38 protein-coding genes are annotated in these 41,461 nt (G+C 41.8%); 23 read left to right on the top strand and 15 right to left on the bottom strand.

All coding sequences use genetic code 11. The annotated features are described in order from the left end of the window. The 4 genes from V7K15_RS12075 to V7K15_RS12090 all read right to left on the bottom strand — a co-directional run. Positions 1-1,696, bottom strand: a 1,696-nt coding sequence (locus V7K15_RS12075; RefSeq protein WP_334905740.1) for an AAA-like domain-containing protein, incomplete at its 3' end; no start/stop codon positions are given. Continuing rightward, the gene (locus tag V7K15_RS12080; RefSeq protein WP_334905741.1) at positions 1,689-3,224 is read right to left on the bottom strand and encodes an AAA-like domain-containing protein; all 1,536 of its coding nucleotides are present in this window, start codon (positions 3,222-3,224) and stop codon (positions 1,689-1,691) included. The genes V7K15_RS12080 and V7K15_RS12075, both read right to left, overlap by 8 nt. Positions 3,225-4,106: 882 nt before the next feature. After that, positions 4,107-4,706 carry a hypothetical protein gene (locus V7K15_RS12085; RefSeq protein WP_334905742.1) on the bottom strand — a complete coding sequence of 200 codons (600 nt, stop codon included), beginning with the start codon at positions 4,704-4,706 and terminating at the stop codon, positions 4,107-4,109. A gap of 98 nt (positions 4,707-4,804) precedes the next feature. Continuing rightward, positions 4,805-5,371 carry a DUF6658 family protein gene (locus V7K15_RS12090; RefSeq protein ID WP_334905743.1) on the bottom strand — a complete coding sequence of 189 codons (567 nt, stop codon included), beginning with the start codon at positions 5,369-5,371 and terminating at the stop codon, positions 4,805-4,807. 434 nt (positions 5,372-5,805) lie between these two features. Here V7K15_RS12090 and V7K15_RS12095 point away from each other — a divergent pair, with 434 nt between their 5' ends. After that, on the top strand, positions 5,806-6,726 hold the full coding sequence (locus V7K15_RS12095; RefSeq protein WP_334905744.1) for a lysylphosphatidylglycerol synthase domain-containing protein: 921 nt from the start codon (positions 5,806-5,808) through the stop codon (positions 6,724-6,726). A gap of 12 nt (positions 6,727-6,738) precedes the next feature. Here the strand turns inward: V7K15_RS12095 and V7K15_RS12100 are convergent, their stop codons facing one another. Further along, positions 6,739-8,058 (bottom strand): hypothetical protein, encoded by a 1,320-nt coding sequence (locus V7K15_RS12100; RefSeq protein ID WP_334905745.1) that lies wholly within the window; start codon positions 8,056-8,058, stop codon positions 6,739-6,741. A gap of 1,093 nt (positions 8,059-9,151) precedes the next feature. On the opposite strand from V7K15_RS12100, the gene ndhL reads away from it, so the two are divergent. From ndhL to V7K15_RS12120, 4 genes are all read left to right on the top strand, one after another. After that, on the top strand, positions 9,152-9,364 hold the full coding sequence (gene ndhL, locus V7K15_RS12105) for an NAD(P)H-quinone oxidoreductase subunit L (protein WP_334905746.1): 213 nt from the start codon (positions 9,152-9,154) through the stop codon (positions 9,362-9,364). Positions 9,365-9,388: 24 nt separating this feature from the next. Next, complete coding sequence (locus V7K15_RS12110) at positions 9,389-9,700, top strand: DUF3007 family protein (RefSeq protein WP_292800972.1); 312 nt, start codon at positions 9,389-9,391, stop codon at positions 9,698-9,700. 82 nt (positions 9,701-9,782) lie between these two features. Further along, a complete protein-coding gene (trpA, locus tag V7K15_RS12115) occupies positions 9,783-10,610 on the top strand; it encodes a tryptophan synthase subunit alpha (protein WP_334905747.1) in 828 nt (275 codons plus the stop codon). Between the two features lie 231 nt (positions 10,611-10,841). Beyond that, a complete protein-coding gene (locus tag V7K15_RS12120) occupies positions 10,842-11,516 on the top strand; it encodes a heterocyst differentiation related protein (protein WP_334905748.1) in 675 nt (224 codons plus the stop codon). 625 nt (positions 11,517-12,141) lie between these two features. Here the strand turns inward: V7K15_RS12120 and V7K15_RS12125 are convergent. After that, on the bottom strand, positions 12,142-14,016 hold the full coding sequence (locus V7K15_RS12125; RefSeq protein WP_334905749.1) for a serine/threonine protein kinase: 1,875 nt from the start codon (positions 14,014-14,016) through the stop codon (positions 12,142-12,144). A gap of 163 nt (positions 14,017-14,179) precedes the next feature. On the opposite strand from V7K15_RS12125, the gene V7K15_RS12130 reads away from it, so the two are divergent. The 4 genes from V7K15_RS12130 to V7K15_RS12145 all read left to right on the top strand — a co-directional run bounded on the left by V7K15_RS12130 (position 14,180) and on the right by V7K15_RS12145 (position 15,739). Further along, positions 14,180-14,686, top strand: coding sequence for a hypothetical protein (locus tag V7K15_RS12130; protein ID WP_334905750.1), 507 nt, complete (start codon positions 14,180-14,182; stop codon positions 14,684-14,686). A 232-nt stretch (positions 14,687-14,918) separates the two neighbouring features. Continuing rightward, the gene (locus tag V7K15_RS12135; protein ID WP_334905751.1) at positions 14,919-15,137 is read left to right on the top strand and encodes a hypothetical protein; all 219 of its coding nucleotides are present in this window, start codon (positions 14,919-14,921) and stop codon (positions 15,135-15,137) included. A gap of 42 nt (positions 15,138-15,179) precedes the next feature. Then, positions 15,180-15,476, top strand: coding sequence for a DUF433 domain-containing protein (locus tag V7K15_RS12140; protein WP_334905752.1), 297 nt, complete (start codon positions 15,180-15,182; stop codon positions 15,474-15,476). After that, on the top strand, positions 15,473-15,739 hold the full coding sequence (locus V7K15_RS12145) for a DUF5615 family PIN-like protein (RefSeq protein ID WP_334905753.1): 267 nt from the start codon (positions 15,473-15,475) through the stop codon (positions 15,737-15,739). The genes V7K15_RS12140 and V7K15_RS12145 overlap by 4 nt, the downstream gene beginning before the upstream one ends. A 730-nt stretch (positions 15,740-16,469) precedes the next feature. Here V7K15_RS12145 and dnaA read toward each other — a convergent pair. Together dnaA and V7K15_RS12155 are read right to left on the bottom strand one after the other, a co-directional pair. Next, a complete protein-coding gene (dnaA, locus tag V7K15_RS12150) occupies positions 16,470-17,852 on the bottom strand; it encodes a chromosomal replication initiator protein DnaA (RefSeq protein WP_334905754.1) in 1,383 nt (460 codons plus the stop codon). A 138-nt stretch (positions 17,853-17,990) separates the two neighbouring features. Next, a complete protein-coding gene (locus tag V7K15_RS12155) occupies positions 17,991-19,277 on the bottom strand; it encodes an RNA-guided endonuclease InsQ/TnpB family protein (RefSeq protein ID WP_334905755.1) in 1,287 nt (428 codons plus the stop codon). A gap of 164 nt (positions 19,278-19,441) precedes the next feature. Here V7K15_RS12155 and V7K15_RS12160 point away from each other — a divergent pair, with 164 nt between their 5' ends. Together V7K15_RS12160 and def are read left to right on the top strand one after the other, a co-directional pair. After that, a complete protein-coding gene (locus V7K15_RS12160) occupies positions 19,442-20,695 on the top strand; it encodes an HhoA/HhoB/HtrA family serine endopeptidase (protein WP_334905756.1) in 1,254 nt (417 codons plus the stop codon). A gap of 144 nt (positions 20,696-20,839) precedes the next feature. Next, entirely contained in the window at positions 20,840-21,370 is a 531-nt protein-coding gene (gene def, locus V7K15_RS12165; protein WP_334905757.1) for a peptide deformylase, read from the top strand. Between the two features lie 206 nt (positions 21,371-21,576). Here the strand turns inward: def and V7K15_RS12170 are convergent, their stop codons facing one another. Further along, complete coding sequence (locus V7K15_RS12170) at positions 21,577-23,268, bottom strand: NAD-binding protein (protein ID WP_334905758.1); 1,692 nt, start codon at positions 23,266-23,268, stop codon at positions 21,577-21,579. 405 nt (positions 23,269-23,673) lie between these two features. Here V7K15_RS12170 and V7K15_RS12175 point away from each other — a divergent pair, with 405 nt between their 5' ends. The 6 genes from V7K15_RS12175 to V7K15_RS12200 all read left to right on the top strand — a co-directional run bounded on the left by V7K15_RS12175 (position 23,674) and on the right by V7K15_RS12200 (position 29,102). Further along, a complete protein-coding gene (locus V7K15_RS12175; protein WP_334905759.1) occupies positions 23,674-24,774 on the top strand; it encodes a D-alanine--D-alanine ligase family protein in 1,101 nt (366 codons plus the stop codon). A gap of 202 nt (positions 24,775-24,976) precedes the next feature. Then, entirely contained in the window at positions 24,977-25,627 is a 651-nt protein-coding gene (locus V7K15_RS12180) for a hypothetical protein (RefSeq protein ID WP_334905760.1), read from the top strand. 116 nt (positions 25,628-25,743) lie between these two features. Then, the gene (locus V7K15_RS12185) at positions 25,744-26,151 is read left to right on the top strand and encodes a hypothetical protein (protein ID WP_334905775.1); all 408 of its coding nucleotides are present in this window, start codon (positions 25,744-25,746) and stop codon (positions 26,149-26,151) included. Between the two features lie 499 nt (positions 26,152-26,650). Beyond that, positions 26,651-27,511: an alpha/beta fold hydrolase gene (locus V7K15_RS12190; protein WP_334905761.1), complete on the top strand. Its 861-nt coding sequence runs from the start codon at positions 26,651-26,653 to the stop codon at positions 27,509-27,511. A 41-nt stretch (positions 27,512-27,552) separates the two neighbouring features. Beyond that, positions 27,553-28,326, top strand: coding sequence for a hypothetical protein (locus V7K15_RS12195; RefSeq protein ID WP_334905762.1), 774 nt, complete (start codon positions 27,553-27,555; stop codon positions 28,324-28,326). 488 nt (positions 28,327-28,814) lie between these two features. Next, positions 28,815-29,102, top strand: coding sequence for a hypothetical protein (locus tag V7K15_RS12200; RefSeq protein ID WP_334905763.1), 288 nt, complete (start codon positions 28,815-28,817; stop codon positions 29,100-29,102). A gap of 589 nt (positions 29,103-29,691) precedes the next feature. On the opposite strand, the gene V7K15_RS12205 is transcribed toward V7K15_RS12200, so the two are convergent. Continuing rightward, positions 29,692-30,468: an ABC transporter permease gene (locus V7K15_RS12205; RefSeq protein ID WP_334905764.1), complete on the bottom strand. Its 777-nt coding sequence runs from the start codon at positions 30,466-30,468 to the stop codon at positions 29,692-29,694. Positions 30,469-30,777: 309 nt separating this feature from the next. On the opposite strand from V7K15_RS12205, the gene V7K15_RS12210 reads away from it, so the two are divergent. After that, positions 30,778-31,926, top strand: coding sequence for a DegT/DnrJ/EryC1/StrS family aminotransferase (locus tag V7K15_RS12210; RefSeq protein WP_334905765.1), 1,149 nt, complete (start codon positions 30,778-30,780; stop codon positions 31,924-31,926). 60 nt (positions 31,927-31,986) lie between these two features. Here the strand turns inward: V7K15_RS12210 and V7K15_RS12215 are convergent, their stop codons facing one another. The 3 genes from V7K15_RS12215 to V7K15_RS12225 form a co-directional block, all read right to left on the bottom strand. Then, the gene (locus V7K15_RS12215) at positions 31,987-32,733 is read right to left on the bottom strand and encodes a DUF561 domain-containing protein (RefSeq protein ID WP_334905766.1); all 747 of its coding nucleotides are present in this window, start codon (positions 32,731-32,733) and stop codon (positions 31,987-31,989) included. Between the two features lie 303 nt (positions 32,734-33,036). Further along, positions 33,037-33,291, bottom strand: coding sequence for a Uma2 family endonuclease (locus tag V7K15_RS12220; RefSeq protein WP_334905767.1), 255 nt, complete (start codon positions 33,289-33,291; stop codon positions 33,037-33,039). A gap of 132 nt (positions 33,292-33,423) precedes the next feature. Next, positions 33,424-35,805 (bottom strand): tetratricopeptide repeat protein, encoded by a 2,382-nt coding sequence (locus V7K15_RS12225; protein ID WP_334905768.1) that lies wholly within the window; start codon positions 35,803-35,805, stop codon positions 33,424-33,426. Positions 35,806-36,181: 376 nt separating this feature from the next. Between V7K15_RS12225 and V7K15_RS12230 the strand changes: the two genes are divergently transcribed. Both V7K15_RS12230 and V7K15_RS12235 read left to right on the top strand, forming a co-directional pair. Continuing rightward, positions 36,182-36,454 carry a hypothetical protein gene (locus V7K15_RS12230; protein ID WP_334905769.1) on the top strand — a complete coding sequence of 91 codons (273 nt, stop codon included), beginning with the start codon at positions 36,182-36,184 and terminating at the stop codon, positions 36,452-36,454. Positions 36,455-36,570: 116 nt separating this feature from the next. Continuing rightward, positions 36,571-36,798 (top strand): hypothetical protein, encoded by a 228-nt coding sequence (locus V7K15_RS12235; protein WP_334905770.1) that lies wholly within the window; start codon positions 36,571-36,573, stop codon positions 36,796-36,798. Between the two features lie 101 nt (positions 36,799-36,899). Here V7K15_RS12235 and V7K15_RS12240 read toward each other — a convergent pair whose 3' ends face one another. After that, entirely contained in the window at positions 36,900-37,814 is a 915-nt protein-coding gene (locus V7K15_RS12240; RefSeq protein ID WP_334905771.1) for a hypothetical protein, read from the bottom strand. Between the two features lie 449 nt (positions 37,815-38,263). On the opposite strand from V7K15_RS12240, the gene mnmA reads away from it, so the two are divergent. The 3 genes from mnmA (at position 38,264) to V7K15_RS12255 (ending at position 40,141) form a co-directional block, all read left to right on the top strand. Beyond that, the gene (gene mnmA, locus V7K15_RS12245; protein ID WP_334905776.1) at positions 38,264-39,319 is read left to right on the top strand and encodes a tRNA 2-thiouridine(34) synthase MnmA; all 1,056 of its coding nucleotides are present in this window, start codon (positions 38,264-38,266) and stop codon (positions 39,317-39,319) included. Positions 39,320-39,435: 116 nt separating this feature from the next. Further along, positions 39,436-39,705: a hypothetical protein gene (locus V7K15_RS12250; protein WP_334905772.1), complete on the top strand. Its 270-nt coding sequence runs from the start codon at positions 39,436-39,438 to the stop codon at positions 39,703-39,705. Between the two features lie 34 nt (positions 39,706-39,739). After that, positions 39,740-40,141 carry a hypothetical protein gene (locus tag V7K15_RS12255; protein ID WP_334905773.1) on the top strand — a complete coding sequence of 134 codons (402 nt, stop codon included), beginning with the start codon at positions 39,740-39,742 and terminating at the stop codon, positions 40,139-40,141. Positions 40,142-40,640: 499 nt separating this feature from the next. Here the strand turns inward: V7K15_RS12255 and V7K15_RS12260 are convergent. Beyond that, the coding region (locus tag V7K15_RS12260) for a tetratricopeptide repeat protein (RefSeq protein ID WP_334905774.1) at positions 40,641-41,461 on the bottom strand (821 nt) is incomplete at its 5' end.

Genomic DNA, 41,461 nt, shown 5'->3' on the forward strand with positions numbered 1-41,461 from the left:
TTTGTAAGAGTTGCCCGTTGCGATTCCACAGCTTCACCGTCTTGTCACCACTGGCAGAGGCAATGGTTTGACCGTCGGGGCTAAATGCCACACTAGAAACCGAACTGCTATGACCTTGGAGAGTTTGTAAGAGTTGCCCGTTGCGATTCCACAGCTTCACCGTGTTGTCATCACTGGCAGAGGCAATGGTTTGACCGTCGGGGCTAAATGCCACACTAGAAACCAAACTGCTATGACCTTCTAGGCGGTTACGTTCCTTGATTCCATAAACTATTTGCTCAAGAGAAGCTACTGCTAAGACGCGGGTATCTGGTTCTACATTCTTATCTGGTCTTTTGAGTCGTTTTCCTAAATTCAAGCCTGCTACTAAAGCCTCAACCTGTAAATTTGATGCCAGCAGATTTTGTGATTTGAGACTTTCGATAAGGATTTCTGAATTTACTTGCCGTTTTTCTACCTCTTTGAGAGCATTTTGGGCAATCTTACGTTGGCCATTCACATACACAGCCACTCCCGTCATTAAAACCGAAAATACTACCAGTACCGCCACATAAGGGAGTGCAGGTTTTAAACGCTCCCACCTATCCCGCAAGTTAAACGGCAAATGTTTATTAATCCACTTATCATCAAAGACTTGCCGATAGATTTGATTTCGCACCCGCAAAACATTATTCTCCCGCCGCACCACCCCCGATAGCTTCAAGTGAGATTTAGCTAAAGACTGCTCCTCATCCACAACCGCCCGCTTACCCCAGCGAATCTCGCGGTAAATAGTCAAAACCTGTGGGTCTGGTGAGCGTTTAGTCAGCATATCGCGGACAAATTGCAGGTTATTGTCTTGCTCGCTCATCGTGCCGAAAAATGTGCTGTTAACTATTTTGTCTATATTCTTAATTTCCAAAGACGCGATGAATCGCGTCTCTACAAGTTCTCGACTTTCGGCTAATAATGCACCACAAAGACGCTGGGTTAAATATGGGTGTCCGCTTGTCCACTTCAACACCTGGCGTAATATCTGGTTGGCTTCATTGCTGGATAATCCCAATCCTTCAGCTAAGGGTAAAGCTTCCTCAACGGTAAAATCAGTTAAATCTACACGCTGTCCAATATTAAACGGTGTGCGCTTGGCATCGCGGATTAAATCGCCCGGAGTCGCTACCCCCATTAAGACAAAAGAAAGCCGCCCAAACTCAGGATTAGTCGCACGGGCAACATAGAGATAACGAATCGCTATAAAAAAATCATCGGTAAAATCCAGGCTGAGGGTAGAGTCAATTTCATCCACAAAAATCACAACTTGCCCTTCAACCTCAGCCAGCAAAACCCGCTCAAAAAACTGTGTCAGCCGTTGCGATACTCCTAAATGCTCGTGTTCTTGCCACCAACTAACCACATCTGTATTAAACATCAGTTGGTCTTCGAGTTTGACCAAAAAGCCAAAATACCACTGTTCGGCTGTGACATTTGCCCCCAATTCTTGAAGGTCAACAATTACCGAGCAAATTCCCTCGTCTCTTAATGTTTCTGCTGTGCGTACCATCAGGCTAGATTTACCCATTTGGCGCGGTGTGAGGACATAAGCGAAAGTTGCCGACCGACACAGACTGAGCAATTCTTCATCAGCTTGACGAGGAATATAAATACCACCGCCAGCCTGTACAGTTCCGCCTACGGTGTAAATAGTTGGATTAACCACGCAGATGCTCCCGGAAATAATCGCTGTAAAGTTGACAACGGGGAAACACTACACGCCCTTCCCGGCGCACTAAACCTGCACCCCGCAAGCGGAAAAAGATGCGCTCATCTACACAGGTGTTCTGGTGAATTACTTGGAACATACCCTGAACTAACTCCTGTTTATTATGCAACCGAAAAAGGTGGTTACGTAGATGATTGCCAAAGGGACCATTATCTGCGATCGCATTGGCAAATAGTTCGGTAGGATCGAGGCGAGCGATCGCAACTGAGTAGAGTGCAAGGCGTACTAAATAAGGATGTCCAGCCAGCAACGCCATTAATTGCTTTTCTTCACTGGCGTTAAGGGGTGAACCATGACGGCGGTTAAGGTCAGCAACCTGTACTGCTGTAAAGTCCTCTAAATCAATTACTAGCCCAACATTAAAGGGAGATTGGTTGAGATTATCAATTAGTTGGTAGGGTTCAGTGGAAGTAACTAGCGCTAAATCCAGTTGCTTCCAGATGGGAGTAGTGGCGCGGCTATTGTGCCAGCTTCGCAGCATTCCAAAGAAATCAGAGCGAAAATCAGTATCAAATACCCTTTCAACTTCATCCATCGCTAAGACAATGGGGTTGCCAAACTCTTTGAGCAAATAGCGGCCGACATAGCGAGTGCAACGCTGATTATTGCCCAAAGGCATATTCCAATACTCATCAACTTTGTCAGTCATTTCCAGTTCATCAGTTAACCAACTACAGAACTGGCGAAAGAAAAGATCAGCATTAGTGAGGGCGGCTTTATCAAACAATTGGAAATCCAGCAAAGCAACCCGCTTCCCTCCATTCACAGCAGTATGAATTGTGCGGATTAACAGCGAACTTTTGCCCATTTGCCGAGGGCCTTTAATTGTAATTGTCACACCCTGCCGCTCAATAGTCTGCAAAGCAAGTGGATCAGATGAGCGTTCCACGTAAAAAGCAGATTGCGATTCCATTGTCCCTTCCGGCATTTCCAGCGACACAGGCTGTGCTGAAGGAAAAGGACGCGGTAGGAGTGACGGCTGACTCATATCGAGTAAATCTGCTTTCGATTTTTCTGCACTGATAGCCAATGCACCACCAGAGACAGCTTGCAACAACTCTGCAATCAGGCGCTGCGTATCATTCTCATCTTTCCAGAACGCCCAGTTAATCCCATTTAAGTAAGCACTCAAGGGATACAGGAATGGTTCTTGATAGGCCAGACGCACTGGGAGAATTATCGGTCGTCCTGACTGTGATTTTGCCAAGTGGTGTGCTGTCTCTATTTCTGCTACCACCATCTCGCTGCTGGTTGACAAGGCTGAAAGGAAAGTAATTATAAAATCAGCTTGGCGGATTTCTGCTTCAATACATTCAGCCCAGCGTGTGCCAACGGACATGGTTTGGTCGATAAATACTTTGTGCTGCGGCGATAGTGCTTGGAAGACTTGTAGCGCCACCGGTTCATCGGGGCTAACATTACGCTTATAGCTGATGAAGATGCGTTTAGCCTGTGAGTTTAACATTACTATTAACCTTGTTTTCCTTCAGCTTTTTGAGTGGAAAAGCTTGTCTAATTGCGAGTCAATCTTGTACAGAAGTTAGGTAATTCTGTGCTTCGTCATCTAAGGGCAGCTTTTCCCTATTTTGAGGATTAGCTGAATAAATCAGGATTTTATTCACAGCGCTATCAATTAAATACACTCTACTACAGCGCAGTTGCAGGCAATTACTAGCACCACAAAAAAATTGCTTACGGAGTTCAAACACTCGTTCACGGAGTTCAAACACTCATTAACGGAGTTCAAACACTCATTAACGGAGTTCAAACACTCATTAACGGAGTTCAAACACTCATTAACGGAGTTCAAAGGCTCATTAGACACCTGACAATTTAAAAGCCCACGAAAGACCTAACCCCCTTCCCGACACGGGAAGGGAGAAAATTCAAAGTCTCTCTCTTTGTAGGCTACGGTGTACACACAAATCTGAAGTAATTTACGAATCTGGTTTTACCCCACCCTAACCCTCCCCGATGGATTGGGGAGGGAACTAGATTTCCGGCTTCCCCCCTTTACAAGGGGGGATTGAGGGGGGTAATTTGACTTGTGTGTACACCGTAGCTTTGTAGGAGAGAGATTTAGAGAGAGGTTTTCCAGATACCATGAAAAATGAATGTAGAGACGTAGCAATGCTACGTCTCTACAAGAGTTCTGGATAATGTATATTTAATTTCTGGAGATATCTATCTATATAATAAAGTTCAAAGACTCATTAATGGAGTTCAAGGGAATTAAACCCCACCTAAAACCCAAAAAAAAGCCTGTCATGCAGGCTTTCTTTCGGTAGCCCCAGACTAAAGGTCTGTGGGCGCTTTCATATTTTTGCAGGAGATTGGATAATTAATCTCAATCAACGTCTTTGATTGTCCTCTTCACTGCCTTGCCTGCATCCTCAGCTGTGCGCTGAACATTTTTACCAGCATCATCAGCCCCACGCTGAACATTTTTTGTCACGTCTTCGGCAGCATTCTGGGTATTACCCTTGAGATTTTCAATTCCTCGCTGAGTCCCCTTAACAACACCTTTGCGAACTTCTTCAGCTGAACTGCCGATATCTTCACCCAGGTTCTTCACTCTTTCACCAAAGGGTGTACCTTTTTGGTAATTTTCGCCATATTGGTCTTGACTGTCAATTCCCTTCTGCTCAATATTTTTTTGAGAATTTTTCGCTAGCGCATCACCTGTGTTATTCGCTGCCTTTTCATCTTGCGCTCTGGGATCTACATCACTAAAGTTATTTATCCCACCAGCCGGAGCAGAGAGAGGAGTATTTTTTGTGGAATCTACGCGTTTGGAATAAGGTGATTGAGCCTCAGGTTTTGGTGGCGGTGTTGCTATTCCTGGATCACCACAAGCTTGTGTCAGAAATAAGAACATTCCTGCTAAAAAAACAGTTAAAACTTTCAAGGGACGAATGTTTTTCAGCCAAGTACCTATTTTTTTCATACTTCTACTCCTTGCATTTTTGTGACTAAGTTAAACTTCAACCAAGATGGCATTTAGAATCTATTTAAAATCTCAAGCATTGAGACAAAATAATTCTTCTATCTGCCTACTGCTGGATTTTTTTGTAATTCCGGTCTGGCACCCGCTTCATCTGCCTTATTTTTCAAAAAGCCGGAAGCTTCTTCAACAGCCTCTTTTACAGTCTCAAGACGCTCTTGAACCCGAGTTCCTAAATTTGGTTCATTCTGAATCAAACCACCTGCTTCAGGTTCTTGAAAGTCCTTGTCTGTGATGATTGGCAGTTCTGCTTCTTTTTGAGCTCGACCTGCTGGTGTCTCGCCACCAGGATAAAGTATTTCCGATTCTCCCTTTGTAGCAATCAATAATTGCGAATTTGGTTGTAAGCTAGCTTGGTCGCGCCCCTGATTGGCCTTTGGGTTTGCTATTTTCGGATCGGTGGACATTCTGTAGTTGGTATACTTGTCTCCACCGTTCTTATAAGGATTGTTTGCTCCGCCAGCTTGTACAGCAGGATTTTGGGGATTTGCACCTTGAGCATTTGCCCCACTACAAGCAGTGCTAACTATCAACACTAGTCCAGCGAAAAAGATAGTTAATATCTGGCGTAATCTAATTTTTTTCAAGAATACTCTTACAGCCTTCACGTAGTCCTCCTGACCAAAATATTCATAAGCTAATAGTTTGCTGAATCGTTGGATTGGTCAGCAAATCATTGTGCTTGTTTTGCTTGCCGAATCTTTGATAACCTCTATCAAGGATATGAATAATAAAATTAACTTTACCTCTAGCGCAGGCCACATTTTAATTATGATTGATAGAATATTTATATCTAACTCTAGGAAGATATAAAATAAAATCATATCCTTTTGTGAAAAAGAACTACATAGACCTGTTTAATAAATTCCCTGCGTTTAAGTAAGCAGCAACTTTTGTGGCTCTTGTCTTTATTCTCGTTACAAAACTTAATTACGAATTACGAATTATTTTAATACTTCAAAAGCTTTGGATAGCTAGCTGATGTACTGTAATACTTGAGGTATTCAGCCCTTGTTGCTCTCACCGTTAAATCACTAAATTGATGAAGCAATTTTTACGCTGGATAATTTTGGGCGGAACGCTGTTTTTTTTAGCTAGAGCTTTGAAGGATAATTGGATTGAGGTAACTGCTATCCGCATTCATGGGGTAGGATGGGCAATTATAGCGATCGCAACAGGCATCACTTTACTAGCACATACTTGGGCTGGCTGGATCTGGACTTGGATTTTACAAGAGTTAAATCAACCTGTATCGTCTACCCAATTTATCCAAGTTTACCTAAAAACGAACATTGCTAAGTATTTACCAGGTAATATCTGGCATCACTACGGGCGAATTGTCGCCGCTAAAAATGCCAATGTTTCTGCTGGTGCAGCCACCTTAAGCGTTTTGTTGGAACCTTTACTCATGCTAGCGGCTGCTTTAATCATTATTGTCCTATGCACTAGCCAGTTTGCGGCAGCTAATACTACCGTTGTTATACAAATATTACAATTGCTGAGTTTAGCTGTAGTCCTTTGTGCGATTCATCCTTGGTTTTTAAACCCAGTTATTCGCTTTTTGTATAGATTCAAAGCAAAAAAGTCTGCTGTCACCAGTGAGTCAACTGTTCCCTTCACTCTTAAAAGCTATCCCCTACGACCTTTATTAGGAGAATTGGGCTTTATGGGACTACGCGCCACTGGGTTTATATTAACTATGTTCGCCCTGGGTTCCTTGAATGTGAATCAAATTCCTTTATTGTTAGGGGCTTTTAGTTGCGCTTGGTTATTAGGGTTTGTCATTCCGGGTGCGCCCGGTGGGTTAGGTGTGTTTGAAGCGACTGCGTATGAACTTTTACGACACCACTTTCCATCTGCTCTAGTATTTAGTGCGATCGCTCTATATCGCCTCATTAGTATTCTAGCTGAAACTGCGGGTGCTGCCTTCGCTTGGTTAGACGAACACCTCGCTAAATGGTGAATCAGGCGACACTCATTTTTGTCTATCTACCTTCATCTGTGAAAACACACGATAACCATCTAGATTTAACTGCAAATTATTGCTTTGCTCTTCTTCCATCTTAATTAAGTTATATTCTACGTTTTCTGCATAGATTGCAAACGTGATATTAAAGACTTCCATAAAATTGATTACCCACTTACACTCATCTTCAGGATATTTTTCGTAATAACGAATCAGATGAGCAATCCTAATTTCTAAATGCCTGCGGGAATTTCGAGAAATCAAAATAGTCTTTAGCAGTATAATCACTAATGTTAGAGAGTGACCTTGGGTAAGCAATAATATAAATAATGACGAAGGTTCCTGACCATTTTCTGTTGTCAAAGAATCAATCACTCGATTACAAGTTCTTAAGAACAATTCTTTCGTAATAATTTCTTGACTATAATCTTTCTTCCATAGGGATAAATTCTCTGCGAACTTCCGCCGCAAAGTCTCGACTACTTCTTGATTATCTACAGAAAAAAATAGATATTTTTCTATACTTATTTTAAATTCTTCAAGAGTTTGCTTTTGAGTTTGCGTGATAAATATATTGGCAATATTTTCATGGCTAAATACGCCCCTTTTTAAAACAATTGTTTTTATTAAACGCAGAACGTTATCTCCCAAAACACTGGGATTTTTGTAGCGTGTTGTACTTGAGACGGCAGATTGAGAACGAGCAATATACATTGCCAGTTCAAACTTAAATTTGTCTTTTATCTGTCTCGAAAGCTTTCTAGCAGCCTCTTGTTGCTCTCTGGGATTATTCTCATTAACAGATTGATCAATTAATAAATAGGAAGTGTAGCGATTAGCCCAATGACCTTTAGATGATTCATCATGCTTACCAGCAAATAATTTTAGTTCTTGGTAGTCTTTGCTATTTATGAAATTGTCCAGCCAGCGTTTACAGATATTTATATCTGGGAAATTCTTGGTCTTAACTTTCAGGCTTTCATTCGCAAATAAATTAACTAGTTCTTGGATATATTTGTCTTTTCTGTTAGTTGTCCAATTGTTAATTATTATATAGGTACACCGCTTAAGTGTATTACAGAACTCCTGTTCGTTATCTTTTAAAAAAATGCTGTATATCCCAGGTATAGAATGGGCATACTGTGAATCAAGACCGTCTATAAATAAACCTTTGAATTCCCGTAAAACATCATCTGGCGACAATTCTTTGACAATTCCCACGAAGAAGCTATAAACCTCTTCTTGTGCCATTTGCACATTTAGCTGTCTAGATTTAGATGTCACAAAATGCGGATATTGCTGACTAATTGAGAAACTATTAGCGGTCATTCCAGTTCTCAGTACAAAAAGGCTTCCTGTTCATATTATTACCAGCTTACCTTGGTGAACAGTAGCATCAATCTATTCTTGAAAGATTCAGTAATCTTTTTACACAAATTTGATAAACTCGGACTATAAATAAAGTATTAAACATAAATTGTTTAATACTTCATGAAATACTTCAGTAAAATTATTTACTTTTAAGGGTTTGTTTGTAAAATAAATTATAAATAGTCTCTAAGTATCAGAACCAGTAAACAAATGTATGGGCGAGTTCATCTATGATTAGATACAACCCGCCCATATTTTCTATAGGAGTCTTTTGGCATTTTAAATTTTTAATGGGGGTGGAGGGACTTGAACCCACACGACCTTTTAGGGTCAACGGATTTTCATTCTTCCGCAGTTTTCACTGCTACCTAATAGCAATAGCCAGCTCAGGTTTTAAGAATTGGACTCTCCCTTTACCCTCGACTTAACGTTAGGGTAGCTCCCGTCGGGTCTCTGCACCTTCCGAATAGTTAGGAGTTAGGAGTTAGGAGTTAGGAGTTTTAATTTACTCACTACTCAGTACTCATTACTCACGACTTTTTTCGGCTTGGCTCAGGATTGCCATGTCTGTTGTCAGATTTAGGTTTCCCTGAGTTTGAGAGCTTCCACTTGAGGGATTTCTCCTCCAAGGCTCAGTTATCTAAGTCCGTAGCGTCTACCATTCCGCCACACCCCCGTTGGTGTTTAGCAACTAGTGTAACTAGTTATTTTTTCGAGGCAGTAAATACCTCCTCATCTATTCCACCATCAATTGTGTCTTTTGTCCAACTAGATTGAAAATATTTTTTCCAGATTGTACAATTGTTTTCCAGAGTTGGAAGTCTTCCTTGTTTTCTGATAATCAATCTGGATGAGTTTTCGATCTTGTCTGACTAGAGCATTTGTTTGCCAGTGGATTCTTGATTATAGCATAAATTATATCTTTTCTCAGTCAATCTGGACATAAATGACGAATTCTGGCACAGTTGTGTTGAAAGCATTAATCACTATACTTTCCTGAGTCTAGCTCTTCAGCCTATGATGGAAAACAGATGCTTAAGACTTGAAAGTTATGATTGTCGCCCTGCTGTATCTGATTTTGGCTGGAGCTTACCTTTTGGTAATCCCGATCGCTATTTTGCTGTACCTGAAGCAGCGTTGGTTTGTAGCTACATCCATTGAGCGTGTCTTTATGTACTTTTTGGTGTTTTTCTTCTTTCCGGGTTTGTTGGTTCTATCGCCGTTTGTAAATTTTCGACCCCAACGGCGACAACTTGAAGTTTAACGAAATTGGTAGGTCATAATTCTCATGCGACGGATTGACGCTATTGGAATTGGCTTGGGTGTTTTTATTGCTGGCGGCTTGGCCTATCTAGGATTGCAGCTAGTCGGTTTGGATAATCAGAAAGCTGGTATATGGAGCCAAGTCTTACTATTCAGTGGGTTAGTTGGCTGGTTAGCTACCTATTTTTTCCGGGCGATGGGACAAAAAATGACCTACCACCAACAGCGCGAACAGTATGAGCAAGACTTTCTGCAAAAGCGGCTAGAAGAGCTTACTCCCGAAGAACTAGCAAGAATTCAAGCTGAAATAGAACAAGAAGAGCAATCTCAGGTGTAAAGTTATCATTGATGAGTCAAGAGTCTAAAGTCTAGAATTTGGACTCTTGACTCTTGACATTTGACTATTGATACTTGATTAAATGACTGCGATTTCTGATTGCTTTGAAACTCTTGGGCGCAATCGTGAGTGCGCTCTGATTCCGTTTATTACTGCTGGTGATCCAGATTTAGAAACAACAGCAAAAGCTTTGGAGATTCTAGATCGTAGTGGAGCCGACATAATTGAACTAGGTATACCCTACTCCGATCCTCTGGCAGATGGGCCAGTGATTCAAGCTGCTGCTACCCGCGCCCTGCAAAGGGGAACGAAATTGGAGCAGGTGCTAGAAATGTTACAAGGGATTACTCCCAAATTGCGATCGCCCATTGTCTTATTTACCTACTACAACCCAATTCTGCACCGGGGGATTGAAAAATTTCTCTCTGCAATTGCGGCGGCTGGGGTAGCAGGATTGGTAGTCCCAGATTTGCCTTTGGAAGAAGCCGCCGGGTTGCTCCAACCAGCTAGTGAGATGGGAATTGACCTAATCTTGTTGGTTGCTCCCACCAGTTCTGCTGAACGGATAAAAATGATCGCTCGTTCTTCCCAAGGATTTATTTATTTAGTTAGTGTCACAGGGGTTACAGGAATGCGATCGCAACTGGAAAACCGCGTATCCGATTTACTCAAAGAAATTCGTAGTGTTACTGATAAACCCATCGGTGTCGGCTTTGGGATCTCCGAAGCTGCACAAGCACGTCAGGCAAGGGAATGGGGCGCAGATGCCGTGATCGTAGGTAGCGCTTTTGTGAAACGGTTAGCCCAAGATACCCCAGAGCAAGGACTAAATGCGATCGCCGAATTTTGCCAAAGTCTCAAAGCAGCCATCATGACTACCAACACCAGCATAAATACTCCTCTTGATTAGAGAGGGAAAGTAAAAAAGTATAACAATCTAGTTTTTCTATCCTTGCTTAGTAGACAATTTGACCATTATGGTCTTGAATATTAACATCAGATGTGATGATCTAAAAAAACTAGTTGATATAGTTGCTTATAGTTTGAGTATTATGTGAAATCAAGTAGGCATAAATTATGAGTGTGAGAGTGAGTCAGCCACAAATGATTATAGTTACGTTGCGATCGAGGAGCAAAGGCGATGAGTGAGAGTATGGCATTTATCGGCGGGGTTGCCGTAGCTGGGCTGGCGGCTCTCGTATTGCTCAAAGGAACAAATACCCCCCTACAACCTAACTTTGCTGTTGCGTCCCAAATCCCAGGAACTGTAGTAGCGCCGGGAATGCAGCCACAAATGTATCCTTACAGCCCCTATGGGCAACCAGTGTATCCCGGTCAGGTTCAGCCACCGACTGCTGCCAGTTCTGACCAGCGTCTGGAGATGGAGAAGTTGAACACGCAGATGCAGCTAGAGCGTTTAAAAAATGACAATGAACAGCTCAAGGAACAGCTAAAGCAGCAAAATCAACAAATCCAAGGACAAGTCCAAAATTTTAATACTCAGCAGCAGTGGCAATTAGCCCAGCAGAATAACCAACAAAAAGCAGCAGCATTCCAGCCGCAAAATCCTTGGTGGTCTTCACCCATGCTTTGGGCTGTGGGAGGCGCAACTCTCACTATTGGTGGTGGTGTTGTCGTTGCTGGGGTATTAGCTTTATTTTCACCCCGGCAGCGTCCAGCCCGTACTGTACAAGTGATTCATCCCTATCAAGGAAATACGCCGTCCTTGGTTCCAATCCGTCGCGCTGAGTTTCTGCCTGCTTCTCGGATGGAAGCAAGACGAGTTGAAACCCCAGAATACGACGAAATGCACTAAAAGGGAAAATAAAATCATAGATGGATACAGATGCACACAGATGAATTATCTGTGTGCATCTGTAGTTTAAAATCATCAACAATGCGTAGACAAATCACCATTGCTGACTCAATATTGTCTATCACAAGTATTATTGCCTTTCCTTCAACTTACCGCAGTCTGCGATCGCCCTTCGGCAACTGTAAACTGCGGTAAAATGTATAGTTAGGAAGGAATTGCAGATGTATCATGATGTTGTACTCTTTGCAAGCTTTCACGAGTAAAGGATTCTGGCGGTAAAACTGGTATTTGTTCCGCTCTTTGAGCTAATAATTCCATGTCCGCTTTCCATTGTTGTGAGTCAAAAGTAGGCTTTGTACCAAACTCTGCAAATGTATGTTTATCTCCGTGTGATGTGCCAAAGATATCCCTTTCCAATCAAATCACGGATATACACTGCTCTGTCGCCTCCAAAGTGCCTCACTCGCTCATCAATCAGCCTTAGTAGAGGTTTGCTTATTCCAGTAACCTCAATTTTGTTATTGCCCATGTTGTTTCTCATTTCCATAGTTATACAACTTACGCATTGACAAATGAGGTAAAAAATGCATTAAGAAAATTAGTAACCCGTAAACACTTGTAACTGTTAAAAGCCGCCTTTTGGAGTTTCTGTAGGATTAGGACTCTCTGTAGTGGCAGGTTGCTTAGTATCGGGAAGTTTCTGTTGGGTACTCTTCTGACTACCTTGATTTTCTAGTTTAGATAGTGCCTGTTTTGCCAGATTTTCGGCTGCTTGTTTAAATAATGGTTCGATTCTATTTCGCCAATATTGAGTATTAGGCAACTTTTCTGGATGGTTTTTGTAATCTAAAACTTTATCCCATTTTCCATCATCTAGCGCTTTGTTGATCTCATTAGATATCGCCTCTGCCTTAGCCCAATCTTGCTGCCACTGGGCAATTACTTTACCTGTCTGTTGGATACCAGAAACAGCATTTGCCGGAACCGATTTTAAAAGTGCGATCGCTCCAATTATATCTCCTGATTCATACTTCTGTCTTGCTTGTTCTATAATATTGGCACTGTGATCCCTAGGCTGCGATCGCTCTAGTTTCCCCCCATCGACAGTTGACCTCTCCGGCTTTTCTGGTAATGGAATTGATACATTCCTCAATTTTGGTTGTGGCTTGGGAATTGGTCGAGTTGCAATCAGGGTATCATCATCTACTGTCTTAGTTGCAATGCCTTTTTCGCGCAGGCAAGAACCCCATTCTTGATTATTGGCTATCACATCCGAGTATGCCCAAGCCAAACGACCAGATTTAAGTTTAACTTCTATCCAACCTCGTTTTGTTCGCTTGCCAGTTACCTCGAAACTGGTGTTATCAGTAACAGTTTGCAAAACATTATCAGAATTTATCGAACTAGGTTCAGAACGGATATTAGAATTTCCGACGACAACAGCCGAGCATTTGTTTACTAAGGCGGTATCCTTACCTGTAAGATTAGCAGCTAAATTTTTCACATTGGGAGCTACATTTGCTACCAATGCAGCCCCACCACCTGCCAATAATATGGCAATTAATATTGGCCATGGGTCGGATTTGCTAGAGTCTTTATGGGTAGGTTTGAGAGGATTCGCTGGTGCAACTGCAACCGTTTGTAGTCGAGATACTTGAGGTGTGGAAAGTGCAGGGACAGGATTAATCGTGTCTTTACATGCTTGCAGTGCTTCCGTGGCGTTTTGGTAGCGGTCTTTGAAGTGATAATGCACCATCTTGGACAACACTGCCGCCAGTCGATAGTTCACGGTTACTGATTGCTGCCAAATGATTTCGCCCGTTTCCGGGTCTTCTTGCAATTCTGTTGCCGATAATCCTGTTAATGCTTGAATGGCGATAATGCCGAGGGAATAGATATCACTGTTAGGACGGGGTTTACCTTGCCCTTGTTCTGTGGGCATATAGCCAGGAGTGCCAATAACTACTGTAGCGGAAGGTTGTCCCCCCACTGTTACCAGCTGTGTACGTAGTTGCTTCACTGCACCAAAGTCTACTAAAACTAACTTATGATCACAGACGCGACGGATGATATTATCCGGTTTGATGTCGCGGTGAATCACGCCTTGGCGGTGGACAAATTCGAGAATTTCCAGAACTTCTTGCAATAGTTGAATTACTCGGCTTTCACTCCAGCGCTTACCAGGTATAAGTTCTTCAGCTAGAGTATGTCCTTCAATATATTCTTGTACTAAATAAAATTCTTGGTTCTCGTCAAAGTATGCTAGCAGCCTGGGTATTTGGTCATGGTTGCCTAGTTTTTCTAAGGTTTCAGCTTCGCTGTTGAATAGGCGTTTAGCAGTATCAAAAACTCTGGGGTCAGTTCCGGGTTTGAGGTGCTTGACAACGCAGATGGGATTGCCTGGCCGCCTAGTATCTTGGGCAATGTAGGTTTGACCAAATCCTCCCATAGCGAGGACTCGAATTACTTGGTAACGATGGTCTAGTAGCTTGCCGATCATATTCCCTCCCCAGAGTTATTACCTAATTTTCCAGCTAGTAATAAATATCTCCAAATTTTCTTCAATGAAATCCGCTATCTTGAGAAAAGATTTAGATTAAAAACGCAGCTTTTTAATAAACGTAGACTGTTTATTTTTCTTTTAGTGTCCCTGTTTACTACCAATGCCACCGAAAATAACAAATCCAGTTGCATGGCAGCAGGCTGAAATCCTCATGCAACCTGCTTTCATTCGCGTTATCGACAATATCCGCAAGCTGCTTGATGAATCTTCCTGGACGGGAACTTACCACGATGTCCTGATTTGGCCGGCTAGCACCACTGATGAAATTAAAGTATTGGTGACTGAACTGTTGCAAACGATGGAAACTGCAACGCCGGAAGAAGCAGATGAAATCAGAGAGACTCTTACTCGTCTGCCTGTGCCCCATCCAGGATATCATCTGCGTTTGGAGCGTCAACAGCAACAAGCGAGTATCGATTTGTGGGAACTGTGTTATCAAGTGTGTTTTCTGGAATACACCCCACAGGAGGAAGCTGCTGATATTGATACTAGTTTAATTGATGAACTGGGTGAAGTTGATTGGTTGCATTTAGATGCTAAGACAAAGGAGTTAGTTGAGCAAGCGTTTGCTAAATTGCCAGAGGGTCAGCATAGTCACGACCTTTGAAGATGAAGGAGGCAATGTCAGTATCAATAAGCAGAAGAGCCAAGCCAGTGCGTTGGGGAGGCAGCGCGGGAACAGGGGGTTTCCCCCATGAGTGACTGCCGTCGGCTCCGCCGACTTGAAGCACCTGGCGCGCGAATTCCAGTTGCCCGGTGCAATAAGCAAACATACTATAATTTATGAAAAGTGTAATTTATATTACTTCTAAAGACCTAAAATTGCAGAGGTATCACTGGTGTCGCTCAAGGTATTCTGTTCCTACTCTCATAACGACGAACCCCTAAAGAATGAACTAGCTAAATACCTGACTATGTTGGAACGGCAAGGTGTAATTTCAACTTGGTGCGATCGCAGTTGGTTAATAGAAAGTGCGTTAGCGTTCGCGCAGCGTTCCGTAGGAAAGCTCACCGTTGGCGTAGCCTCTCGTAGAGAAGGTATCGTCACAATCTCCTAAATGAGACTAAAATAGATAGTAAAATAACAGTTATTATCAACTATGTCAACTACTATTATTGATATTGGCACTCTCATTACCCGCCACCCTGGAATTCATGGGGGCTGTCCGATTATTGCTGGAACTGATGTCACAGTGCGACGAATTGCCATCTGGTATAAGCAAGGTTTGAGAGCAGAAGAGATTGCTGCACGAATTGGGCATTTAAGCATTGCACAAGTTTATGCGGCATTAACTTACTATCATATAAATCGAGAAGAAATTGATAATGATATTGCTGAAGAACAAGCAGAAGCTGACCGGATAGAATCATTACATAGAGCAAGCAGACAGTCGTGAGTCGAATTCGTTTGTATATGGATGAGGATTCTGGTGATACTGCATTGGTGTTAGCTCTGAAAAATCGGGATGTAGATGTCATCACGACTCTAAGTGTTAACAGATTGAGCTTTCCTGATGAAGAACAATTAATCTGGGCAAGGTCGCAAGGTCGCGTTTTGTATAGTTCTAACATTCGAGATTTTTATAGTTTACACACAGCTTTCTTGACTCAAGAACAACCTCACTCAGGAATGATTTTAGTACAGCAGCAACTTTACTAAATCGGAGAACTGATGCGTGGTATTTTGAGATTAGTTGCAGCTAAGTCAGCAGAGTCAATGGAAAACCAAGTAGAGTTTCTTAGGACTTGGATAGGGGAATAAACGTAATATCATAGCCAATTACTCACAATCTCTGCATACTTTGAATAGTCAGCGCGATGTCTACGACGAGCTACGCCTACGCACTTTCAATTTTGCTAACTTACCCTTAATACCCATTGAACCCCACCCCACCAAAGCTGCGCTTATCCTCTTTTCTATGGTGTACGTGTACACACAAGTCTAAAACTCCACCTGAAACTTGGTTTCGTTGCCCTAACCTTTAAATTATAAGGATAAGTGGAGTTTCAAGTCACCCAAAATTATGGTATTTATGGGGCTAGAACAGTTGAAGCCTATACGGACAATACTAGTATGTACACCGTAGCCTTACTAAAGAGAGGGATTAAAGTCAGGAATTTGTGTTCAATGGGATATGATATTAGGCAAGTTTACCTTGTGGAAAACTTGTGGAAAAACTCAAATACTTTTCCACAAGGTAATTATACTTAATTAAGTTTTCCGAGAAAATATGAAGTTTTCCACAGTTTTTTCCCCAAAAAGTAATGTATTTTCGCTAATCTAAGTTAAATTTAATCAATTTTTATAGGTTACTTAATATTCTCGACTAATTATTCAACTGTCAAAGCTAATAATCAGATTGCTGGTTGTGGAAAACTTAAATCCATCTTCAGGATGGTTTTTGGGAACGGCTAGTCATATTGATGCGATCGCTCAGTTGGCGTAGTGTTTGTGCTAAAGTGCGATCGCTATCCTGAAGTTGAGTAATTTTGTCACAACTGTAGATTACCGTTGTATGGTCTTTACCACCAAACTCCTCGCCAATTCTCGGCAAACTTAGAGCCGTGTGTTGGCGCATTAGATACATTCCTATTTGACGCGCCCAGCTAATCTCTCTTCGCCGCGAGTTACTTTTGAGGTCATCTATAGAAAGATCAAAATTATCCGCTATAACCTTTAAAATTGCTTCTGGGGTAGCTGCCATTTTTTCATTAGGGGGTTCTAAAACTGGTGTGATATTTTCCACAGTCATCGGTAAGCCCCAAATAGAAACATAAGCCACTGCTCGAATTAAAGCTCCTTCTAATTCTCGAATATTAGAAGTATAGTTAGAAGCAATATACTCAATCACATCGCGGGGAAGAGAAATATTTTCATACTCGGCTTTTTTCTGCAAAATTGCCATTCTCGTTTCTAAATCTGGCTTTTGGATATCTGCGATTAAGCCCATAGAAAACCGAGAACAAAGACGTTCTTGTAAGCTAGGAATCTGGTTAGGAGGACGGTCGGAAGCAATGATAACTTGTTTACCAGCTTCATGTAAAGTATTAAAAGTATAAAAAAATTCTTCTTGGGTGTATTCCTTCCCTTCAAGAAACTGAATATCATCAACTAATAAAACATCAGCAGCACGGTAATGTTCTCGAAAACTTTGCATACTATCCTTACGAATCGCTGTAATTAAATCATTAGTAAACTGCTCAGTAGAAACATAAAATATTTTACAATCTGGAGAAATTTTCCAGCGATAATGACCAATAGCTTGCATAAGATGAGTTTTACCTAAACCTACGCCACCACATAAAAATAAAGGATTAAACTCTTTACCTGGAGATTCTGCAACTGCTAAAGAAGCAGCGTGAGCCATCCGATTGTTGGCACCAACTACAAACCGCGAAAAGATATATTTAGAGTTTAATTCAGTAGTTTTTTGATTGTGATTAGGAATACTTTCCGAAATCCGGCTGGGATGTGGTGATTCCCAAGAAACTTCTCGTTCACTAAAATGAGAAACTTCATCACCTTCAGCAACGGTAATGTAAATTCCTACAGGATGACCGAGAATATCTTGTACTACATGAGCAATGGTATTGATGTAATACTTCTGTAACCAATTACGAGCAAATGGGTTAGGAGTGCGGATAACTAAGCAATTATTTTCTAATCGCTCTGCACTAGCAGTTTTGATCCAAGTTTCAAAGGTAGGTTGGGATAGTTCAAGCTGTAGGCGCTCTAGTACCTGACTCCACAAACTTTCTATGGGAATTTCCATTATCCACCACCTTTGCTGCTAATCGTCACAATAGAAGATGAAAGCACCAATTTAGCATTGAGATACGCTAGACCTAGAATAAGCTTTAAGTTTTGACATACTCCTCGGCGTAAACGCACGAGGATTCTAATTCATGGTTCACAGAAATCCGCTTGCTATATCAGGTTTCCCATCAATAGTATTGGTGGTCTTCTCCCCATGCTTTCCCTCAATAGAGGCAGATCCTTCTTGCCCAGAAGTACTGTTTTGCCACTGTATCCCTAACATTTTCATTCCCTTTTTAAGGATATTAGTTGCGGCATTTGTATCCCGACAAATTTCTATCCCACAGTTAGAACATGAATGAGTTCGGGTGCTAAGTGACTTTTTTGCTCTATGTCCACAATGGCTACAGTCCTGAGATGTATAAGCGGGCGTTACCGCTACTACTGCTTTATCCCAGATTTTCCCATAGTAGTCTAACCATTGAGTGAACTGATACCAACTAGCGTCAGAAATCGACTTAGCCAAATGGTGATTTTTGACCATGTTCGCAATCTTCAAATCTTCATAGACGACGACATCGTTAGATGCCACTACGCATCGGGCTTGCTTTGTAGCCCAATCTTTACGCTGTCTTTGGATTTTTAGATGAACTCTACCTAATCGTTTCCGCGACTTATGATAATTGATTGACTGAGGTTTTTTACCTAAAACAAACTTTTTACTTAACCGCTTCTGAGCTTTTTTAAGTCGACCTTCTGACTTTCTCAAAAATTGGGGATAAATTACAGCATTATCATTTTGGTCTTTGGTGAAATATTTTAACCCCAAGTCCAATCCAACAACGTTGCCTGTATATACCCCCTCTTCCTTGCGTTCGGCATCAAAGCAGAATTGCACATGATATCCATCTGCCTTGCGTACCACGCGGACACGGTTGATTTTAAGTCGATGAAGGTCAACGCGCATTTCCTGATTGCAGAATACAGATAAAGAACCAATTTTGAAGCCATCTGTGAAAGTAATAATTTTGCAATCATCAGATAGTTTCCAACCTGACACTTTATACTCTACTGAACGAGAATGCTTTTTAAATTTAGGATAACCTGTCTTGAAAAACCGCTCCACTTGGGGAGACCCCAAGTCCGCGTTTTTCGCTTTATTTTTCTCCTGCTTTTTACAACGCTTATAGAAACTAGAGATAGCAGCCCAAGCTCTTTCGGCACTGGCTTGACGCGCAGCAGAATTTAACTTCAAAGCAAAGTCAAATTCCGAGGCTAAGTCTTTGCACAGCTTATATAAGTCAGCTTTACCAACCCCTTGATTATCCATCCAATAACGAACTGCTTTATTTCTAATAAATTGGGCAGCGCGAATAGCATTATCAAGAGCTTGGTATTGCTCCTTAGTCCCCTTTAGTAGCTTGGCTTCTCTTACTATCATTTGTATATTTTATCATAGAATATTGCAGATAAAACAATATAATAGAATATAAAGCGGTCCTAGAAGTGCGTAGCTCTAGACCCAATTTTTCGGTAATCATTTTGGGACATACTCGGTAGGCAAGATCCTAACACCCACTGACTGACACGGAGAAGCAACGACACATGAAGACAACAAACCATCACTCAGCGCCCAAAAAGCCCAAAAGGATTAATACCAGGGGTTTACCCCAGGGGTTGTGGATGCTCTCATCTGGGGTAGCAGTGGTGTTCTTGGGGAGCTGCTCTCTTCTACCTGCTAAGACGTTTGAGACTCAACAAAGTGAGACTCAAGCCCAAAAGACAATAGAACCCAATCCGGTAGTTTTCCCCCCGCGAATTATCTCTTCGTCTGGAGATCCTAATTTTGTGGTGAAAGTCGTGCAACAAGTGGGGCCTGCGGTAGTTCGCATTGATTCTTCCCGAACAATCACTTCTCGCGGACCAGACGAATTTAACAGCGATCCATTTTTCCGGCGGTTTTTTGGAGACAATGCGCCACAGTCTAGACAACGGGTAGAGCGGGGTAGTGGCTCTGGATTTATCATTAATTCATCAGGTCAAATTGTGACGAATTCCCATGTGGTAGACGGTGCTGATAGAGTTACTGTCACACTCAAAGATGGCCGGACTTTTGATGGTAAAGTTTTGGGTGAAGATCCGGTAACGGATGTGGCTACGATCAAAATTGACGCTAATAATCTGCCAACTCTATCTGTGGGTAACTCCGATACCTTGCAACCAGGAGAGGCGGTAATTGCGATCGGTAATCCGTTAGGCTTGAATAATACCGTTACTTCTGGGATTATTAGTGCAACAGGTCGTTCTAGTAGTGATATCGGTGCTAGTGATAAGCGGGTTGATTACATTCAAACTGATGCTGCGATTAACCCTGGTAACTCCGGTGGTCCACTGTTAAATACCCGTGGCCAAGTGATTGCGATGAATACAGCGATTATCCAAGGCGCTCAAGGTTTGGGATTTGCGATTCCCATTAATACAGTGCAAAAAATTGCCCAAGAATTAATTGCTACAGGCAAAGTGGATCATCCTTATTTGGGTGTTCAGATGGTGACATTGACACCAGAAAATAAAGAAAGAATAAAAAATATCGTCGGCGATCGCTTCAATCTTACAGCAGATCAGGGCGTTTTGCTGGTTGATATTGTGCCGCGATCGCCTGCATCTGCGGCTGAATTACGAGCTGGTGATGTGATTAAAAGGATTAATAATCAGCCTGTTACTAAAATTGAAGACGTACAAAAGCTAGTAGAAAATAGCAAAATCGGTACTAAGTTACCAATAGAAGTGGAACGCAATCGGCAAATTGTGAAAGTAGATATCCAACCTGCTGCTTTGCCCATGAGACGTGAAGAGTAAAGTTAGGAGTTATAACAGAGGCGATTAATCGCCTCTGTTATTAAAAATTTACCGATTCCCATTCGGCTACGCTCACGGCAAGCCCAATCCCATTCGGCTAGGCTCACGGCAAGCCCACTCCCCATTATTTAAAAGAGTTTTATCATGACTGAATTACCGCCAATCATTCAATTAGGCAATCCAACATTGCGGCAAAAATCTGCTTGGGTTGAGAATATTCAAGATGAACATATCCAAAAATTAATTGAAGACTTAATCGCCACTGTTACCAAGGCTAACGGTGTGGGAATTGCTGCGCCTCAAGTAGCACAATCTTATCGTTTATTTATTGTGGCTTCCCATCCTAATGCTAGGTATCCCAACGCCCCGGAAATGGAACCTACTGCTATGATTAATCCCAAAATTATTGGTCATTCAACTGAAGTTGTCAAAGATTGGGAAGGTTGTTTAAGTGTTCCAGGAATTAGGGGGTTAGTTCCTCGATATCAAGCTATTGAAGTGGAATACACTGACTATCAAGGCAATTTACAAAAGCAAGAATTAACCGATTTTATCGCTCGGATTTTTCAACACGAATATGATCATCTCGATGGTATCGTATTTGTAGATCGTCTAGAGAACACTCTCGATATGATCACTGAGCAGGAATATCAAGAACGAATCGTTAAACATTAGACATCTCCGAAAATCAATTAAGACCCCTCTCCAAACCTCTCCCCGTTGGCGTCAGCCTGCCGTTAGGCAAGCGGAGAGAGGCTTAATTACCATAAATGGGAGTGGGGAGTAGTGTATAGCAATCTGGAATCGTTCGTGAGAAACAAGATCCCTGACTTCTCAAAGAAGTCGGGGATCTCCGGGTTGCAATGACTGTGGGAATCGCCTTAAGCGGGTGATTCGCAAACTCGCTCGTCTCGCCACAATTGATATAGCCGTGTTGCTGGCATTGTCATATACAAAACATCCCCAGGACTGAGGTTAGCTTCTAATAAATCCCAGCCGTGAAGGGTTTGGTGATTTTTTTCTACATATAAAGGTATACACTCAGCAGACATAGCTACATCTTTTACCCACTTACCACAAAAGCCATGTGAAGGTGTAATCACAGTCGCAAAGGCCACCCAAAGACTATCTGCTGCGATGCCATTGCCAAGGATGCGTCCCCCCAGTGCAGCAGCAGCAAAAGCTGGGGCTGCTAGTTCAGCCGAACTCAGTACGGCCTCGAAGCCAAATAGCTGTTGCGCTATGCTAGCAAAATCGGGATCGGCATAATGAACAATCACCGGAATGCTAGGTGTCAAGCCTTTGGCTTTGAGAGCAATTTCCAGATTGGTAGCATCATTGCTAGTAACAGCAAGCACGGCGGCGGCAGAGTCTATATTGCTGGCTTTAAGTATTGTGCGAAAGCTGGCATCACCCTGAATTACAGGAATACCTAGTTCGCGGGCGGTGTTGATATATTTGTTGTTGGAGTCGGGTTCAACTACGACAACTTCATGTCCACTGGCATGGAGTTGCTGGACAATTCTCACCCCAATACCACTCAAGCCACAGACAATGTAGTGCGATCGCTGCGGAATTCGGGCTGCATCCCAAAATTGCTTAAAGCGGCTTCCTAAGACAAAATCGGTGAGCATTGCATACCAAATACCAATCACCACTGCTCCCACCAGCATCATTACAACGGTAAATAACTTAATACTGTTAGGAGCATTTTCTACTACTTTGTCATTACCACCCGCTCCAGTAATCATGCCTACAGAGAAATATAGAGCATCAACAGGAGACACACTCAACTCAGCCGACATATAGGTGAATGTCGCAATCCCAATAACGGTCAATAGTACGATCGCACCCACCAATACCGATCGCCCGTGTTGCTGAAACTGCCTAATATTAGTCAGGACTTTCAGCAGTTTTTTAATTAATGATCTCCGAGGAGAACGGATGCGAGGTTGTGTACCAACAATTAAGCGATCGCCTACTTGTATCTCTTGTCCAGATATCACAGCTGAGACTAAATCCATCTCACCTTCGGCTGGCAAGTAATAAATCAGCATCCGCGATCGATCTGACCACAATTCACTCAGCTTTCGACCCTTCCAGAAGTGGTTTTCATCAATGTATTCTTCGTGAATTGGCCAAATTTGCTGAAATAATTTGATTTGTCCGATCGCTTGGTTTCCCAGTGCTGCAAAGGTGAATACGGGTGCTGCTAATCCCACAACACTCAGACTCAAGTGGTCTGACAGACTTTGATCTAGGCGCTCCCCTAAATTTGTATTATAAAAACGGTTGATAATCCGAATCTGGGGATTCAGCACTCGCGCTTGCATCATAATAGACAAGTTCAGAGCATCTTTAGATCCAGCGATTACTAAAGTGTGTGCCTGTTGTATCCCTGCTGCTGTTAGGGTAGCAGCTGCTTGTAAATCGCCAACAATCACATCTCCTGTTGTTTCGCCAGGGATAGATTGGTGATGAATGCCAACAACGAAGGCTCCCTGCTGTCTCAGCAAACGAAAGGTTTTATATCCGGTACGTCCTAAGCCACAAACAATTATTCGGGGTTTCATGAAACGGCAGCATCTTTTATAGTTAGGGCTGCATTTCTAGTTATTTATGAATATTGTTGCCCATTTTTCTGGAATATAACTGTAGCTGACAACACGATTGTTTTAATTGGAGACAGGAGGCAGGAGGTATTTCTCTAGCCAGGGTTTGAACAGGCAATAAAATAAAAGAGCATCCTAATTTTTCAAAAAATCACGGGACTGATGCAAAAACCCTTTACAACTCTCTTACCTTTGCGCTCTTAGCGTTCTTAGCGGTTCGTTTCCTCATTCTCTTATTCCTATCTTCAGGCAGGATAATAGTAAATTTCAAAATTTGGGATGCTTTCATAAAATAATCTAGAAAAATATGGCAACTTTTGTAGGTTGTGATACGCTATCTGCTTGAGAAGTGTTGAGGAACCGAAAATGACTAAGCTGCGCGTGGGGTTACTGTTTGGCGGTCGTTCGGGAGAACATGAAGTTTCAATCAATTCAGCACGGGCGATCGCTAAAGCTTTAAGTGCAGAGGAAAATGCTACTAAGTACCAAATACTGCCTTTTTACATCCAAAAAGATGGACGTTGGCTAGCAGGAGAAGCACCCCAAAAGGTTTTAGCAACCGGCAGTCCGCTACTGGAATCTGAACAATCAACTTCTGAGGGAAATCTGACATCCAACCCGGAAGCCCAAACCCTGAGCAAATGGCAATCTCCCTCTCAAGTTGCCCAAGTGGATGTTTGGTTTCCGATTCTCCACGGCCCAAACGGTGAAGACGGGACAATTCAAGGGTTACTCACTTTGATGCAAGTTCCTTTTGTTGGTTCTGGGGTGTTAGGTTCGGCAATGGGGATGGATAAAATTGCGATGAAAATGGCCTTTGAGCAAGCGGGACTAGCGCAGGTAAAATATAAGGCGATCACTAGAGCGCAGGTTTGGTCTAATCCTTGTATATTTCCGAAACTCTGTGATGAAATTGAGGCAGCATTAGGCTATCCGGCTTTTGTCAAGCCTGCTAATTTGGGTTCATCCGTGGGTATTGCCAAAGTGCGATCGCGCCCAGAATTAGAAGCCGCCTTAGATAATGCTGCCAGTTATGACAGACGGTTAGTTGTAGAAGCTGGTGTTGTAGCTAGGGAAGTCGAGTGTGCCATTTTAGGTAATGATCAACCTCAAGCCTCTGTCATTGGAGAGATTACTTATGACAGCGATTTTTATGATTATGAAACTAAATATACTGAGGGTAGGGCAGATTTACTGATACCTGCACCAATTCCAGATGCGATCGCCCGTCAAATTCAGGATATGGCTTTGCAAGCTTTTGCAGCTGTTGACGCTGCGGGGTTAGCAAGGGTAGATTTTTTCTACGTGGAAGCGACAAAAGAAGTTTTGATTAACGAAATCAATACGTTACCAGGCTTTACTGCAACGAGTATGTATCCTCAACTCTGGGATCATAGTGGAGTCTCGTTTCCAGAATTAGTTGATCGCTTAATTCAACTTGCTCTAGAAAGGCATTCTCCTAGCTGACAGAGAAAATAAACGAAGTGATTTTCAGATTATTACGCTAAAAAGTCAGAATAAATACAGAATTGTGGCAAAAGTTAGCCAGATTTGGTAGCGTATATTTTACAAAAAAGCTACTTAAATCGAAAATTTTATTACGGATACCTGATGCTTCACTCCTCCAGTACAATTTATGGACTAGAGGGGTACAAATCTGAAAGTAATCATGGAAAAAAGTCAGAGTGTACAGCGCGAGCGAACCCAACCAAAAGGGGCTACTCCAGAGCTGACAAACAGGAAATCGAGACTAAGAAAAAGCTCGAATGTTCTGATATATCTGGTTGCACATCATCCTTGGCTATTATTAACTGGGTTTTTAGCCATGTTTATGGGAGGTGGTGTCTTTGCCGTGTATAGCTTAGGTAATGCTGGCCCGGTAGCACAAGAAGAACCAGAAAAAATCCCAGTTATAGTTGAAGAACCAATCAATGCGGCTTCTGAGAATAGTAATCCTACACCTTTATGGATGGTGGCTGCGATCGCCCTCAGTTGTGGTAGTGGTTGCTTGCTCATTTTCCGAATGCTGAAGTGGATGAAGCAACCGCAAAAAGTCCAAAAACAGATTAATCGCCATCAGGTACGCTTGGCACAGAGCAATTACCAAAAATTGGAACCACGTCTTCCCAAGAACCAGCCAATTTTTGTGCCACAGCAACAACTGATGCCCCTTATGCAGATGCAACCAAAAACAAAACATCTGGTGACGGTTCTACCAGCAGAACACAAGCATCACTTGGATACGCCCAAAGAACCTTTGGCAGACTTGATGGATCTTCGTAAAGATAGTTCATTATCTGCAATTTTACGTCAGTATTAATACTACTGTAAAGCAAAAACCTGTCTAAATAATACTTTTTGCAAATTAGGGCACGGTTCTACCGTGCCTTTACTAGTATCTATATTGTCCAATAACTAATGATTAAAGTGAATAAGATAGTGCGATTAATTTTGACAGCAATATTGCTGATGCTAGTGACAGCTTGTGGCAGTATTGGGCTGCTACCGACTAGCCAGTTAGTCCAAAAAGCGATCGCACTTGGGCTAGAACAAACTCAACAAAAACTTAGCCAACAGTTGGATCTAGATTTTCAAGGATTTGAAATCAAGCGGCTCTCAATTACCCAGGAACAACCCCTAACGATTGAAAATTTACCAGCTTTCCGGGTTCGGGGAACCTACGACTTAATTGTTAAGTTACCAAAACGGCGCTTGACGCAACCACAAAAACCCTTTGACGTTTACCTGCAAATTCAACAAGAAGGTAAAACTTGGCGATTGCTGCTTCCAGAAAAAGGTATTAAAGGTACTCAATCAATTTGGCGCAGTTATCTCATCCAATAGCGAGGGGGAAAGGTTTGAATTGCCTCACTCTTTTTCCAAACTACAGGTTAAATTTTGTTATCCTGTACCGTCATCTTCTGAGATAATTACGCCAATAATTGTTGTCTTTATCTTTTTTAATTTCGTTGAAAACTTCACAAAGAGCATTGAATCTTGTGAAATCATCTACTTGAAACTCTACAAAGCAGTATTCCATTATTTCTCCCTTCTTTGTGGGTAAACTTTTTCTACCTACAAAAAAATTTTGGACAACTCGTATATCTGGTTCCACTGTCTCTGCAAGGCATAACGATCTGACTTTTCCCGTCAAGTCGTAAAAGGTTGAAATAGTAAGGGTTTTAAACTTAGATATATTATCAATACGTGAGAGTTAATGACAATAAGCGACCAGAGAATAGGACTTTGGGATAGCGCTTCCAGGAGCGAGCGCGTCCTCTCAAAAGATAAGGGGAAAAGTCAGATATATATTTAAGTCATGTGATTTTATACAATCCCGAAAATGCGAGCAAAAATACGAGATACAGAGATTTTCTTTGATGTGGAAGGTTCTGCATTAGTGGTGGATGGCACGAGCATCTGTTCTAAACCTGTCGCCTTTCTAATTCATGGGGGACCTGGTGCGGATCATACTTCTTTCAAACCAACCTTCTCGCCTTTAAGCCAAAAAGTACAACTAGTCTATTTTGACCATCGCGGTCAAGGAAGGTCTGCCCGTGGACCGAAAGAAACCTATACTCTAGATAATAATGTTGAAGATATGGAAGCGTTGCGCCAACACCTTGGTCTGGACAAAATTGTTGTGATTGGCGGTTCTTACGGTGGTATGGTGGCTCTAACTTATGCAGTTCGCTATCCTCAGAATGTCTCTCATCTGATTGTGATTGCCACGACAGCCCATAGTGGCTTTTTAGAACGGGCTAAGGAAATCCTAGCATCAAAGGGAACTGAGGAACAAAAAGCAAGCGCTCAACGACTTTGGGATGGAAACTTTGAACATGAGCAACAGCTAAGAGAGTATTTTCAAGTGTTGGGACCAATGTATTCGCTAAGATATGATCCCACGACGTCAGGCATTGCTTGGCAGCAGAATATTCTCTCAGTTGATGCAATTAATGTTGCTTTTGGCGGTTTCCTCCGCAACTACAATATTCTTGACCAGTTAGACAAAATTACCGCACCCACTTTAGTTATTGCAGGTCGGCATGACTGGATTTGCGCCCCAGAATTTTCTGAAGAAATTGCTCAGGCAATTCCGAATGCCGATTTGAGAATTTTTGAGAATAGCAGTCATTTGATCCGCGCAGATGAACCAGAAGCACTTTTGGATGTGATCACGGGTTTCTTGGTTTACAAACATTAGATCAATAATCGAGGTGATAGTTTCACTAAGGACAGGGCAAGATGTATATTAACTTTTTTATCAGTTCCATTGCTGGAATTGTGGTTGTGGTGCTAACGGCTTTTGGCTTACTGCAATGGTTGCACATCCCTGCTGGTAACTTTCTTGATTGGGTGATTGGTGGTGCCAGTTTTTGGTGGCTGTTGGTAATTGTTACTGTACCGTGGAATGTGCATTTTCAAGCCAAAGAAGTCTTAGCAGAAGCAGCACAATCAACTGAGAAAGGAATTCCAGTTGATGAGAAACAAGTGAAGTATGTCACACTTTTGGCAAAGCGATCGCTCTGGGTTGCCATTGCTTTACATTTATTCTCAGCCGTTGGTCTTTATACCCTCGCTGCCACTGGTATTAGTACAGTTGGGTATATAAGTTCTGGTGCAGCTTTATTATTAACAATTCTGCGTCCAGCGATTCGGGCTTATGAGTATTTATATGCACGGTTAGCGATGATTCGCCAAGAATGGAAGTATCCGCGCGAAGATATTTTTGAACTGCGCGATCGCTTCTCTATATTGGAGCAAAAAATTCAGTCATTGGAAGATCAACTCAACCCTGAACAACCCTATTCATTACCCACAACTCAACAACGCTTTGGCGAAGAGACTCGTAGAGATTTAGCGCGGATTGCAGCTAACTTGGAAGAATTACGGGCAACAAATCAAACTGAACATGAGCGTTTGGGGAGAGAAGCCAGAAATGCGATCGCGCAACTTTCCACCGACGGGCAATTTCTCGATCATGTCCGCGAAATCATTCGATTTTTTAAGACAGCTTAGTTATTACTCTAATAGCTATAGCGGTTCTCGCTTGCATAAGTAGATTAGACATCTCCAGAAATTAAATATGCGTTACCCAGAACCCTTGTTTTGATGTAGCACTGCTACGTCAAAACAATTCTTTTTCACTCTTATGTCTATTCTTCAACCTCACCACACCAGTTGCTACAACTCTGGGAAAATACACAACGCACTGCCTCCCCAACTCCTCTCTTTGCCAAGGAGAGGGGAGTGCTTAGGGACTTCCAAGAAATAAATTACCCAAATAAATGTAGACGCAGAGCGGCTTGCCGCAGGCTACCACAGAGACACAGAGACACAGAGACACAGAGGAATGAGGAGGAAGAGAGAGTTTTCGTCAGTTTTTTGAGTATTTTTTTATTTGGAAGTCCCTTATTTCAAATACAGGATGACATGACCACTGTATATGTTATAACTTTGTACGAATGATGTTTAGTGAAGCTCGCATAACTTCAGGAGTAGTCACGGTGAATCAGATACAACTGACTTTAAGTATTGGTTATCTGTTAATGACATGCTATTTTTTAAGCAATTGGTTAATATTTTTGCTACGTCATCCTGCTTCCACTCCAGAAGATAAATTTTTATCAGTTGTGATGTTTTTGGTAACAACTATCTTCTGGCCTCTGATGATTCCGATGTCTTGTTTAGAAATAGTTCAAAAAAAACGAATAGACTTTAGTAAAATGATTCCTGTTGTCTTAGCAATATTTGTATTTAGTATTTCATATTATTTAACTGAGATTGCCTACTAACTTAAATAATGCCTCTGCGATTATCCCAAATAGCACCTAACTTGATATCGAGTTTATAGGGCAAGACCTTAAATAATTCGTAATTAAGTTTTGCATTAGTGAGTATGCGTTCGCTTTTAGCGTCTCGTAAGAGAGCGTCTGGGGATTTTAACCCCACCACAAAACTTGTTGCTTGTTAGAAGCGAGGGACTTAAACCCCTCAAAAATGTTAAATTTTGTCCCACTATCTACCAAGACTATCGGTTCAACGCTTTGATTGTCTCGTTGTCATACAAGTGGAATTCTTGCTAGGCTGTGAAACTCGTTTTGGGTTGAGATGGTCGTTATCGAACTAAAAAATAACTCTAATTTTATCGGTATAACACATGATGTTATTATTTTTGTATTTTTAATTGTGCTAATACTTTTATAATTACTAAATGCCATTTTAATTTACCTTTTCTTGAAAATTATGTCACTTTATCGCGCTTATTGCGTTTGCGAGGAAGACTTTCTGAGGAAGCGATCGCCCAACTGAACCAAGCACTATTGATTCCCCTTGATCTGCCAGGGCAAGATGATGAAATACTCTTGGATGTAGATTAACCGCTCACCTCACCAGCTGCGCGGCAGAATTGAAAAATTGACGACACAATCCCTTAGTAAGTAAAACTGTTGTCAGTAAATTAGCGAAAGCAACCATAAACACAATCAAAATTTCGTAGGATACAGCATCCAGGGGTTTAACACCAGCTAATAACTGTCCGGTGGTAATTCCTGGTATTGCGACCATACCTATGAGTATCATTTGATTGAGAGTGGGAATCAATCCGGCTTTGATGGCGTCTTTACGATACTGACTAACTGCTTGCTCTGGAGTTGCACCTAAGCTCAAATGGGTTTCTATTTCGAGATGGCTGGAGTTAATAGTGTTGACAAGGCGATCGCCTGCGATCGCAGCTGCATTGGTAGCATTACCTAAAACTATACCTGCTAGGGGAATTATATAGTGTGGTTCATACCATCGCTCTGGTTGAATGATCAAAAAGTTGGTGTAAAGCACTGTTAGGGCGGTACTAATTAAAATTGCACCCCATACCAAAGGCAACAGATGAGGAATTTTTTGGCTGATGCGATTTCGTGCGACAATCGCCGTAATTGTCAGCATTATTGCTAATAGCGCCAAAACTGCCCAAGCATTGTCTAAAGCCAAGATGAAATCTAAAATGTATCCCAATACAAGAAGTTGTAAGATGGTTCTCCCAGTAGCAAGGGCTAAGTTCAACTCTAATCCTAATTTTTCCCAGGCAGATAAACCAATGGCGATCGCCATCAATCCCACAGCAATAGCTAAATCCACGAAATCCAGCTTGATTAAATCCGGCATGAGTTCTCTATCTCCTGGTATTTTCTTCTCAAAGCAGCGCACACAAGAGGAACTTTGATCCGATGTGTTGGATCTTGGTTGATATATATCACTTTCATCAATTCAAAATGGTACAACCTTAAGATGGCAAACACCTAGTATGCCTACTATCTGTAAATTAAATGTGCGGTAGTTTCCCGCCTGACAATTTAAGTAAAAACCCTAATAGATGCGTATCTTGGGCGATAGTCTTTTAGTAGCTCCTTTTTGATAAAGCAAAAATTGACTGTCGAAGTGCATCCTTTGTATCTCCCGATAAAATCAGAACTCATGATCCAAAGTGTAAATCCCATCCCTGCCTTTGATATCAAGCAGCAATACACCAGCATTGAAGCGGAAGTAAGTGCAGCCGTCTTAGAGGTTCTGGCTTCTGGCCGCTATATCGGCGGCCCCTTAGTCGAAGGCTTTGAGCAACAGTTTGCTGCTTATAATACTGTTAGTGAATGTGTGGCTTGTAATTCTGGTACTGATGCGCTCTACTTAGCGTTACGAGCCTTGGAAATTGGTGCAGGCGATGAAGTGATTACAACGCCTTTCACCTTTATTGCTACATCGGAAGTGATTAGCGCCGTCGGTGCAAAGCCTGTTTTCGTTGATATTGACGCTACTACGTTTAATTTGGATGTGGAGCAAGTAGCGGCGGCGATTACACCCAAAACCAAAGCGATTATCCCGGTTCACCTATTTGGACAACCTGTGGATATGACATCATTGATGGCGATCGCTCAGTCTCACAATTTGTCAATAATTGAAGATTGCGCTCAGTCTACAGGCGGAATTTGGGCTGATCAAAAACTTGGAAGCATTGGACATATTGGTTGCTTTAGTTTCTACCCTACCAAAAATCTTGGTGGTTGTGGCGATGGGGGAGCAATAACGACTAATGATCCAGCGATCGCCACTAAACTGCGAATACTACGGGATCATGGTAGTAAAATTCGATATTTACACGAAGAAATCGGTGTAAATAGCCGCTTAGATGCTCTCCAAGCGGCTATTTTGCAGATTAAGCTACGTTATTTAGATATTTGGAATGATCGCCGACGAGATATTGCCAATTATTACTACCAGTTCCTCAGTAAAATTCCGGGGATTATCCCCCCCCAAGAATTATCTGGGGGTATTGGGGTATGGAATCAATACACTATTCGCATCTCAGGCGAAGGGCGAAATGGTTCTAGCGCCAAATATCGAGATTGGCTGCGTAGTCAATTGCAAGAACAGGGCGTGAGTTCAATGATTTACTACCCCCACCCTTTACATTTACAGCCAGTTTATCAAAGTTTGGGTTATCAAATTGGCGACTTACCAATAGCAGAGCAAGCTTGCCATGAAGTCATATCCTTGCCTATGTTCCCAGAACTGACACAACAGCAGCAAGACCAGGTGATTTATGCTTTGAAGGATTGTTTGAGGTGAGGGGAATAGGGAGTAGGGAATAGAGAATTTCCATATTTACTACTCACCACTCCCCACTCCCTAGTTCTTACTCAGCACTCTTGCAGTCGCTAAGGCTTCTACTAAACCACGCACGGCAGCAATCATTGCGATTTCGCTATTGAGTTGGTTAATGGCGGAACCAACACCAACACCAGCCGCACCAGCAGCGATCGCTAACGGTGCGGTAACGTTAGAAATGCCTGAAGCACACAATACTGGCACTGACACCACACGGGAAATCTCAAAAGCTGCTGCCAAGGTAGGGGCAGCTTTTTCAATTAATCCTAGAGTTCCAGGGTGAACTGGATTACTGCTAGTGCCGCCTTCGGTTTGGATAATGTCCGCTCCTGCTTTCACTAGTTCTTCTGCTAGCTGTACCTGTTGATCTAGTTCCAAGATGTGGGGAACGGTGACAGATAGGGTGATTTCCGGGAAGAGAGCGCGGGTTTGCTTAGTCAGCGCTAGCACTTCTGGAGCCTCAAAGCGGCGTCCTTGAGCATAAAAGGAATCAAAATTTCCGATTTCAATTAAATCAGCACCAGCTGCCACAGCTTGCACAAATTTCTCTGGTTCTACTGCCGATACACAAATTGGTAAATTTGTCAAACTTTTAACTAGCTGGACTAAGGTTGCATCGGCGGCAATATCGACAAAAGTAGCACCGCCAAAATCAGCAGCTTTAACGGTAGCGGCGACACTAGCGGCGTCGAAGTTATTCAAGCCGGTGATCACTTTCAGAACGCGGCGGTTATTAAATGCACGTTGGAGTGTGGAATATATCGTCATGGTTGGGCTTTTGATAGCTACGAAAATTAGGTATATTCTACCGTTACTCAGTTGATGAAGGACTAAATAACTATGGTAGTTGCCAAATCTTGATAGTTTTATTCTTTTTTTGGATTTGCGATCGCGATCTTATAAAATTTTACTAGCAGGTTTTTCTGTGGATGAATTTGAAGAACCAAGAATTACCCCAGAGCGATATCATCTTGCAGAAAACGACCAGAAGCTCTTCAATTCCAAAACACGTCCCTATTCGGTAGTTTTTAAACTCCAGAAACTTAAAAGAATTTGTAATTCGTAATTATCCTAATCAAACTCTAGAGGCCACAAATCTGCAATTGGTACTTCCCATCCTGGGAGCAGTTCGGGAACTGTTAAAATATCGCCATCACGAAGTATTATTGTCTCTTGTCCAAAGTTGTAAACTTCAACAATCCGCTCATGGGGATTGAGCAAAATTCCTACCTTAGTTCCCAAACTAAAAAATTCTTGAATCTTGGCTCTCAGTTCCTCTAAATTATCGCTAGGGGACTTCACCTCTACAGTCAAATCGGGAGCCAATTGAGCAAAAGACTTATGATGCAGTTAATGACTTTAGCCAGGTGATTCGAGAACATGGATTTACGAACCGCAGAGACGCAGAGGAAACAGAGAGAAGAAAAAATGCTTAACCCAAGCGTATTGAATTATCAATTATGAATTTGTAAAATACTCCATTGCTGTTTCTACTTTCTCAACTTGCCTGGGTGCTTGCATTTCGTAAAAAAGTGCGTAGGCGTAGCCCGTTGCAGACATCGCTTGCACAAAACTTTCCCTACTGTGATCAATTTCACCCATTTTTTTATGAGTCAATGCTAACTGATAATAAGCCTCAGCTAAGTCTGATTTAGCACCGATTTTATCCAGAATTTCTATTGCTTCTGAATGATGAAAAATTGCTTTGGTAAATTCTTTCTCTTCTCGAAAAAGTTCAGCGAGACAACTTATAGCTTTAGCTTTAATCTGGGTAAAGTTGTTTTCATCAGAATGAAGTATAGCTTGTTGGCACAACTCAAAGGATTTTTTAAGATTACCTAAATTTTTATAAGTTAAGCTGAGATTTACTAAACTATGTCCTATTCCCCATAAAGTCACTCTAGTTGATGATGACATTGCAGAAAAGGCATTTTCAGCAAGATTAAAGGCATCTTCTCCTCTACCAGAATATGATTTTATCAAAGCTAGACTGCATTCAGCGTATACCATGTAATCATCAAGGTTACTATTTTGTTCAGCAAGGCTACAAACAGAATTGAAACAATCTTCGGCTGCTTCTATTTCCCATAATTCAAGTTTGCAAAGCCCTGTATTGAATAAAATAGAGAGTTTTGTTGGCTTTTCATCTAACTGGTCTAATATTTCTCCTGATCGATCATAGCATTCTATAGCTTCTCTAATACACCCGATAATTCGATATGTATACCCAAGTATATTGTAAAGTTTAATTAGTCTTTCTGGCGATTTTATATTGTCTATTAACCGTTTAATTACAGAGAAATTTTTCTGGAGCAGTCCCAGTTGGTAAAATGAGCAACCCAAAGGCAACCCTATACTCCACTGTTTACCTCGCCCTTGTAAAATTACATCGCCAGCTTGCTCAAAATTTCTAATTTCTACATAGTGATAATAAGCTTCTAAAGCTGTCAAAGCATCATTGATATTTTTGATTACTTCAACCTGTTGCGTCCAAAAGCCTGCTGCTTTTCGGTTGACTAATTCCCATTCTTCACTGACTAACCTTAACCTACTAATCGCTTCATCACGAATTACAGGATGCAGCCAGTATTGTCCTTTTTTTGCTTCTATTAAAGACAAATCTTGCAGAGCTTTAATTACACTTCTACGTTTTGGTTCTGGTACATCCCAAAGTAAACATAAAACTCCCTCGATCGGTAATGAAGTAATATCTTGATAACGATAGCATCCTAAACGACACAGGAGGCGATAGGCTTCTAAGTCATTTTCTTGGAGACGGGTAAATTGACTGGCGACTAAATCTTTTAATTCTCTTTCTATTAATAAATATGTACAGTTATCCTGCCAATAAGCATATATATCACCGTGAAAATCTGTCAATATTGCTCCTCGGAGAATTTGCATTGCTTTGGCGTTACCTCCATAAGCTCTGCACATTTCACTGAGAATAATAGAATCACAATTGATGTGGCGACGACTAAAAAACTGTCGCCATGCTTCATCATCTAAACCTCCGAGTGGATAGAGATTAACCTCTACACTAGACTCACATAAACGCTCACGACTTGTTACTAAAGTAACTGAATGCACATCGACATCTGCTAATACTCTCAATAGCTGAACATAAGGACGACGATATTCTAGGAACTTGCCATTTTTATCGAGAGCAGTTTCAAGATTATCGATAAACACCCCAATTTTAGAAGTTTGCTCTCGCAATTTCCGCCGTAGTCGCTCCAAGTTGATGCCAAAATCGCGTCCCGGTTCTTCGTTAAAGTCTCGCCGCAGCCATTCTTCAACTACACTCTCTACAGGAGTGATGTTTTGGATTTCTGTGGCCATCCACAGTTCCAGTACAAAATTAAACTTTTGAGTTTTAAAATACTTGCGTGCTAAGGTGGTTTTACCAACACCGCCTTCACCCTGGATGAGAATAACTTTTGCTCCCCGACTGACAAGGGTGTGGAGATCGGCTATTTGGCGATCGCGCCCTACAAAGTTAGAATCTAAATCTTGGGGTTTAGCGTCATTGCCCGCTAAATTGGGAATATTACTAATTTTTTGGGCCTCTTGGCTTGTTCTAAATCCCTGAACCACGCCTTGGAAGGTAGATTTTGAGACTTTCTCTCTCAGCGCTTTTGATAGTAAATGCCAAAGTTCTGCACCAACTGCTTTTAAATGCGCTTCTGTATAACTAGAACTGTTGGCAATATCCTGGTAAGTCCGCTTTTCATCCTCCCACAAATGACGCAAGATAATCCTTTCAGTTTTATCTAAGTGTTTTCCCGTCGTCAGAAAAACCAAGTTATCTACAAACTCTAAGGCTTCTTCTGCACCCATTTGTTAACTTGATGTATCATTTGTAATTCATTATAACCATATTTTTACTACTTTTTCCTACCTATGATAGTACAAATTACTTTTTCCTACTCGGTAGGGGATTTACTTTATCCAACTGCAAAGCATTTTGGACTGTATTACTATTGCAATTAATACAGGCGAAGTTAAGTTAAGCGCGAATAAAAGGTGGTTGAGGAGAGATTTTACCAGCGCTGCTACTGCAAGAACCGTAAATCACAGATATTACTTGTTAGTGTCCCATATTAATCACTCATGAAAGTGGTGTTTACTAAATAGGCAGTAGGTATTAACTAACTAGATTCTGTAGAGGGTATTTACAACTAAGTATCTAAGTCTTTATCCTACAGGAGGTTCAATGATGTTAGACAAAGATTGTCATCATGATTGCAATCAAAATCAGTGTCCTTTTGCCCAAGATACACGTAATTCCAATAGATATGTCTGCCTCAAATGTGGTGTTGAGCGCGAAATAAATAAGTATCCCTCTGGTTTAGGCTCGTTTTTGCTGCTGTTGTTGAGCTTGTTTATTTTGTTCCAACTATTAGCTAATAATAACAAGCAAAATGATCCACAAAGGCAGCAAGAGTCTGGGAATAATTCATCGAATCAGGCAATTCTTCACCTGTAAAACTAATACTGTTCCGACTGGGGATGATTTTTCATCACCTGATTTTTTCAGAAAGCAATGGAAAATCAAAAAGAATATTCACTGTTAAAAATTTAGCTAAATTCGTGAGTAAAATTATGGACACAAATCAGGATACGCTTCTATTTCGCTTTGCTTCTAAATCCTTGAAATATTTCTTGTGGGTGCTATTTGGCATTGCGATCGCCTACGTTCTATCCAGTGGTTTAGGTATCTTACAAATCATCCCCATACTGCTGTACATTTTACAACAGTTTTTGCTTCCACTGGGAATTATGCTATTGTGTTTAATTACAACAGCAGTAATTATTGAATCCCTACGTTAAGAATCTAGGGAGTGGGAAGTAGTTCAATTTTTGATTTGGGATTTGAGATTTTTTCTTAAATCCCAAATCTTCCAAACTCCTGTACGCGATTAATCGCGTCTCTACTTTCCGTAATAAACCCTAGCATTCGCGTATCCTTTATTTCGCAGATATTTATTCCATTCCTCAGCTTGGAATCGATCAGAGAAAGGCCCTACTGCTACGTGTGGACCTCGTGGTTGCGTCCTTTGGAGGACTGCGCCAGATCGTCCTAAATATTGGCTAAATTGAGCTAGATTCTGCCTAATTTGGGCTGCGATCGCAGGTAACTGTTCTGAAGTGGTGGGGATGGCGACATAATATCTAGAGACTGGCCTAATAGCACTTATATTATTATTGCGATCGCCGACAAAGCCTCTATTGCCTACACCTATTTCCTGTCCGTTAGCGAAGCTGATAATCCGGGCGCTATATATACCTCGTGACTGTAACTCACTTACTCGTTGTTGAGCATTAGATACTCTATTAAAAACTCCTGACTGAATTACATTTCGTCCTTGATACTGGCGAATGTAAGCACTAGGTTCAATTCGACGTATTTTTTGTAGCGTCTGGAAATCACTACCATCAACGTAAACTAAATAGCGCTCATAGTTCTGGTTATATTGACTAAACTGTGCAGGTTGAGAGGGCTGAAAATTCTGCTCTAATTGATTGTTTTGTAATGGTTGAGAGGGTTGAAAATTCTGCTCTAATGGATTGTTTTGTAATGGTTGGGAGGGCTGAAAATTCTGCTCTAATTGATTGTCTTGGACTGGTTGTAACTGCGGTGATGGCTGTTGACTAAAGGGAATTATTGGCGGTGGCGGTAAAATTTCACCTGCTTGTTGAGCCAGTAGGACATTGCTGTTGGGGATTTGTGCTTGTGCTGGGGTAGAGTCGGGAATCAGCATTAACCATCCTCCCATTAACAAGGGGAGAAGTTTGATATTCAGCTTCCAACCCTCAGAACTTCGGCGTCGCATCTGAAATTGCATAAATTGACTTAGTATTCCTCTCAACATAGTAGTTAGAAAGTCATCAAAATATTTTTAGGTAATTTCCATCAGGAACTAATTAGTTCACCGTTGTAGTAACTATATAGCGATAACGTCAAATTAGCTCATCTGCGTGGCAAAAAATGCATCTGTAACTAATCTTAGATCAGGCTGATGGGAGAGTGAACAGCGATGTCTACGATGGTCACTGACTTGTGCCGAGCGCAGTCGTACTCCTGGCGGAGGACAAGCTACGCGGAGCGTCTCGTAGAGAGGTAGCTTTGTCGTACCACTTCGTGGAAGCAAGCTACGCGCAGCGTCTCGTAGAGAAGTGCGGGTTACGCCGGAGCTACTTTGGTGAGTTTAAAACTGAAGTGCTTTAGTAGCAAGGCAATGAAAGAGTGTGTGCTACAATTGGACAACCACGCAGCGATCGTGTCGTGCTTTGTATGAAAAAAGTCGTCGTTGGTCTTTCTGGTGGCGTTGACAGTTCCACCGCCGCAGCTATCCTGCACCATCAGGGCTATGAAGTGATTGGTTTGACTCTTTGGCTAATGAAAGGCAAAGGTCAATGTTGCTCTGAAGGTATGGTTGACGCGGCTGATCTCTGTGAACAACTGGGCGTTCCTCATCAGATTGTCGATATTCGGGATCTGTTTCAGACGCAAATTGTCGATTACTTGGTAAGTGGTTACAGTGCTGGAATTACGCCTTTGCCTTGCTCCCAGTGCAATAAAACGGTGAAGTTTGGGCCAATGGTGCAGTATGCTCGTGAAGAATTGGGATGCGATCGCATTGCCACTGGTCATTATGCTCGAATTAGCCATAACCAAGCAACTGGACGTTACGAATTATTAAGGGCTGTTGACCGCAACAAAGACCAGTCATACTTCCTCTATGATTTGTCTCAAGATTTACTTGCAGCAAGTATATTTCCTCTGGGCGAACTAGAAAAAACTGACACGCGCCGCATCGCTACTGAATACGGACTAAAAACTGCTGATAAGCCAGAAAGTCAAGACTTATGCTTAGTGGAAAGTAACGGTTCCATGCGAGCATTTTTAGATAAATATTTAGCTCCCAAAACAGGCGATATTGTGGATGTCACAGGCAAAGTTTTGGGACAGCATGATGGTGTTCATCACTTCACTATTGGACAGCGCAAAGGTTTGGGGATTGCTGCTGCCGAACCGTTGTATGTGATTGAATTAGATGCGGAAAATAATAAAGTAATAGTAGGCGATCGCACTAAGGTAACTCAGCCGGAATGCACTATAAATCGGGTAAACTGGGTTTCTATTGCCGAACCATCGACGCCAATTCATGCTGAAGTGCAAATTCGCTATCGTTCAATGCCTACACCAGTGACAGTGATTCCGTTGGAAAACTCCCGTGTGCGTTTGGTGTTTGATGAACCCCAAATCAGCATCACTCCTGGACAAGCTGCGGTGTGGTACGACGGCGAAAAAGTGTTAGGTGGCGGAATTATTGAGCAGTTTGGTTAAAAATAACTCTTACCCTGTTTTGGCATAAATTAAAACCACCCTTCCTCGCTTGTCAGGAGGGGTATTTTTATTTTTAAATTGGATATATGCCGGAAGAATCTATCTCTGACTAGTTTTTGATACAGTTATTAGAAAGCTATACTTCAGCAGAGGCGGCAGAGATTCAACAATACATAAGTGAGTGGGATACTGCTACTTATACGAGTGTTGCCCAAAGTATCTTAGACCATGCTAATAGAAAAGGAATTGAACCCTTAAAGTATCTACGCAAAGCTCATAACTTTAATAAAAAAGGAGCGATTAGAGTTCCGAAAACTGGATATCGTGGCGATAGTTCAGCTGTATATCGTAAAGGCAATGAATATCTGATTGTTAGACCTGACTAATATGGTACTGAAAAGATAGTAACTTATGGAGTCAATGATGACTAAAGCAATTTTAAATGAGCAAGAATTAATTAAGAAAAATATTAGTCAATTATTAGCACAGTTGACTAACACATATCAAAGTACTCGCACCGAACGACAAGAAATTGCTATTCAGTTTCCACCCGAAGATGAAGAGTTTTCACTTTTAGAAGAACTTGAACTTTTAACAGTAAATCTCAGAGGTTATGCAAGTCAAATTCAAAGCACAGGTCGAATTGTAAACAAAGAGCAGGCAATTGAGCAATTGCAAGCTATGCGAGTTTTAAATGTACGTCAAATTGCGAGTTTTTATTTTGGCAGTAATGGCAATTATGAACAGATAAAGAGTTATATTAGAACGTTAGATTACTTGCGGTTACTGCTGTTGGAATATTTGCAGTTTCAGAGGGACTAAAATCATTACTGATTAACCTTGGTTTGACCCTTTATGCTTGGCGATTCTTTGCTGCACAGCTTGGCGGATGTCTTCCCAGTCGTCATAAGTCATCTCAGAAGGCCATCGCCCTTTGAATTGTCGATGATACCCTATTTATCAACAAAAGCATGGGTTTCATCAACAAAATCGTTCTGTTCATCAACAAAAGCAGGGGTTTCATCAACAAAATCGTTCTGTTCATCAACAAAAGCATGGGTTTCATCAACAAAATCGTTCTGTTCATCAACAAAGGCATGCGTTTCATCAACAAAGGCATGATTTTCGTAACGACAGCTTTTGAGGGAATTGCCAAACCCTCAACGCAGAACTCTAAAATTCTCCTACACCAGGTTTAATTTTTAATTTAAGTCAAGCAACTGTTGACTTTTTACTAGTTGACAGGGTATTATCTAGATAATGGAAAAGGTGCGCTCAGGTATACCACCTTGTACAAAGATATTGGTTACTAATTTTCGACTTAGCGACGCAGCAGTAGAAAAGCAATTAAACCAACAAGAAAACAAAATGCGAATTTTACCCAACGCTGCTGGATAAATTGGATGAACCTCTCCTTTATTCCCCTTGTTGGTGTGGGCGTAGCGTTGATTTCGGCTATGCGACTTTGGGCGTATTCTTGGATTGGTGCATAGTTAATGGTGGTGGCGAGTTCAGCCGCATGAGTTAAAGAATTAATTGCAGCTTCTGAGTCTCCCATCTTTAACTGTGTTTTGGCGATAAAATATGCCAGGTTACGACTTTGACTGTAGATATCGCCAATTTGGATGTAGAGGTTTTGTGCTTGCTGGAGATATTCTAGTGCTTGCTGGGGATTTTCTTGCAACTTACCGAATTCTTGCAGGATGTTAGCTTCCCCCAAGCGAGAACCAGTGTCGCGGTAAAATGACAAAGCGGTTTCGTAGCGTTGTAATGCTTCATCACTGCGTTTGAGGAACTGCAAAACATCGCCGATCGCAATTAATGTATTAGCTTCCCCCAAGCGTGCGCCGATGTCGCGGTAAAATGACAAAGCGGTTTCGTAGTGTTGTAATGCTTCATCACGTCGGTCAAGGAACTTCAAAACATCGCCGATCGCTTTTAATATATTCGCTTCCCCCAAGCGATCGCCGATGTCGCGGTAAAATGACAAAGCGGTTTCGTAGCGTTGTAATGCTTCATCACTGCGTTTGAGGAACTGTAAAACATTGCCGATCGCAATTAATGTATTAGCTTCCCCCAAGCGTGCGCCAATGTCGCGGTAAAATGACAAAGCGGTTTCGTAGCGTTGTAATGCTTCATCAC

The sequence above is a fragment of the Nostoc sp. genome, assembly GCF_036919815.1.
GTDB lineage: Bacteria > Cyanobacteriota > Cyanobacteriia > Cyanobacteriales > Nostocaceae > Nostoc.

Coding starts and splice junctions, on each gene's coding strand:
- V7K15_RS12155 (WP_334905755.1), bottom strand. CDS start 19,277: ATGATAGTAAGAGAAGCCAAGCTACTAAAGGGGACTAAGGAGCAATAC.
- trpA (WP_334905747.1), top strand. CDS start 9,783: ATGACTGCGATTTCTGATTGCTTTGAAACTCTTGGGCGCAATCGTGAG.
- V7K15_RS12095 (WP_334905744.1), top strand. CDS start 5,806: ATGAAGCAATTTTTACGCTGGATAATTTTGGGCGGAACGCTGTTTTTT.
- V7K15_RS12175 (WP_334905759.1), top strand. CDS start 23,674: ATGACTAAGCTGCGCGTGGGGTTACTGTTTGGCGGTCGTTCGGGAGAA.
- V7K15_RS12195 (WP_334905762.1), top strand. CDS start 27,553: ATGTATATTAACTTTTTTATCAGTTCCATTGCTGGAATTGTGGTTGTG.
- V7K15_RS12170 (WP_334905758.1), bottom strand. CDS start 23,268: ATGAAACCCCGAATAATTGTTTGTGGCTTAGGACGTACCGGATATAAA.
- V7K15_RS12240 (WP_334905771.1), bottom strand. CDS start 37,814: ATGCAATTTCAGATGCGACGCCGAAGTTCTGAGGGTTGGAAGCTGAAT.
- V7K15_RS12235 (WP_334905770.1), top strand. CDS start 36,571: ATGGACACAAATCAGGATACGCTTCTATTTCGCTTTGCTTCTAAATCC.
- V7K15_RS12225 (WP_334905768.1), bottom strand. CDS start 35,805: ATGGGTGCAGAAGAAGCCTTAGAGTTTGTAGATAACTTGGTTTTTCTG.
- V7K15_RS12120 (WP_334905748.1), top strand. CDS start 10,842: ATGAGTGAGAGTATGGCATTTATCGGCGGGGTTGCCGTAGCTGGGCTG.
- ndhL (WP_334905746.1), top strand. CDS start 9,152: ATGATTGTCGCCCTGCTGTATCTGATTTTGGCTGGAGCTTACCTTTTG.
- V7K15_RS12230 (WP_334905769.1), top strand. CDS start 36,182: ATGATGTTAGACAAAGATTGTCATCATGATTGCAATCAAAATCAGTGT.
- V7K15_RS12190 (WP_334905761.1), top strand. CDS start 26,651: ATGCGAGCAAAAATACGAGATACAGAGATTTTCTTTGATGTGGAAGGT.
- V7K15_RS12215 (WP_334905766.1), bottom strand. CDS start 32,733: ATGACGATATATTCCACACTCCAACGTGCATTTAATAACCGCCGCGTT.
- V7K15_RS12080 (WP_334905741.1), bottom strand. CDS start 3,224: ATGTTAAACTCACAGGCTAAACGCATCTTCATCAGCTATAAGCGTAAT.
- V7K15_RS12160 (WP_334905756.1), top strand. CDS start 19,442: ATGAAGACAACAAACCATCACTCAGCGCCCAAAAAGCCCAAAAGGATT.
- V7K15_RS12130 (WP_334905750.1), top strand. CDS start 14,180: ATGCCACCGAAAATAACAAATCCAGTTGCATGGCAGCAGGCTGAAATC.
- V7K15_RS12125 (WP_334905749.1), bottom strand. CDS start 14,016: ATGATCGGCAAGCTACTAGACCATCGTTACCAAGTAATTCGAGTCCTC.
- dnaA (WP_334905754.1), bottom strand. CDS start 17,852: ATGGAAATTCCCATAGAAAGTTTGTGGAGTCAGGTACTAGAGCGCCTA.
- V7K15_RS12100 (WP_334905745.1), bottom strand. CDS start 8,058: ATGACCGCTAATAGTTTCTCAATTAGTCAGCAATATCCGCATTTTGTG.
- V7K15_RS12255 (WP_334905773.1), top strand. CDS start 39,740: ATGATGACTAAAGCAATTTTAAATGAGCAAGAATTAATTAAGAAAAAT.
- V7K15_RS12110 (WP_292800972.1), top strand. CDS start 9,389: ATGCGACGGATTGACGCTATTGGAATTGGCTTGGGTGTTTTTATTGCT.
- V7K15_RS12140 (WP_334905752.1), top strand. CDS start 15,180: ATGTCAACTACTATTATTGATATTGGCACTCTCATTACCCGCCACCCT.
- mnmA (WP_334905776.1), top strand. CDS start 38,264: ATGAAAAAAGTCGTCGTTGGTCTTTCTGGTGGCGTTGACAGTTCCACC.
- V7K15_RS12210 (WP_334905765.1), top strand. CDS start 30,778: ATGATCCAAAGTGTAAATCCCATCCCTGCCTTTGATATCAAGCAGCAA.
- def (WP_334905757.1), top strand. CDS start 20,840: ATGACTGAATTACCGCCAATCATTCAATTAGGCAATCCAACATTGCGG.
- V7K15_RS12180 (WP_334905760.1), top strand. CDS start 24,977: ATGGAAAAAAGTCAGAGTGTACAGCGCGAGCGAACCCAACCAAAAGGG.
- V7K15_RS12205 (WP_334905764.1), bottom strand. CDS start 30,468: ATGCCGGATTTAATCAAGCTGGATTTCGTGGATTTAGCTATTGCTGTG.
- V7K15_RS12085 (WP_334905742.1), bottom strand. CDS start 4,706: ATGAAAAAAATAGGTACTTGGCTGAAAAACATTCGTCCCTTGAAAGTT.